This is a genomic window from Streptomyces sp. NPDC043870 (genome assembly GCF_056435785.1).
The window spans coordinates 78,582-135,104 of record NZ_JBWKDT010000023.1 but is presented as its reverse complement, the minus strand read 5'-3'; the positions used below and the strand labels follow the sequence as shown (position 1 = coordinate 135,104).

General features: G+C 71.2%; 50 protein-coding genes, 2 tRNA genes and 3 pseudogenes (1 of these 55 cut by a window edge). 40 read left to right on the top strand and 15 right to left on the bottom strand.

Annotated elements, in window-relative coordinates; genetic code table 11:
• From AC0699_RS25705 to AC0699_RS25665, 9 genes are all read left to right on the top strand, one after another.
• Positions 1–190, top strand: partial view of an FtsK/SpoIIIE domain-containing protein gene (locus AC0699_RS25705; RefSeq protein WP_478664444.1) — the 3' end only. Its footprint begins 1,121 nt before the window's first position; 190 of the gene's 1,311 nt are visible here — the last part of the coding sequence; the start codon falls outside the window, past its left edge; it ends in the stop codon at positions 188–190.
• 88 nt (positions 191–278) lie between these two features.
• Positions 279–458: a hypothetical protein gene (locus AC0699_RS25700; RefSeq protein WP_478664407.1), complete on the top strand. Its 180-nt coding sequence runs from the start codon at positions 279–281 to the stop codon at positions 456–458.
• Positions 459–541: 83 nt separating this feature from the next.
• Positions 542–1,213 (top strand): DUF2637 domain-containing protein, encoded by a 672-nt coding sequence (locus AC0699_RS25695; RefSeq protein ID WP_478664404.1) that lies wholly within the window; start codon positions 542–544, stop codon positions 1,211–1,213.
• A gap of 20 nt (positions 1,214–1,233) precedes the next feature.
• Positions 1,234–1,389 (top strand): hypothetical protein, encoded by a 156-nt coding sequence (locus AC0699_RS25690; protein WP_478664403.1) that lies wholly within the window; start codon positions 1,234–1,236, stop codon positions 1,387–1,389.
• 24 nt (positions 1,390–1,413) lie between these two features.
• The gene (locus AC0699_RS25685; RefSeq protein ID WP_478664400.1) at positions 1,414–1,752 is read left to right on the top strand and encodes a SpdD-like protein; all 339 of its coding nucleotides are present in this window, start codon (positions 1,414–1,416) and stop codon (positions 1,750–1,752) included.
• A gap of 94 nt (positions 1,753–1,846) precedes the next feature.
• Positions 1,847–2,053, top strand: a complete 207-nt coding sequence (locus AC0699_RS25680; protein WP_478664397.1) for a hypothetical protein — start codon at positions 1,847–1,849, stop codon at positions 2,051–2,053.
• A gap of 141 nt (positions 2,054–2,194) precedes the next feature.
• The gene (locus AC0699_RS25675) at positions 2,195–3,496 is read left to right on the top strand and encodes a replication initiator (protein WP_478664441.1); all 1,302 of its coding nucleotides are present in this window, start codon (positions 2,195–2,197) and stop codon (positions 3,494–3,496) included.
• On the top strand, positions 3,493–3,705 hold the full coding sequence (locus AC0699_RS25670) for an excisionase family DNA-binding protein (protein WP_478664393.1): 213 nt from the start codon (positions 3,493–3,495) through the stop codon (positions 3,703–3,705). Before AC0699_RS25675 ends, AC0699_RS25670 begins: the two co-directional genes overlap by 4 nt.
• On the top strand, positions 3,705–4,832 hold the full coding sequence (locus AC0699_RS25665) for a tyrosine-type recombinase/integrase (RefSeq protein WP_478664390.1): 1,128 nt from the start codon (positions 3,705–3,707) through the stop codon (positions 4,830–4,832). Before AC0699_RS25670 ends, AC0699_RS25665 begins: the two co-directional genes overlap by 1 nt.
• A gap of 81 nt (positions 4,833–4,913) precedes the next feature.
• Here the strand turns inward: AC0699_RS25665 and AC0699_RS25660 are convergent.
• Positions 4,914–4,986 (bottom strand) — tRNA-Arg (locus AC0699_RS25660).
• Between the two features lie 177 nt (positions 4,987–5,163).
• On the opposite strand from AC0699_RS25660, the gene fxsA reads away from it, so the two are divergent.
• From fxsA to AC0699_RS25630, 6 genes are all read left to right on the top strand, one after another.
• Positions 5,164–5,346, top strand: coding sequence for an FxSxx-COOH cyclophane-containing RiPP peptide (gene fxsA, locus AC0699_RS25655; RefSeq protein ID WP_478664386.1), 183 nt, complete (start codon positions 5,164–5,166; stop codon positions 5,344–5,346).
• An 8-nt stretch (positions 5,347–5,354) separates the two neighbouring features.
• A complete protein-coding gene (locus AC0699_RS25650) occupies positions 5,355–6,635 on the top strand; it encodes a radical SAM protein (protein WP_478664383.1) in 1,281 nt (426 codons plus the stop codon).
• The gene (locus tag AC0699_RS25645) at positions 6,632–7,639 is read left to right on the top strand and encodes an aKG-HExxH-type peptide beta-hydroxylase (protein ID WP_478664380.1); all 1,008 of its coding nucleotides are present in this window, start codon (positions 6,632–6,634) and stop codon (positions 7,637–7,639) included. Before AC0699_RS25650 ends, AC0699_RS25645 begins: the two co-directional genes overlap by 4 nt.
• A gap of 146 nt (positions 7,640–7,785) precedes the next feature.
• Positions 7,786–9,237 carry a TIR-like protein FxsC gene (locus AC0699_RS25640; protein WP_478664378.1) on the top strand — a complete coding sequence of 484 codons (1,452 nt, stop codon included), beginning with the start codon at positions 7,786–7,788 and terminating at the stop codon, positions 9,235–9,237.
• Positions 9,234–13,277 carry an FxSxx-COOH system tetratricopeptide repeat protein gene (gene fxsT, locus AC0699_RS25635; RefSeq protein WP_478664376.1) on the top strand — a complete coding sequence of 1,348 codons (4,044 nt, stop codon included), beginning with the start codon at positions 9,234–9,236 and terminating at the stop codon, positions 13,275–13,277. The genes AC0699_RS25640 and fxsT overlap by 4 nt, the downstream gene beginning before the upstream one ends.
• Before the next feature lie 137 nt (positions 13,278–13,414).
• Positions 13,415–15,094 (top strand): class I adenylate-forming enzyme family protein, encoded by a 1,680-nt coding sequence (locus AC0699_RS25630; RefSeq protein ID WP_478664372.1) that lies wholly within the window; start codon positions 13,415–13,417, stop codon positions 15,092–15,094.
• A 105-nt stretch (positions 15,095–15,199) separates the two neighbouring features.
• On the opposite strand, the gene AC0699_RS25625 is transcribed toward AC0699_RS25630, so the two are convergent.
• Positions 15,200–16,468, bottom strand: a complete 1,269-nt coding sequence (locus tag AC0699_RS25625) for a M6 family metalloprotease domain-containing protein (protein ID WP_478664370.1) — start codon at positions 16,466–16,468, stop codon at positions 15,200–15,202.
• Positions 16,469–16,754: 286 nt separating this feature from the next.
• On the opposite strand from AC0699_RS25625, the gene AC0699_RS25620 reads away from it, so the two are divergent.
• Together AC0699_RS25620 and AC0699_RS25615 are read left to right on the top strand one after the other, a co-directional pair.
• Entirely contained in the window at positions 16,755–17,405 is a 651-nt protein-coding gene (locus AC0699_RS25620; RefSeq protein WP_478664366.1) for a TetR/AcrR family transcriptional regulator, read from the top strand.
• Positions 17,406–17,617: 212 nt separating this feature from the next.
• A complete protein-coding gene (locus AC0699_RS25615; protein ID WP_478664363.1) occupies positions 17,618–19,156 on the top strand; it encodes an MFS transporter in 1,539 nt (512 codons plus the stop codon).
• Positions 19,157–19,495: 339 nt separating this feature from the next.
• Here the strand turns inward: AC0699_RS25615 and AC0699_RS25610 are convergent, their stop codons facing one another.
• A complete protein-coding gene (locus tag AC0699_RS25610; protein ID WP_478664359.1) occupies positions 19,496–20,002 on the bottom strand; it encodes a MarR family winged helix-turn-helix transcriptional regulator in 507 nt (168 codons plus the stop codon).
• A 149-nt stretch (positions 20,003–20,151) separates the two neighbouring features.
• Here AC0699_RS25610 and AC0699_RS25605 point away from each other — a divergent pair, with 149 nt between their 5' ends.
• Entirely contained in the window at positions 20,152–20,910 is a 759-nt protein-coding gene (locus tag AC0699_RS25605; protein ID WP_478664439.1) for a dioxygenase family protein, read from the top strand.
• Between the two features lie 409 nt (positions 20,911–21,319).
• Entirely contained in the window at positions 21,320–22,801 is a 1,482-nt protein-coding gene (locus AC0699_RS25600) for a hypothetical protein (RefSeq protein ID WP_478664437.1), read from the top strand.
• 21 nt (positions 22,802–22,822) lie between these two features.
• Here AC0699_RS25600 and AC0699_RS25595 read toward each other — a convergent pair whose 3' ends face one another.
• Entirely contained in the window at positions 22,823–23,347 is a 525-nt protein-coding gene (locus AC0699_RS25595; protein WP_478664354.1) for an N-acetyltransferase family protein, read from the bottom strand.
• Positions 23,348–23,496: 149 nt separating this feature from the next.
• On the opposite strand from AC0699_RS25595, the gene AC0699_RS25590 reads away from it, so the two are divergent.
• Complete coding sequence (locus AC0699_RS25590; protein ID WP_478664351.1) at positions 23,497–24,516, top strand: sigma-70 family RNA polymerase sigma factor; 1,020 nt, start codon at positions 23,497–23,499, stop codon at positions 24,514–24,516.
• Positions 24,517–24,592: 76 nt separating this feature from the next.
• On the opposite strand, the gene AC0699_RS25585 is transcribed toward AC0699_RS25590, so the two are convergent.
• Positions 24,593–25,603 carry a helix-turn-helix transcriptional regulator gene (locus tag AC0699_RS25585; protein WP_478664349.1) on the bottom strand — a complete coding sequence of 337 codons (1,011 nt, stop codon included), beginning with the start codon at positions 25,601–25,603 and terminating at the stop codon, positions 24,593–24,595.
• 63 nt (positions 25,604–25,666) lie between these two features.
• Between AC0699_RS25585 and AC0699_RS25580 the strand changes: the two genes are divergently transcribed.
• From AC0699_RS25580 to AC0699_RS25565, 4 genes are all read left to right on the top strand, one after another.
• Positions 25,667–27,235, top strand: a complete 1,569-nt coding sequence (locus AC0699_RS25580; RefSeq protein WP_478664347.1) for an MFS transporter — start codon at positions 25,667–25,669, stop codon at positions 27,233–27,235.
• A gap of 267 nt (positions 27,236–27,502) precedes the next feature.
• Positions 27,503–28,264: a DeoR/GlpR family DNA-binding transcription regulator gene (locus tag AC0699_RS25575; RefSeq protein ID WP_478664344.1), complete on the top strand. Its 762-nt coding sequence runs from the start codon at positions 27,503–27,505 to the stop codon at positions 28,262–28,264.
• A complete protein-coding gene (pfkB, locus tag AC0699_RS25570; protein WP_478664341.1) occupies positions 28,261–29,214 on the top strand; it encodes a 1-phosphofructokinase in 954 nt (317 codons plus the stop codon). Before AC0699_RS25575 ends, pfkB begins: the two co-directional genes overlap by 4 nt.
• Complete coding sequence (locus tag AC0699_RS25565; RefSeq protein ID WP_478664339.1) at positions 29,211–31,340, top strand: PTS fructose transporter subunit IIABC; 2,130 nt, start codon at positions 29,211–29,213, stop codon at positions 31,338–31,340. The genes pfkB and AC0699_RS25565 overlap by 4 nt, the downstream gene beginning before the upstream one ends.
• Positions 31,341–31,392: 52 nt before the next feature.
• On the opposite strand, the gene AC0699_RS25560 is transcribed toward AC0699_RS25565, so the two are convergent.
• The 3 genes from AC0699_RS25560 to AC0699_RS25550 form a co-directional block, all read right to left on the bottom strand.
• Positions 31,393–32,148 carry a DUF6227 family protein gene (locus tag AC0699_RS25560; protein ID WP_478664338.1) on the bottom strand — a complete coding sequence of 252 codons (756 nt, stop codon included), beginning with the start codon at positions 32,146–32,148 and terminating at the stop codon, positions 31,393–31,395.
• Positions 32,149–32,310: 162 nt separating this feature from the next.
• Positions 32,311–33,420, bottom strand: coding sequence for a P1 family peptidase (locus AC0699_RS25555; RefSeq protein ID WP_478664336.1), 1,110 nt, complete (start codon positions 33,418–33,420; stop codon positions 32,311–32,313).
• 67 nt (positions 33,421–33,487) lie between these two features.
• Positions 33,488–34,717, bottom strand: a complete 1,230-nt coding sequence (locus tag AC0699_RS25550; RefSeq protein ID WP_478664334.1) for a low temperature requirement protein A — start codon at positions 34,715–34,717, stop codon at positions 33,488–33,490.
• 240 nt (positions 34,718–34,957) lie between these two features.
• On the opposite strand from AC0699_RS25550, the pseudogene AC0699_RS25545 reads away from it, so the two are divergent.
• The 5 genes and pseudogenes from AC0699_RS25545 to AC0699_RS25525 form a co-directional block, all read left to right on the top strand.
• A pseudogene (locus tag AC0699_RS25545) lies at positions 34,958–35,635 on the top strand (MFS transporter); the annotation flags it as partial.
• Between the two features lie 2 nt (positions 35,636–35,637).
• Positions 35,638–36,101 (top strand): annotated as a pseudogene (locus tag AC0699_RS25540) (nitrite reductase); the annotation flags it as partial.
• A pseudogene (locus tag AC0699_RS25535) lies at positions 36,100–36,279 on the top strand ((2Fe-2S)-binding protein); the annotation flags it as partial. The pseudogenes AC0699_RS25540 and AC0699_RS25535, both read left to right, overlap by 2 nt.
• Positions 36,276–36,665 (top strand): hypothetical protein, encoded by a 390-nt coding sequence (locus AC0699_RS25530; RefSeq protein ID WP_478664434.1) that lies wholly within the window; start codon positions 36,276–36,278, stop codon positions 36,663–36,665. The pseudogene AC0699_RS25535 and the gene AC0699_RS25530, both read left to right, overlap by 4 nt.
• A 30-nt stretch (positions 36,666–36,695) precedes the next feature.
• Complete coding sequence (locus AC0699_RS25525; protein WP_478664331.1) at positions 36,696–36,905, top strand: hypothetical protein; 210 nt, start codon at positions 36,696–36,698, stop codon at positions 36,903–36,905.
• Positions 36,906–36,978: 73 nt separating this feature from the next.
• Here the strand turns inward: AC0699_RS25525 and AC0699_RS25520 are convergent, their stop codons facing one another.
• The 5 genes from AC0699_RS25520 to AC0699_RS25500 all read right to left on the bottom strand — a co-directional run bounded on the left by AC0699_RS25520 (position 36,979) and on the right by AC0699_RS25500 (position 42,798).
• Complete coding sequence (locus AC0699_RS25520) at positions 36,979–37,671, bottom strand: hypothetical protein (RefSeq protein ID WP_478664326.1); 693 nt, start codon at positions 37,669–37,671, stop codon at positions 36,979–36,981.
• Positions 37,672–38,066: 395 nt separating this feature from the next.
• Positions 38,067–38,918 carry an S-methyl-5'-thioadenosine phosphorylase gene (locus AC0699_RS25515; protein WP_478664324.1) on the bottom strand — a complete coding sequence of 284 codons (852 nt, stop codon included), beginning with the start codon at positions 38,916–38,918 and terminating at the stop codon, positions 38,067–38,069.
• Positions 38,919–39,008: 90 nt separating this feature from the next.
• A complete protein-coding gene (locus AC0699_RS25510; RefSeq protein WP_478664322.1) occupies positions 39,009–39,359 on the bottom strand; it encodes an FmdB family zinc ribbon protein in 351 nt (116 codons plus the stop codon).
• Positions 39,360–39,427: 68 nt separating this feature from the next.
• Positions 39,428–40,654 carry an MFS transporter gene (locus tag AC0699_RS25505; RefSeq protein ID WP_478664431.1) on the bottom strand — a complete coding sequence of 409 codons (1,227 nt, stop codon included), beginning with the start codon at positions 40,652–40,654 and terminating at the stop codon, positions 39,428–39,430.
• Between the two features lie 557 nt (positions 40,655–41,211).
• Complete coding sequence (locus AC0699_RS25500) at positions 41,212–42,798, bottom strand: potassium/proton antiporter (protein WP_478664320.1); 1,587 nt, start codon at positions 42,796–42,798, stop codon at positions 41,212–41,214.
• 183 nt (positions 42,799–42,981) lie between these two features.
• Between AC0699_RS25500 and AC0699_RS25495 the strand changes: the two genes are divergently transcribed.
• Entirely contained in the window at positions 42,982–45,762 is a 2,781-nt protein-coding gene (locus AC0699_RS25495; RefSeq protein WP_478664317.1) for a penicillin acylase family protein, read from the top strand.
• Positions 45,763–45,877: 115 nt separating this feature from the next.
• Here the strand turns inward: AC0699_RS25495 and AC0699_RS25490 are convergent, their stop codons facing one another.
• Entirely contained in the window at positions 45,878–46,459 is a 582-nt protein-coding gene (locus tag AC0699_RS25490) for a 5-formyltetrahydrofolate cyclo-ligase (protein ID WP_469767184.1), read from the bottom strand.
• 107 nt (positions 46,460–46,566) lie between these two features.
• On the opposite strand from AC0699_RS25490, the gene galU reads away from it, so the two are divergent.
• The 10 genes from galU (at position 46,567) to AC0699_RS25440 (ending at position 53,983) form a co-directional block, all read left to right on the top strand.
• Positions 46,567–47,469, top strand: coding sequence for a UTP--glucose-1-phosphate uridylyltransferase GalU (gene galU, locus AC0699_RS25485; protein ID WP_469767185.1), 903 nt, complete (start codon positions 46,567–46,569; stop codon positions 47,467–47,469).
• Positions 47,470–47,891: 422 nt separating this feature from the next.
• Positions 47,892–49,184 (top strand): molybdotransferase-like divisome protein Glp, encoded by a 1,293-nt coding sequence (glp, locus tag AC0699_RS25480; RefSeq protein ID WP_478664429.1) that lies wholly within the window; start codon positions 47,892–47,894, stop codon positions 49,182–49,184.
• Positions 49,185–49,239: 55 nt separating this feature from the next.
• Positions 49,240–49,731, top strand: coding sequence for a cyclic pyranopterin monophosphate synthase MoaC (gene moaC, locus AC0699_RS25475; protein WP_469767186.1), 492 nt, complete (start codon positions 49,240–49,242; stop codon positions 49,729–49,731).
• Positions 49,728–50,324, top strand: coding sequence for a MogA/MoaB family molybdenum cofactor biosynthesis protein (locus AC0699_RS25470; RefSeq protein ID WP_478664313.1), 597 nt, complete (start codon positions 49,728–49,730; stop codon positions 50,322–50,324). The genes moaC and AC0699_RS25470 overlap by 4 nt, the downstream gene beginning before the upstream one ends.
• 17 nt (positions 50,325–50,341) lie before the next feature.
• Positions 50,342–50,947: a GNAT family N-acetyltransferase gene (locus tag AC0699_RS25465; RefSeq protein WP_478664310.1), complete on the top strand. Its 606-nt coding sequence runs from the start codon at positions 50,342–50,344 to the stop codon at positions 50,945–50,947.
• 142 nt (positions 50,948–51,089) lie between these two features.
• The gene (gene sepX / locus AC0699_RS25460) at positions 51,090–52,172 is read left to right on the top strand and encodes a divisome protein SepX/GlpR (protein ID WP_478664307.1); all 1,083 of its coding nucleotides are present in this window, start codon (positions 51,090–51,092) and stop codon (positions 52,170–52,172) included.
• 109 nt (positions 52,173–52,281) lie between these two features.
• Positions 52,282–52,355: transfer RNA gene (locus AC0699_RS25455), tRNA-Ala, on the top strand.
• A gap of 553 nt (positions 52,356–52,908) precedes the next feature.
• A complete protein-coding gene (locus AC0699_RS25450; RefSeq protein WP_478664304.1) occupies positions 52,909–53,115 on the top strand; it encodes a hypothetical protein in 207 nt (68 codons plus the stop codon).
• Positions 53,116–53,212: 97 nt separating this feature from the next.
• Complete coding sequence (locus AC0699_RS25445) at positions 53,213–53,716, top strand: nucleoside deaminase (RefSeq protein ID WP_478664302.1); 504 nt, start codon at positions 53,213–53,215, stop codon at positions 53,714–53,716.
• Positions 53,717–53,728: 12 nt separating this feature from the next.
• Positions 53,729–53,983: a hypothetical protein gene (locus AC0699_RS25440; RefSeq protein ID WP_478664300.1), complete on the top strand. Its 255-nt coding sequence runs from the start codon at positions 53,729–53,731 to the stop codon at positions 53,981–53,983.
• Between the two features lie 106 nt (positions 53,984–54,089).
• Here AC0699_RS25440 and AC0699_RS25435 read toward each other — a convergent pair whose 3' ends face one another.
• Positions 54,090–56,147, bottom strand: a complete 2,058-nt coding sequence (locus AC0699_RS25435) for a phosphocholine-specific phospholipase C (RefSeq protein WP_478664298.1) — start codon at positions 56,145–56,147, stop codon at positions 54,090–54,092.
• Positions 56,148–56,523 lie beyond the last annotated feature (376 nt).

Here is a 56,523-nt window from a genome sequence, read left to right as displayed (position 1 = left end):
CGGGGACTCCTCCGGCGGTTGGTCCCGCATCCGCACCCCCAGGACGAGCCTGGGTGAAGCCGCCGCCGTCTGCCGCGAGTTCGCCCACCTGACCCCGCACCTGCCGACGCTCGCCGCCTGGCGCCCCCAACCCGCGGAGCCCATCGAGGTCCTGGCCCCGGAGCCTGCTGCGGCTCCCAGCACCTCGTAACACCCCTGCCTCACCCCGGTCGGCGCGACCGCATCGCGCCAGGTCCCTACCCGAGCCATGCCCAAAACCCCGACAGGAGGCGCCTGCCATGGCTGCCAGGAAGACCACCGCCCGTGCGACCAGGGCGAAGAAGTGCCCGGACTGCAAGGGCACCGGCGAGACCACCGAAACGGTCCGCGTCGGCTCCGTCCGCAAGTCCCGCGAGACCACCGACCGGCAAGCCGCGCTGTGCCTGACCTGCTTCGGCACCGGCCACGCCACCAACTGACTGATCCCCGCCGGGGCTGGGCGGCAGGAGAACCCCCTTCCCCGCCCGGCCCTGGCCCCCACACCCCGAAGGAGGTGAAGACCATGACCCGATCGATCCGACCGGACGCAGTCCTGGTGCAGGCCGTGATCGCCGGAGCGCTGTCCTTCGCCCACCTGCATGACATCGCCGAAGCAGCCGGACAGCACGGCTGGAAAGCCTGGGCCTACCCCGTCTCCGTCGACCTGCTCCTCGTCGCCGCCTGGCGACGGCTGCGCACCCTGCGCACGACCGGTGCCCGTACCCGTGCGGCATGGACCTGGTTCGCTGTCGCGCTGGCCGCATCACTCGGTGCCAACGTCGCCACCGCGGGACTCCTCGACCTGAACGACGTGCCCGACTGGCTGCGCATCCTCGTCGCCGGATGGCCCGCCCTGGCCTTCCTCGGCGGCACCCTCCTGGTCCACACACCCACGACCGCCGAGCCCGACCCGGTGACAGTGCCGGCCGAATCGGCCCCCGCCCCCGCGCCCGTCGAGCCGGTGACGGATGCGGTCGAGACCGCCGAACCGGTCCCGGCTCTAACCGCACCCGTCATTGAGTCGGAACGGGAGTTGGAGCCGGTGAACGTGCCGCCCGCCCTGGTCGATCACGCCCGCAAGGTCGCCGATGCCCACCGCGCGCAGACCGGCTCCCCGATCGACTCGGACACCCTGCGCGACCGCCTCGGCCTGCCCGCACCGATGGCCTCCCAGCTCGCCGCCCAACTCGCCTGAACCGAAAGGAGACCCGCCCCATGGACGTCCCGCTGTGGTTCGCCCTGATCGTCGTCGGCTGGCTCGGCGTGAAGCTCACCCGCCCCCCGGCCTGGCTCGTCCTCGTGCTGCTCCTCGGCGGCTACCTCATCGCCGACAGCGTCCTCGCCCCCGCCATCGACACCGCCCTCAAGTAACCCCGCCCAGAAGGGAGAACACCCATGATCCGTCCCCGTATCCCGGTCAACCCGCTGCCCACCGGCATCGTCATGCCACTCGCTCAGCCCACGGCCATCGAGCAGCAGCACCACGCGGCCTGCGCGTGCCAGCACATCGCCACGGCCCCGGCTCCGGTGCCCGCTCCTGTGGCTGGTCCGTCGCTGCGGCTGACTCCGACCGGGCTTCTGGCCGTGGTCGGCGGCGGGGCTGCCGTGGTCCTGGTCGTCGGCGCGGTCCTGGTCTCGCTGCTCCTGGCCGTCGCCGTCACCGGCGTCTCGGTCGCGATCTGCGCCGTGGTCCTGCGCTCGCTCCTGAACGACTCCCGGCGCCCGATGTGCTGACCGGCCCTCCGGGCGGCCCTGAAACCGCCAAGTCTCCGCCGCCCGGACGGCCCAGCCCCTACCCGAACTCAACGATCCGGAAGGACTTCCCATCATGCCCCAGCACCGCCCTGCCCAGACCCGCGTGTGCCCGGCCTGCGACGGCTTCGCCTCCGTCGCCATCACCCTCGGCGGCCGCAACCGCGCCGGACACCTGAACACCATCACCGCCCACTGCAAGCCCTGCGACGGCACCGGCACCATCCCGGCCGCCCGCGCCCTGCTCCACACCGCGGCCACTGCCGCCTTCAACCGCCGCTGACATCCCTGGCCGGGGCCCTGCCCGCCACTGCGGCGGCCGGTGCCCCGGCCCTTCCCTTTCGGAGAGGAGGAACCCTCGTTGACCACGGCCACGACTGCACCGCCGGTGGGAGATCTCGCCTTCCTCGCCCGGCTGGGCACGATGCCCGCTCTCGTCCGCCAGCTGCGCGGCCTGGGCGGCTGCACCACCCCGATCCGGCTCGACGGCCACCGCACCGAGCATGCGCTGAACACCGCCACGGGCGAGATCGGCGCGGTACTGCATCACCTGGACGCGGCCGACATGCCCGCTGGGAACCTGCTGGTGCGCTGCAACAACCGCCGCGCCACGCGCTGTGCCTCGTGCGCGGAAACCTACCGTCGCGACACCTACCAGCTGATCACCGCCGGGCTCCGCGGCGGTAAAGGCACCCCGGAGGCGGTCGCCACCCACCCTCGCGTGTTCGCCACCTTCACCGCGCCTGGCTTCGGCCCCGTCCACAACCGCCCCACCAAGGGCCGCTGTCGCTGCGGTGCCCGGCACGCCGACGACGCACCTGAGTTAGGAATCCCGCTCGATCCTGAGTCGTACGACTACGAAGGCGCGGTGTTGTGGAACGCGCACGCCTCCAAGATCTGGGCCCGCTTCTCCATCTACCTGCGCCGCGAGGTCGCCAAGCGTGCCGGACTCAGTCAGCGGGAGTTCGCGGGGCATGCCCGGGTCTCGTTCGCCAAGGTCGCCGAGTACCAGCGGCGCGGCGCCATCCACTTCCACGCCGTGATCCGGCTCGACGGCCCCGCCGGTGGCGACACCCCGCCCCCGGCCTGGGGCACTGCCGAACTCCTCGCCGACGCGATCCGTGCCGCCGCTACCGCTGCCGAGGTGCCCGGCCCTGTCCTCGACGGCGGCGCCCACACGTTCGCCTTCGGCCGCCAGCTCGACATCCGCACCATCCGCACCGCCGACTTCGACGGATCGAACCAACTCACCGACAAGGCGGTCGCCGCCTACATCGCCAAGTACGCGACCAAGGGCGCCGAGACCGCGACTGGCACCCTTGATCGGCCGCTTCGGTTCCTCGCCGAGCTCGCCCGGATGAACCTCCCCGGGCACGCTGAGCGGCTGATCCGCACCGCTTGGGCACTCGGCGCCCGCAAGGACCTTGAAGAGCTCCGCCTGCGGGCTTGGGCTCACATGCTCGGCTTCCGCGGCCACTTCTCCACCAAGACCCGCCGCTACTCCACCACCCTCGGCGCCCTGCGCGCCGCCCGCGCCGAATGGCGACGCCTGCAAGCCGCCATCGCGCTCGGTGACCAAACGCCCGTGCCGGCCGATCCGGACAGTGACGACACCACCCTCGTCCTCGCCCACTGGACCTACGCCGGAACCGGCCTCACCCGCGGCGAGGAATGGCTCGCCGCCGCATTCACACCCGACGCCTCGGAAGGAGACACCGCCGCATGACCGACCGACTGCTCACCGTGGACCAGGTGGCCCAACTCCTGGGCACCACCGTCCGGTTCCCCCGGCGACTTATTGAGGAGCGTCGGATCACCTACGTGAAGGTCGGCCGACATGTCCGCATCCCCGAGAGCGCCGTTGCCGACTTCGTCACGGCACACACTGTCGAGCCGGTGACGGCCCGGCGCGCCACCCTTCGGAGGGCTGCCTGATGGCCAACAAGAAGGGCAACCGTCGACGCTTCGGCGCGGTGCGCCAGCTGAAGTCGGGCCGATGGCAGGCGCGCTACCGCGACCCGGCCACGGGACAGCTCCGCAGCGCAGAAAAGACCTACACGACCAAGACCGACGCTGAGGTGGCGCTGACGCACATCGAGGCCGACATCTCCCGTGGGCAGTGGGACGACCCAGGCAAGGGGGCCGTTCTCTTCGCTGAGTACGCGGACGCATGGCTGCGGGACCGAAAGCTGGCCGACCGCAGCAGGGAGCGCAATGAGGCGGTGATCCGGCTCCACATCAAGCCGACATTCGGCGCTGGGACTCTGGCAGACGTCACCACATCACGCGTCCGGGCCTGGCGCGGGAACCTACTCGCTGAGGGCGTGGGGGAGCCGACCGTCGTCAAGGCATATCAGATCTTGCGCGCCATGATGACTACGGCCGTGGACGATGAGCTGATCCGCCGCAACCCCTGCCGGGTCAGGGGAGCCGACCGGTACGACGTGCCCGAACGGCCGGTGTTGACTGTGGCTGAGGTGTACGCCGTGGCCGATGCCATCGTCCCGCGCTACCGCCTGCTCGTGCTGCTGGCAGCCTTCACGACCCTGCGGTTCGGTGAGCTGGCGTCGCTTCGCCGCCGTGACATCGACGTCTCCGGGCGCGTCGTCCTGGTCCAGCGGGCGCAAGCGGAGATGCAGAATGGCAAGCTCTTCGACAAGGCTCCCAAGTCGGCGGCTGGCGTCCGGCCCGTCGCTTTCCCTGACGAGATCCTGGCCGATGTGACCCAGCATCTGGAGCGCTTTGCGGGTGCTGGCAAGGATGGCCATGTCTTCCTCGGGCCGCAGGGCGGCCGCCTCCGTCGCAGCAACTTCCGGGACGACTGGATCAAGGCGCGCACGAAGGCGGGCATCTCTGCTGGCGTCCACTTCCACGATCTGCGGCACACCGGAAACACCTTGGTCGCTGCTGGGGCCAGCACGCGCGAGCTGATGACCCGCATGGGCCACAGCACTGCACGGGCCGCGTTGATCTATCAGCACATGACCGCCGACCGTGACCGTGCCATCGCTGATCGCCTCGGCGCGATGATCCGCCAGCGACAGGGCGACGCGGAGTCCTAGTGGCACGTGCGTGGCACGCCCACGATCATGCGAAAGGGCCAGTTCCAGAGGATCAAGCCTCTGAACTGGCCCTTACTGCTGTGCCCCCGGCAGGATTCGAACCTGCGACACCCGCTTTAGGAGAGCGGTGCTCTATCCCCTGAGCTACGGAGGCGTGGCCGGCCGGTGTGGCGGGCAGCCGTGGACAGGGTAGCGGATGGGGGCAGCGCGGTGCTGGCGGTGGGTGGGTGAGCGGAGCGGCGCGGCTGGGTGAGGGAAGGGCCGGATGCGCAAACGATCAATGACTCTGTGTTATATAGTCCGCCGCAACGTGTAGGTAAGGGGATCGTGGATGACCAATTCCGCCCCACTGGTCTCCGTCCTGGCGGATGTCAGTGAGCTGAGCGACGCAGAGCTGGCCGAGCTGCCGGACACCGTGTTCGGCGCCATCATGTCGCGGCTCAGGGACGACGTGCTGCATCCCTCCGGCGAGCCCGTGTCCGCCTTCACGTCGGCGCTCAATCAGCTTCCCTGAGACCTGTTGTGACGTTCCGCCAGTATCTGCTGAAGCTGCATGGGCGGTGCAATCTCTCGTGCACGTACTGCTACGTGTACGAGGCCGCCGACCGGAGCTGGCGTGCGAAGCCCCGTCGAATGGAACTGGCGACCGTACGACAGGTGGCCGGGCGGATCGCCGAGTACCGGCGGAGCGCGGAGACGGCCGGGAGCGCGTCCGGGATCGCCGTCACGTTGCACGGTGGGGAGCCCCTGCTCGTCGGGGCGGGGCATCTCGACGAGACCCTGACCCTGTTGCGGGGCGCCCTGGACCGGACCGCGGGGGGCGTCGCGTACGGGGTGCAGACCAACGGGGTGCTGTTACGGGACGACCCGGAGCTGCTCCGGGTGCTGCACCGGCACGGTGTGCGGGTCGGGGTCAGTGTGGACGGGACCGCTGCCGATCATGACCGCTACCGGCGGTTCGCCGACGGGCGGGGGAGTCACGCGGCGGTCGCGCAGGCGCTGCGGATCCTCGGGGCCGAGGAGAACCGGGTCCTGTTCAGCGGGGTGCTGTGCACGGTCGATCCGACGACCGACCCGGTGGCGACCTACGAGGCGCTGCTGGAGTTCGCGCCGCCCCGGATGGACCTGCTGCTGCCGCACGGGACCTGGGGCAACCCGCCGCCCGGACTGCGGGGCCGGGTGCCCCCGGCCTCCCCGCCCGTACCGAATCCCGTATCCCGTTCCGCACCGCAGCCCCTGCCGGATCCCGCCCCGACTCCTGTGCCGGAACCTGGACCGGAAGGGACGGGGACTCCGTACGCCGACTGGCTCTGTGCCGTGTTCGACCGCTGGTACGGGGCCCCGCGCCGGGAGACCGGGATCCGGCTGTTCGAGGAGCTGATCGTGCTTCTGCTCGGCGGCCGGGCGAGCAGCGAGATGGTGGGAACGGGACCCGCGGACCTCGTGGTCGTGGAGACGGACGGGTCGCTGGAGCTGGCCGACAGTCTGAAGGCGGCGTACGACGGGGCGGCGTTCACGGGGCTCGGCGTGTTCAGGGACTCCTTCGCCGAGGCCGCCCGGCATCCGGCCTTCCGGACGCCGCGTGCCGCGCCCGTCTGTGCGCGCTGCCCGTTCTCGGGGGTCTGCGGCGGCGGGCTGTACGCGCACCGCCACCGGCCGGGAGCGGAAGATCCCTTCGGGCATCCCACCGTGTACTGCCACGACATGGCCGTCCTCATCGACCACATCCGGCGGCGCCTGGAAGCCGACGTCGCCGCGTTCCGAGCCGAACGGCGTACGACCCGGAAAGCGATGGCCCGGTGACCGTGACCTCCCCGCACCTCATCCCGCGCCGGACCTTCCTCGCCCTCGCCCGCGGGCGCGGCGGCCCGGACGCCGTCGCCGTACTGCGGGCCGGGCAGCTGAGCAAGCGGCGGCTGCTGCTGAGCGCGGTGCGCAGGGTCGCCGAGGAGCGGCGGCCCAAGGCGGCCCGTGAGGCGCGGCTCGCCGAGACGTACGAGGAGTTCCGGCGGATCGGGCAGCGGTCCCGCGAGCGCTGGGAGGCGGTGCTGCTCCAGCCGTATCTCGACCTGTGGGCCGCTGGCTGTCTGCGCAGGCTGTACGGCGAGGAGGACGGCGAGCCGCAGCTGCGGGAGCTCGCGGAGTTCCTGCGGGCGCCGGGGTCCGTCGTACGGCTGGAGGCCGCAGGACACCGGCTCACCCTGCGGATCGACGACCGGGGGCCGTACCGGCAGGCGCACGGGGAGCCCGTGCCCGGGCCGCTCGACCCGGACGAGCTGCGCGTGTGGGAGGGGCTGCTCGCCGAGGCGTGGCGGCTGCTCGCCCACCGGCACCCCTGGTACGCGGAGGCGGTGGGCGCGGGCCTGTCCACCCTGGTGCCGCTGCTGCCGGGGCCCGACGGGACCGCCGTGTCCTCGGCCGTACGGCGCGGCTACGGCGCGGTCGGGGTGTCGCTGCCGTCCGACCCGCAGCGGCTCGCCCTCGCCCTGGTCCACGAGTTCCTGCACATCCAGCTCGGGGCGCTGCTCGATCTCGTACCGCTGCACTCGCCGGACTCGGGGGCCCGGTACGACGCGCCGTGGCGGCCCGATCCCCGGCCGGCCGGGGCGCTGCTCCAGGGGACGTACGCGCATCTGGGGGTTTCGGACTTCTGGCGTGCCGAGCCCGGCGCGGGCGCCGCGGAGCAGTACGCGCACTGGCGCGGCCGTACCCTCGAAGCCGCCGACACCCTGCTGGGCAGCGGTGAACTCACCGACGACGGGCGGGAGTTCGTGGGAGAGCTGCGCCGGACGCTCATCGAGTGGTAGCCGGAACCGCACCGACCGGTAGGCGAGTTCTGGCCAGAACGTGACGGGCGGCTTAGCGGATCCGCGCAGAGGGCAATAACCAGCAAACCCAAAGGGTATTGAGCCCCTGCCGGGGCGCTGTGAGTCTGCGTTGAGCAGCCGGAGTCATGGGGGAGCCGGTGGGGCCGTACTTCTTCCTGAGTTACGCCAGGGACGACGACAAAGACGCGTACGTGCACCAGTTCTACGACGACCTCTGCGCGCAGATCATCGAGCTCTCCAACAGCGCGGCCCAGGTCCCCATCGGATTCCGCGACAACAGCTCGATCCGGATCGGTGAGCACTGGAGCGAGCAGCTCGAGATCGCCCTGGGCAGCTGCCACTCCATGGTGGCGCTCTACTCCCCGGCCTACTTCCGCAGCATGTGGTGCTCGCGCGAGGCGGGCGTGATGATGCGCCGCGCCGGCCAGTACTTCGCGCGCACCCAGCGGGGCTCCTCGGCGCTGATCCCCGTGCTGTGGCAGCCCGTCGAGGTACCGCAGGAGGTGTCCCACATCCAGTACCTGACCGACGGCTTCGGCTCCTGGTACGCGGACGCCGGGCTGCAGCGCCTCCTCCAGCGGGCGCCCACGGGAGAGGACTACAAGGGCGCGGTCCGGCTGATCGCCCAGCGTGTGCTGGACGTCGCCCAGAACGAGGAGCTGCCCGTGCCCGAGCAGCCGGTCCGGCTGGCACAGGAGCCGTTGTCGTTCCAGCCGCGGACCGAGCCGACCAGGCCGGGCAGCACCGTGCAGTTCTTCGTCGCCGCGAGCACTGCCGACTCGGCCCCCGGGCACCGCCGCGGCGCGCCCTACTACGGCCCTGCCGGGCTGGACTGGAATCCGTACCACCCGCAGCAGGAGTACCCGCTCTACCAGCAGGCCCAGCGTCTGGTGACGGCGCAGGGGTACGGGACGGCCTACCGCGAGGTGGGATCCGGCCTCACCCGGCAGCTCAACCAGGCCTGGCGCGACGACCAGGTGACGATCCTGCTCGTGGACGCGTGGAGCGCGCCCGGCGCGCCCTACCGTCAGCCGCTGGAGCAGTTCGACCGCACCGAGCATCCCGCGACGGGCGTCCTGGTGCCGTGCCATCCCCGGGAGGAGCGGGACCGGGACGAGCTGTGGATCAAGGTCTCCGAGGTCTTCGAGCGCAAGTCGTCCCGGGGCATGCACGACCGGCAGTTCCAGCTCCGCGTCTGCTTCGACGACTTCAAGAAGGCGCTGGGCCAGATGGTGTCCGCCGCGCAGAACAATCTGATCCGCAAGCGGCACGCCGCCCCGCCGCCCGGTGACGACGGGGACGGCGGCGCGACCGCCGTCCGGCCGATCCTGCGCGGCCCCAGCAGCGGCCCGAAGGGCGGGGCCCGGGCGGGCGGCGGCACTCCGTCCGGCGGAAGCGGCACGCCCGGGAGCGGCACTTCCGGGAGCGGTACGCCCGCGGCCCGCCCGCCCCGCTGGTCCGGTGGCCGCGCGCACATTCCGTACGACCCGTATGCCTACGACCCGTACCCGTACCCGTATCCGCACAGCTCGCATGATCCGCTCGGCCGTCGCCGTGAGGGAGGACCAGGACGATGAAGAGCGCAGGCACACGCGAGCCCGGCACCGCGGGCACGGACGCGCCCGCCACCGCGGCCGGGGACGAGCCCGGCACGGTCGTCACGTTCTACTCGTTCAAGGGCGGAGTGGGCCGGACGATGGCGCTCGTCAACACCGCCTGGATCCTCGCCGGGAACGGGCTGCGGGTGCTGATGGTCGACTGGGACCTGGAGGCGCCCGGACTGCACCGCTACTTCCACCCCCTGCTCACCGACCCCGAACTCAGCTCCACCGACGGTGTCATCGACCTCATCCGCGACTACGCGATGCGCGCGGACGAGCCGGGTCCGGGACCGGGTCCGGGTCCGGGCGGGACCGGGGACAGGACGGCCGAGCAGGACCGGGCCCGGTGGTTCCGTGAGCGCTGCGACGTGGACCGGTGCATCGTCGGCGTCCGGGAGGACTTCCCCGACGGTGGGCGGCTGGACTTCCTGCCCGCGGGCCTCCAGGACGACGGCTACTCGGCGGCCGTGTCCACCTTCGACTGGGACCACTTCTACACCCGGCTGCGCGGCGCCGCCTTCCTCACCGCGCTCCGCGACGAGCTGCGCGGCCGCTACGACTACGTCCTGATCGACAGCCGCACGGGCCTGTCCGACACGGCCGGCATCTGCACGGTCCTGCTGCCCGACGTGGTCACCGTCTGCTTCACCCTCAGCGCCCAGTCCATCCAGGGCGCGGCGGCCGTCGCCGAGTCCGTCCGCGCCCAGGTCACCAACCGGCCGGTCCGGATCCTGCCCGCGCCGATGCGCGTCGAGTACGCGGAGCAGAAGAAGCTGGAGGCGGGCCGCGATCTCGCGCGCAGCCGCTTCCTGTCGTTCCTCGACGGCATGAGCAGGGACGAACGCGACCGCTACTGGGGCGATGTGGAGATCCCGTACCGGCCGTTCTTCGCGTACGAGGAGATCCCCGCGCCGGTCGGCGACCGGCCGCACCAGGGCACCAGCCTGCTCGCCGCGTCGGAGCGGCTCACCGGGCGGCTCACCGGCGGCCGGGTGACCCGTCAGCGGCCGATGCCGGAGACCCGGCGGCGCGCGCTGCTGTCCCTGTACGAGCGGACCAAACCGCCCGTGCCCTCCGACCTGTTCCTCAGCTACGCGCCGGCCGACCGGATGTGGGCGGAGTGGATCGCCGCCCGGCTCCGCGCACTCGGCTACCAGACGGTGATGAGCGGCGCCGCCGAGCACGCGGGCTCCGACGCGCAGACCGAGGTGCGCCGCGCGCTGGAGGGCTCGGGGCGGATCGTCGTGCTGCTCTCTCCCGACTACGTCCGGCTGCCGCACGCGCACGAGGTGTGGAAGTCCGTCTCGGCCCGTGACCCGGAGGCGTCGCAGCGGATGCTGATCCCCGTCCGCATCCATCCGGCCCCGCTGCCCGTGCCGTTCGGCGATCTGGTCGCCGTCGATCTCGTCGAGCGCGACGACCAGGGCGAGGCGGAGGCCGCGCTGCTGGCGGCGGTGGGGCGGCCCGACCCGCTGGCCGGTGAGCCCGTACGGCCCGCGGGCGCGGACGACGACCAAGGGCCGCGCTACCCCGGCACGCCGCCGCCGGTGTGGCATGTGCCCACCCGCAACGCGGCGTTCACCGGGCGCGGGCGGACGCTGGAGGAGATGCGCGACGGGTTCGCGGCGGGCGGTCCCCTGGGCGGGCCGCCGCAGGCCGTGTTCGGCATGGGAGGGGTGGGCAAGACCCAGGTCGCCATCGAGTACGCGCACCGCTTCGCCGCCGACTACGACGTGGTCTGGTGGATCAACGCCGGCCAGTCGAGTCTCGTACGGCAGGAACTGGCCGCGCTCGCCGCCCGGTTGGGGCTGCCGTCGGGGGACGACGTGGAGACCACGTCCAACCGGGTGCTGGACGCGCTGCGGCAGGGCCGTCCGTACCGGCGCTGGCTGCTGGTCTTCGACAACGCGGAGCATCCGGAGGAGCTCGCCCCGCTGATCCCGGCCGGAACCGGGCATGTACTGGTGACCTCGCGCAACCGGGCCTGGGCGGACCGGGCCTCGCAGGTCGAGGTGGAGGTGTTCGCCCGCGAGGAGTCCGTACGGCTGCTGCAGCGGCAGAACCCGGATCTGCCGGAGACGGACGCGGCGCAGGTCGCGGAGGCGCTCGGCGATCTGCCGCTCGCCATCGCCCAGGCCGCGGCCTGGCTGGAGCAGTCCGCGATGCCGGTGGAGACCTATCTGGAGCTGCTGAGCACCCAGCTCGCGACGATGCTGGAGCAGGAGCCGGCCACCACCTACCCGCGGTCCGCGGCGGCGACCTGGCTGCTGGCGCTCGCCAAGGTCCGCGAATCGATGCCGGCGGCCGCCCAACTGCTGGAGATCTGCGCGTTCTTCGGCCCGGACCCCATCCCGATGTGGACGCTGTACGGGCAGAAGACGGCGGAGCTGCTGGCGCGGCACGACCGGCGCCTGGTCCACTCGGTCCGGATGGGCGCCCTGTTCGCCGAGATCAACCGGTACGGACTCGCCCGCACCAACCAGAGCGACAAGACCATCAGTGTGCACCGGCTGGTGCAGGAGGTGCTGCGCGCCCAGCTCCCGCGCGAGCGGTGGCCCGTCATGCGCGCCCATGTCCACGCGATCCTCGCCGAGGCCAACCCGAGGAACATGGAGGACCCGGCCTCCTGGGACCGGCACGCCTCGCTGCTGCCGCACATGAAGCCGTCGCGCGCCTTCGCCAGCGAGGACGACGCGGTGCGTCGCTGGATCGCCGACTCCGTGCGCTATCTGTGGCGGCGCTCCAACCACAGCGCCGCGGTGGAGACGGCGGAGCGCGCCCTGGCCGTCTGGGAGCCGGTCTTCGGCGAGGACGACGCGCTCGTGATCTATCTGCGCACGCAGTACGCCAACGCGCTGCGCTCCAGCGGCCGGCTGGAGGAGGCGTACGCGATGGACGAGCAGGCGCTGCGCCGCGCCCGCGAGGTGCTCGGCCCCGACGACTACTACACGCTGGTCGCCGCCGCGAACCTCGGCGCGGATCTGCGCGGCAAGGGCGCCTACAGCCAGGCGCGGGACATCGACCGTGAGACGTACGCGGTGAGCCGGCGGGTCTACGACGCCGGTGAGGAGCGCCTGCTGATGGCCGCCAACAATCTCGCCGTCTCGCTGTTCCTGGTCGGTGACCGGTGGGGGGCCCGCGACCTCGACCGGGAGGTGTGGGAGACCCGCAAGGAGGTCCTCGGCAAGGATCATCCGTACACGCTCACCTCGGCCAGCAACTACGCACGCGGGCTGCGCGAGACCGGATCGGTGAACGAGGCGCTGCGGCTGCTGCAGGAGACGGTCAAGGCGTTCCGCGAGAAGACCGGCGACCGGCATCCCGAGACCCTGCAGGCCGCCCGCAACCTCTCCGCGGTGCTGCGCCGCACCGGCCGGTACGAGGAGGCCAGGGCGCTCAGCACCGAGAACTACGACATCTCGATGTCCGTGCTCGGCCCCGACCACCCGGACACCCTCTCGGCGGCCACGAACCTGGCCTGCGCCCTGGTCGCCACGGGGGATGCGCAGGGGGCGCGGGATCTCGCCAGGGAGGCGCTGAACCGGCACCGGACCCAGCTCGGCGAGCGGCATCCGTTCGCCCTGGCGTGTGCGAACAACCTGGCCGTCTATCTGCGGCTGACGGGCGAGCGGGAGGCGGCCCTCGCGCTGTCGCGCAGGACGCTGCAGCAGTACCGGGAGGTGCTCGGACGCGACAATCCGTACACCCTGACGAGCATGATGAACCACGCCACCGACCTGGTCGCGGACGGCGATCTCGAAGGCGCGGTCCGGCTGGGGCGTGAGGCCTACGACGACTTCGTCCGGATACTCAGCGCGGACCACTACGACGCGATCGGCTGCGCGTCGAACCTCGCGATCGATCTGCGGGACTCCGGGGCGGCGGAGGAGGCGCGGGCGCTGCACGAGGACGCGCTGGCGCGGGCGCGGGTGACCATGGGGCCGGAGCATCCGACGACGCGGGCGGTGAAGGACTGGATGCGGCTCGACTCCGACATCGAGCCGCCGGCCACGTAGCGACTGCCCGGTGGATCAGGCAGCCCTGCGAGATCCGCCGGAGGGACCCTGCGGGACCATGGACCAGCCTTGACGGGGTGCGGGGCGGAACATAGCGTCGGCCCCTGCTGAGCAAGCGCTTAGGGAGGGAACCGAACGTGCCGCACCCCCAGGACTCCGCAGGTCTCGTCCAGGACTACGCGGGTCTCCTCACCGCGCCCGGGGCGCCCTTCGCCGCCGTGGACGGGGTGTACGTGTCCGGACCGCGCACGCTGCGCGAGTTCGTCGAGGCCACCTGGGCGTTCGGGGACCGGCCGTTCCTGGTGGCGGAGAGCGGGACGTACACGTACGGGGAGTTCTTCGCGGCCGCTTCGTCGCTGGCAGGACGGCTCGTCGAGGTGTACGGGCTGCGGCCCGGCGACCGGGCCGTCGTGGCGATGCGCAACCACCCCGAATGGCAGATCGCCTTCTGGGCGGCGCAGCTGGCCGGTCTGGTGGCCGTGCCGCTGAACGCCTGGTGGACCGAGGAGGAGTTCGCGTACGCCCTCGACGACTGCACGCCCGGCGTGCTGCTCGTCGACGGGGAGCGGCTGCCGAGGGTGGAGAAGTGGGCGCGCGGGCGGGTGCCCGTCGTCGTCTTCCACCACGACGGGCCGGCCGGTGAGGGCGTGGAGCGCTACGAGGACCTCCCTGCCCCCGACCCTGCCGCCGCGCCGCCGGACGTGGAGGTGCGCGCCGAGGACGACGCCACGATCATCTACACCTCCGGGACCACCGGCCGGCCCAAGGGCGCCGTCGCCACCCAGCTCGCCCAGGCCGGGGCCGCGATGAACCCCCGCTACACCGCGGCGGCCTCCGCGCTCGCGCGGGGCGTCCTCCCCGGGCAGGGGCCCGCGCCGGTGAGCCTCATGACCTTCCCCTTCTTCCATGTGGCGGCCTTCACCACGCTGTACTCGGTGATGGCCGTCGGCGGGACGCTCGTCCTCATGCGCAAGTGGGACGCCGGCCGGGCGCTCGCGCTGATCGGGAAGCACGGCGTCACGCACTACTCCGGTGTGCCCACGACCGCGCTCCAGCTGCTGGACGCCGCGGAACGCGAAGATGCCGCGCTGGAGACCCTCACGCACCTCAACACGGGCGGGGCCGCCGCGCCGCCCGGTCTCGTCGCGCGGCTCACCGCCCGCTACGGGCAGCGGATCGAGCCCCGCAACGGCTACGGGCTGACCGAGACCAGCGGGGGAGTGACGGCCAACTTCGGTGCCGAGTACCGGCAGTTCCCGGACAGTGCCGGGCGGCCCACCCCGGCCACCGAGGTGCGGATCGCCGGGCCGGACGGCGAGGCACTGCCGGAGGGCGAGGCCGGTGAGCTGTGGCTGCGCGGGCAGTCCCTGGTGCGCGGGTACTGGGGCGACGAGGACGCGACGCGTAAGGCGTTCACGCCGGACGGCTGGTTCAGGACCGGCGACGTCGCGACCGTGCGGGACGGCCGGGTCTCGATCGTCGACCGGCTCAAGGACATGGTCGTCCGCGGCGGCGAGAACGTGTACTGCGTCGAGGTCGAGGCCGCCCTGCACGACCATCCGGACGTGGCCGACGCCGCCGTCCTGGGCGTTCCGCACCCCGTCCTCGGGGAGGAGGTCGCCGCAGTGGTCCAGCGCCGGCCGGGCGCCACGGTCACCGCCGGTGAACTGCGGGCGCACGTCGGCAGGACCCTGGCCGCGTTCAAGGTGCCGGCGCATGTCGTCGTGGGGGACGAGTCCCTGCCCCGCAATCCCACCGGGAAGATCCTCAAGCGGGAGCTGCGCGGGCCGCTCGCGGAGCGGCTCGGCAAGGGCTGACCCGGCAACCCGGGAACGGCTGACCGAGCAACCGCCCGGAACGGCTGATCGAGCAGCAGCCCGGAACGGCTGACCCGGCAGCCCGGGAGCAGCTGGCCGGGCAGGTCAGGAACGGGTGACGCGCACCCGGTAGGTGCCCTTCGCGCTCTCCGACAGCACCGTGATCCGGATCTTGTTGCTGCGGTCGGTGAACGACTCGCCCGGCCGGTACGGGGCGTCCGACAGTTCGGCGTGCACATTGGGCCGCCGGGTGCAGCCGCCGCTGTCCTTGTCGCTGTCGACGACCGACACCGGCCCCTGACCGGTGTCGATGTCCGTCTCGACGCGGTAGACGAGGACCCCCGGCTCGCAGACGGCCTCGTCGTTGCCCGCCCGGGTGCGGACCTCCACGGCGTAGCCGGAGTCGGCGGCGAACGGGACGAAGACCAGTTTGCGGCCGCCCCTGGTGGCCAGCGGGGTCAGCTCGTACTCGCTGCTGCCGGGCTCGGAGGCGCAGCCGACCTGGTTGTTGTCGAGCCAGCCCAGCTTCCATTTGTGCCAGCCGAGCAGATCGTTGTTGGCGCCCCAGTCCTCGGACATGATGTCCCAGTGGCCGACCGCGCCGCCGCCCTCCGAGGTGTAGAGATCGGGCAGGCCGAAGACATGGCCGTTCTCATGGGGCAGCACCCGGTAGCCCGTCTCGGAGTAGGTACCCGAGCCGTCGTCCTGACGGCTGTAGATGAACGAGGTGTTCCCCAGCGCCACCCCGTCCGCGTAGGGTGCGTCCGGGTTGCCGGAGAAGGTCACGGACAGCACGGTGTCCAGCGCCGAAGGACCCGCGTTCGGCGTGACCAGGATGTTGACCAGGTCGTACGCGCTGAAGTCCACCTGGTGGTCGGTGGCGGCCACGATGTCCTGCACGAGCTGGCGGTAGCCAGGCTCGTACGGTGCTCCGCGCTCTATCCCGTACGCGGCGAACGGCATGGGCATCCGCAGCCAGTGCGGGAGCGGGACCTCGGGACGGTAGACGAGACGCCCGTACGAACTGGTGGCGTACCACTGCTCGGTCTGCGGGAAGAACTCCCCGAAGCGGTCCAGGGCGGTGCCCGCCCCCTCCGCGTCCGGGAAGTCGATCATCAGGTTGAGCGCGCGGACCTCGCCTTTGGAGCGTGCGTAGCCGGGCGGCGTCGGTACGCCCTCCGACATCTGGACGCCCATGGTGGAGGCGATACGGCACGGGCCGAGCGCCGACTCGTCGGCCGTGGCCACCGGTCCGGCCTGGGCGCGCGAAGGACCTGGGAGGGTCGAGCTCGCCGAGGTCAGCGCGGCGAGGGAGAGCACCGCTGCAGCGCCGAGCACGCCCGGTCTGCGTATCCGGCGGCGGGTGTGCTGCATGCGTCGTCCGCCTTCGGGTCCGCGGCAGCCGGCCGGTCCCGCGCTGCGCTCCGTTCGATCAGCCTGATTCGGGCGGTGGGAGGGCGCGCGCCGGGTGAGCCGATCGTGCGACACGGCGGACAGGCGAGTATGACCCAGGTCACATGGATTCTTTTCCGGACCGGGAAATATCCGGGGAGTGACTCCCCGTTTGCATGGGTGTCCCCACGAACCGGGGACGAGGTCCCCGGTTATGCGGGGGTGTTGTGACTCGACATGACCAGAGAGCCAGAGAGGGAGTGGAGCCGTGAACTCCGCCACCGACACCGCGGTGCGCCGCGCATCCCGGCCGCGGGCCGACGCGCTGCGCAACCGGGAGCGGATCGTGACGGCGGCCCGCGAGATGTTCGTCGAGTTCGGCCCCGAAGTGCCGCTCGACGAGGTCGCCCGCCGCGCCGGCGTCGGCAACGCGACCCTCTACCGGAACTTCGCGGACCGGGCCGCCCTCGTCCACGAGGTCGTCCTCTCCGTCATGCGCCGCACCACGGACCGGGCGGAGGAGGCGGTCGCCGAGGAGGCGGACCCCTTCGCCGCGCTGAGCCGCTTCACCCACGCCGCCGCCGACGAGCGGATCGGCGCCCTGTGCCCGATGCTGTCCGGCGGCTTCGACCGGGACCACCCCGAACTGCTCGCCGAGCGCGACCGGCTCGAAGGGGCCGTCCAGGGTCTCGTCCGGCGCGCACAGGCCGCGGGCCGGCTCCGTACGGACATCGCCGTCGGAGACCTGATGGTGGCGCTCTCCCAGCTCACCCGGCCGCTGCCGGGCACCGGTTGCCCGGAGTTCGACCAGTTCACCCACCGCCATCTGCAGTTGTTCCTCGACGGACTCGAAGCGCCCGCGCGCTCCGAACTCCCGGGCGCGGCCGTGACCTTGGAGGACCTGCGAAGCAAGCCCTGACCCGGGCGCCGGCCCGGCGCGCGCCGTGACCCGTCGTACGCGACCTCCTCGGCCCGCCCCGCACTGACGACATCCCACCCCCGGCTGACGACAGCCGACCCCGTACTCAGACAGTTCACCGCCGGCTGGCGACAGCCGGCGCCGTACTGGCGACAGTTCGCCCCCTCTGACGACCTTTTTTAACCACTTCGCACCCTTAGGTGGCTTCCCCCATGTCAAAAACGGCCGAGACTCACCTCCCGGACGCCGTCCGCCCCGATCCGAGTCGCTGGAAAGCGCTCGTCTTCATAGCCCTGGCCCAGCTCATGGTCGTGCTCGACGCGACGATCGTGAACATCGCGCTGCCCTCCGCCCAACAGGACCTGGGGATCTCGGACGGCAACCGCCAGTGGGTCATCACCGCCTACGCCCTCGCCTTCGGCGGACTGCTGCTGTTCGGCGGACGCATCGCCGACCTGTGGGGCCGCAAGCGCACCTTCGTCGTCGGTCTGCTCGGCTTCGCCGCCGCGTCCGCGCTCGGCGGCGCCGCGACCGGCGAGGCCATGCTGCTCGGGTCGCGCGCCCTGCAGGGTGCCTTCGGCGCGCTGCTCGCCCCGGCCGCCCTGTCGCTGCTCGCGGTGATGTTCACCGACGCCAAGGAGCGGGCCAAGGCCTTCGGCATCTACGGTGCGATCGCCGGCGGTGGCGGCGCGGTCGGTCTGATCCTCGGTGGCTTCCTGACCGAATACCTGGACTGGCGCTGGACGTTCTACGTCAACATCCCCTTCGCGATCGTCGCCGCGGCGGGCGCGTACTTCGTCATCCGCGAGCCGGCCGGCGGCCGTAACCGCTCGCCGCTCGACATCCCCGGCGTCATCCTGTCCACCCTCGGTCTGGTGGCGCTGGTCTACGGCTTCACGCGCGCCGAGTCCGACGGCTGGTCGGACGTGACGACGATCGGCCTGTTCGTCGCCTCCGCCGTGCTGCTCGCCGCCTTCGTCGCGGTCGAGGCCCGGGTGAAGTCGCCGCTGCTGCCGCTGCGCGTCCTGACCGAGCGCAACCGCGGCGGTGTCTACCTCTCGCTCGGTCTCGCCATCATCGCGATGTTCGGCCTCTTCCTCTTCCTCACCTACTACCTGCAGGTCGTGAAGGGCTTCTCGCCGGTCAAGACGGGCTTCGCCTTCCTGCCGATGATCGCGGGCATGATCACGGGCTCCACGCAGATCGGCGCCCGGCTGATGACCCGTGTCCCGCCGCGGCTGCTCATGGGCCCGGGCTTCCTGGTCGCCGCGGTCGGCATGCTGCTTCTGACGCAGCTGGAGGTCGGATCCTCGTACGCCGGCCTGATCCTGCCGGCGCAACTGCTGCTCGGCCTCGGCATGGGTACGGCCTTCATGCCGGCCATGTCGCTCTCCACGTACGGGGTCGAGGCCCGGGACGCGGGTGTCGCCTCCGCGATGGTGAACACCTCGCAGCAGGTCGGCGGCGCAATCGGCACGGCCCTGCTGAACACCATCGCGGCGTCCGCGACCACGTCGTACATCACCTCGCACGCGGCGGCCGCGACGAGCCCCGAGGCCCAGGAGCTGCTCCAGCTGCAGGGCATGGTGCACGGCTACTCCAGCGCCATCTGGTGGGCCGTCGGCATCCTGGCGGTGTCCGCCGCGATCGCGTTCACCTTCATCAACTCCGGACGGCCCGGCTCCACGGCCGTGGCGTCCTCCGGGGAGGGTGTCGAGGACGAGGTGAAGATCCCGGTCGTCGCGCACTGAGACAGTCGCGCACCGAGACAGGGGTCCGGGGCGTCGCCCTCGGACCCCTGTCCGGTCATGCGGGGGGCGGGGCGAAGCCCCCGATTCTCCCAGGGACTGTCCTAGGCCGTGTTTGAGAACTAGCGCCGTCCGCCCGCAGGGCGGGGCTCGCGGCGTCTGGTGCGTGCAATCGCAAGGCGGTGGGGGCACCTCCCAGCGGTAGCTGGGGGAGATCATCCTCGTACTGGACGTACTTGGATGACTCCGACAACTCAGCGTGGGGGCACCTCCCGTGCCCGAAGGGCTACGGGGGAGTGCGTGCCAGGCGTCGCGTGCCAGGCGGGAGTTCTCGAACACGGCCTAGCGCAGCCAGGGGAGGTCCGCGCCGGTGCCCTGCGGCTGGAGCCCCTCGGTCATGATGCGGGTGATCTCGCCCAGCTGGCGCACCTGTTCCGGAGTGAGCCGGTCGAAGATCGCCTGCCGTACGGCCGCGACATGGCCGGGCGCGGCCTTCCGCAGGACGTCGAGTCCCTCGTCCGTCAGGTACGCGTTCTGCCCCCGCTTGTCGGAGGGGCAGTCCTCACGGCGTACCCAGCCGTTCTTCTCCAGGCGGGCGATCGCGTGCGAGAGCCGGGACCGGGTGATCTTGGCGTCCTTGGCGAGCTCGGTCATGCGCAGCCGGCGACGCGGTGCCTCGGCGAGCTGGACGAGCAGGCCGTAGTAGATGTGCGACATACCTGCGTCCCGCTGGAGCTGGCGGTCGAGGCTGTCCTCGAGGAGCGTGGTGGCGTGGAGGTAGGAGCGCCACACGTGCTGTTCCTCGACGGTGAGCCAGCGGGGTTCGCCCGCGTTCGGTGCCGTGTTCATGCATCCACTGTACGACCCATTCTTGAAAGTTTAACTAGATCTGCATAGGCTGATGCGGACAGGAACTTGAAGGTTCAAGCTTGATGGCCCGGGAGGCTCCCGTGAACACTCCGGACGCGACCGGCACCGCCGGCGCCACCGCGGAGCGGATGCCCGCCCTCTATCTCTCGCACGGCGCCCCGCCGCTCGCCGACGACCCGGTCTGGCCCGGCCAGCTCGCCGCCTGGTCGGCGTCGCTGCCCAGGCCCAGGGCGATCCTGATGATCTCCGCCCACTGGGAGGAGGCCCCGCTCGCCCTCGGCGCCACCGGGACGGTCCCGCTCGTGTACGACTTCTGGGGCTTTCCCGAGCACTACTACCAGGTGCGGTACGAGGCCCCCGGCGCCCCCGCACTGGCCGACTCGGTACGGAAGCTGCTGCGCGGCGCCGGTACGCCCGTGCAGGACATCCCGGACCGCGGCCTCGACCACGGCGCGTACGTCCCGCTCGTCGAGATGTTCCCCGGCGCCGACATTCCCGTACTCCAGGTCTCCATGCCGACGCTCGACCCGCAGCGGCTGATGGAGATCGGGCGCAAGCTGGCTCCGCTGCGCGACGAGGGGGTGCTGATCGTGGGCAGCGGGTTCTTCACGCACAATCTGGCGGCTCTGCGGCACGCGGGCGGTGTGCCCGGCTGGTCGGCCGAGTTCGACGACTGGGGGCAGCGGGCGCTCGCCGCCGCCGACGTGGACGCGCTGCTGGACTTCGAGCGCAAGGCGCCGGCGGGGAAGCTGGCGCACCCCCGAACCGAGCACTTCGCGCCGCTCTTCGTGACGCTCGGGGCTTCCGAGGGGGACCTGTCGAGCGGCCGCAGTGTCATCGACGGTTTCTGGATGGGGCTGGCGAAGCGGTCGGTTCAGTTCGGCTAGGGACTGCTTTCCGGATCAGGCCCGGTGTTCCGGATCAGGCCCGGTGTTCTGGATCATGCCCGGCCTTCTGGATCGGGCCGGATCTTCTGGATCAGGCCGGAGCCCGGCAAGATCGCGCGACGAGATCGCCCGGACAGGACCTGGACCCGAACAGGGTCACGCGGACGGTGGTGGCCTGCCGCGACACGTCTCCCGCAGGGCCGGGAGAGGGCCGAATGCCTGATAAAACCCGGATCAAGCTGACGAAACATCTGAATCCGGTGAAGGGCAGACACGCGTGAACCCCACTCCCAAAGCCGATGCCGCGTCCGCGTCACGGGCGGTGCCGTCCGCCGTGGGGTGGCGAGAGCGCTCCTACGACCTCCCCAATCCCCGCCAGGCTCCCGTCCGCCCCCCGGAAGCCGAACCCATCCGCTGGAACGCCGATGCCGCAGTGCGAGCTGCCGTGTGGTCCGCGGTGCTGCTGCTGACCGTCCTCCTTCTGCTGCTGATCCAGCGACTGCCGTGGAACGGTGACCTCGGCCTCCACGCCGCGACGATCGACCGGCTGCGCAGCGATCTGTTCCATCCGGGCAGCCCGCAGGTCGACGCCGACACCGACAGCCCGTACTACTCGCCCTGGACCGTGCTGCTCGCCCTGGTGGCCAAGGCGACCGGAGCCGACACCTTCGCGATGCTGCGGTTCGCAGCCCTGATCACGCTCCCTCTGCTGCTCACCGGCATCGCGCACTTCACCAGGACGCTCAGCGCCCGCCGGGCCGCGCCTCCCCTGGCCGTGCTCTGCCTGCTGCTGCTCTGGGGCCCGCCGCTGCTGGCCTGGAGCGGTTTCCTGGAGCTCGGCTCGCTGGCGCTGGTCATCTCGTACCCGAGCACCTTCGTTGTCGCGCTCTCCTTCCACTTCTGGGCGCTGCTCACCAAGGCGCTGCGCACGGAGGCGTCCTGGCCGGCCTTCCTGGGGCTCGGTCTGATGTGGGCAGTGATCATGCTCAGCCACCAGTTCTCGGGAGTCGTCGCGACCTTCGGGGCGCTGGCAGTGCTGCTCGCCCGGCGGCCGTGGCCCGCCAAGGCGACCTGCCTGCGACTGGGGGCGGGCCTCGTGCTCGGCGTCGTGGTGCTCGCCGTGTGGCCGTACTACTCGTACTTCTCGCTGTTCGGCTTCGAGGGGCTGGAGGACATCCACCAGCCGCTGTACGAGGACATGTTCGCGCGCTTCGGCCTCGCCCTGATCGGGGTCGTAGCCCTGTTGTTCCGGTGGCGCCGGGACAAGCGCGACCCGCTGGTGATCCTCTTCGCCCTGGGTGCGCTGATGGTCGCGGCCGGAGGTCTCACCGGCCACTGGTCGTGGGGCAGGGCGCTGCCCGCGGCGATCATCCCCGCGCAGCTGGCCATCGCCCTCGCGATCGCGGACGCCGGGAGCAAGGCCGTCCGCAACGCTCTCGCGGCGGTCACGGGCGTCGCGCTGCTGTTCGGGGCATGGACCCAGTCCACCGCCCTCGGCTACGTCTTCGTCGGCGAGGCGCTGCCCGAGACCGTACGGGCCAAGGCCTGGCCGTCCTGGGAGGGCCGCGAGTGGGTGACCCACCATGTGAAGCGCGGCGACACCGTCATGACGGAGCACCGCACCAGTCTGATGCTTCCGGCGTACGGCATCTACACCGTCGCCCCCGGCTTCGACGACATCTTCCTGCCGGACCAGGAGGAACGGCATGCCGCCGTTGAGCGCTACTTCGCCCACGACACATCACGCGAGGACCGGCTCGGCATCCTGCACCGCTACCACGCCGAGTGGGTGCTGCGGTCGAGCAACGAGGGCGGTCTGCCCGCGGACGACCCGGCGCTGCGTCTGGTGGGGTGGGGAAACGGCCAGATGCTGTACAAGGTGGTGGACTGACCGGGCGGCCGACCGGTCCGGCTACGCGTTCAGTTCCTTCTCGTACCAGGCCACGTCCCAGTACTCGCCGAACTTCCGCCCGACCTCTTCGTAGGTGCCGATGTGGCGGAAGCCGAAGCGCTCGTGCAGCCTCACCGAGGCCTCGTTCGGCAGGGCGATCCCCGCGTAGGCGCGATGCAGGTCCTCGTCCGCGAGGGCCTCGAACAGCGCCTCGTAGAGGAGCGTACCGGTCCCGCGGCGCCCGGCGTCGGGCGCGCAGTAGACGCTGACCTCCACGGACGTCGAGTACGCGGCCTTCGGGCGGAAGGCGCTGCTGGTTGCGTAACCGAGGATTCGGCCGGAACGGACATCCTGAGCAACCAGAAGGCGGTGCGGGCCGTCTTCAGGGTGGGAGCGCAGCCAGGGGAGGCGTTGCTCGGGGGTGAACACGGCGGTGTCGAAGGTGACGGCCGTGTGCCGCACGTAGTGGTTGTAGAGCTCCGTCAGGGCCGGGAGATCGACCTCCGAGCCCGCCCTGACCTGCACCTCCGTGTGCTCCGGCAGCATCCGTCCTCCTGTCGCGGCGGCACAGGGTACTGCAAGATCACAAAAATCCATGCACCGCGTGGGAATTCTGTCCGGTTTCCAGTCGTTGTTTCCGTCGGATGCAGGGCACCCGGTAAGGGTGTCGCGACCTACTCAGCAAGGGAGCACGCATGGCAACCCGTGCCGTCGCCCGTCGTCAGTCCGCCTCCGCTGGGGCCGATGGGGCGAGCAGTGTTCGCGCCGTGGGCGGGGAGATCGCCGACCGCGACCTGGTCGGCATGTATCTGGACGAGATAGCGCGCACACCGCTGCTCGACGCCGCCAAGGAGGTCGAGCTCTCCCAGACCATCGAAGTCGGGGTGTATGCCCGGCAGATTCTCGACGGCGCCGTGACATCAGCCGCCGCCGAGGCGGGCGAGGGCGGCGCCGGTGCCACGCGCGAGGAGCTCGAGGCCCTGGTCGCCGAGGGCGAGCGCGCCAAGGACATCTTCATCAAGTCGAACCTGCGCCTGGTGGTGGCTGTCGCGCGGCGCTATCCGCGCAGCGGTCTGCCGCTGCTGGACCTGATCCAGGAGGGCAACGCCGGCCTGGTGCGGGCGGTGGAGAAGTTCGACTACGCGAAGGGCTTCAAGTTCTCGACGTATGCGACGTGGTGGATCCGCCAGGCCATCACGCGCTCCATAGCCGACCAGTCCCGGACGATCCGGCTGCCCGTCCACCTGGTGGAGGAGCTGGGCCGGATCCGCCGTGTCCAGCGGGAGTTCAACCGTGAGCACGGGCGCGAGCCCGAGCCCGCCGAGGTCGCCGAGGAGCTGGGTTCCACCCCGGAGCGGGTCATCGACGTGCTGGACTGGGCCCGCGACCCGGTCTCGCTCAACATGTCGGTGGACGACGAGGGCGAGACGCAGTTCGGCGATCTGCTGGAGGACACCTCCGCGGTGTCGCCCGAGCAGTCGGTGATGACACTGCTGCGCAGCGAGGAGCTCGACGACCTGATCGACAAGCTCGATCACCGTACGGCGTCGATCATCCGCATGCGGTACGGCATCGAGGACGGCCGTGAGCGCACGCTGACGGAGGTCGGCAAGGAGCACGGCCTGACGCGCGAGCGCATACGCCAGATCGAGAAGCACGCGCTGCTGGAGCTGAAGCGGATGGCCCGGGACACGGGCTTCGACGCGGCGGCGTAGCGAGGTGGGGGGCTTCGCCTCCCACATCCCGAGCGGACCCCGGCACCCTTCCCCCCCGGTGTCGGGGTCCTTGTCGTCACGTCGTTACGTCGTCACGGTCGTCACGGTCCTCACGCCCTCGGGGTGAGCTCGCCGCCCGGGTGAGCCGGGCACCGAGCTCCGTGAGGTAGTCGGACAGTGGCGGCGGGCCGTGGACCGTGAACTCGCAGTCGACCAGCGCCAGTCGCAGGGCCAGCCACTCCAGCGAGTCCTGTGACCGGGTGCGCAGCCGGCAGGTGCCGGGGCCGGTCTGCTCGGGGGTGCCGAGGTAGTCCGGCAGGCGGGCGGCGACGAACTCCGCGGGCGCCTCGAAGGTCACGTCCAGCGCGTGCTCCGGCTGTTTCCGGGACATGGAGTGGGAGAGCAGTTTCGAGGCGTCCCAGCCGGCCGGCACCTCGCGCGGCGTGTAGCGGGCCCCCGTCGCAAAGGGATCGCTGACCCGGTCCACCCGGAACGTACGCCAGTCGTCCCGCCCGTTGTCGTACGCGACCAGGTACCAGCGCCGCCCCGTCGAGACCAGCCGGTACGGCTCGACCAGCCGCTTCGTCTCCGTACCGTCGCCCGAGCGGTAGCCGAAGCGCAGCTGCTCCCGGCCGGTGACCGTCGCCGCGATGGCGGTGAGCGTGTGCGGGTCGACGGTCGCTCCGTCGCCGCGGGTGAAGGGGATCATCGCGTTCTGGAGCGTCGATACCCGGTGGCGCAGCCGCGACGGCAGCACCTGCTCCAGCTTCGCCAGGGCGCGTACGGATGCCTCGTCGACGCCCTCGATCGCATGGCCGGCGCCCGCCCGCAGCCCCACCGCGATCGCGACGGCCTCCTCGTCGTCGAGGAGCAGCGGCGGCATGGCCGCGCCCGCGACCAGCCGGTACCCGCCGACCGCACCTCTCGTCGCCTCGACCGGATAGCCGAGATCGCGCAGCCGGTCGATGTCCCGGCGGATCGTCCGCGGGCTGACCTGGAGCCGCTCGGCAAGCTCGCTGCCCGGCCACTCGCGCGGGGTCTGGAGGAGGGACAGCAGATTCAGCAGTCGTGCCGGGGTGTCTGTCATACGTCCCAGACTGTCAATCTTCTAGGACATCAGCTGACCTATATCCCGATTAGCTTCCTCGTCATGAGCTCCCACGACGCCGTACGGGATACGGCCCCCGTCTCCGCCCCCGACTCCGCTGCCGCTGCCGACCGGCGCCGCTGGATAGCCCTGGCCATCGTGATGACGGCCGCCTTCATGGACCTGGTCGACGTCACCATCGTCAACATCGCGATCCCGTCGATCGAGCGCGATCTCGGCGCTTCGTTCGGCGCGATCCAGTGGATCACCGCCGGCTACGCGCTGGCGTTCGCCGCCGGCCTGATCACGGGCGGCCGGCTCGGCGACATCTTCGGCCGCAAGCGGCTGTTCCTGATCGGTATCACGGGCTTTACGTTCGCCTCCGCGCTGTGCGGTTTCGCCTCCGGCGTCGAGATGCTGGTCACCGCGCGACTGCTGCAGGGCGCGATGGCCGCGATGATGGTGCCGCAGGTGCTCGCGATCATCCATGTGACCTTCCCTCCGCACGAGCGCGGCAAGGTCTTCGGCATGTTCGGCGCGATCGTCGGGCTCGGGGCCGTTTCCGGTCCGCTGCTCGGCGCGCTGCTGACCCAGTGGAACCTGTTCGGTCTGGAGTGGCGGCCGATCTTCCTGATCAACCTGCCGGTCGGAATCGCCGGCGTCCTCCTCGGCCGTAAGTTCATCACCGAGTCGCGTGCCGAGAAGGCACTCCGCCTCGACCTGGTCGGCGTCGCGCTCGCCACGCTCGGCCTGCTGATGCTGATCTACCCGCTCACGCGCGGCCGTGAGCTGGACTGGCCTCTGTGGGGCCACCTGTGCATGGTGGGCAGCCCGTTCGTGTTCGCCGTGTTCGTGGCGTACGAGAAGCGGAAGACGCGCAAGGACGGCTCGCCGCTCGTCGAGCTGTCGCTGTTCAAGGTGAAGAGCTTCGCCGCAGGTATCGCGGTCCAGCTGACCTTCGGTGTCGTCATGGGCATCTTCTTCCTGGTCTGGACCCTGTACATGCAGGTCGGCCTGGGCTGGAGCCCGCTCAAGGCGGGTCTGACCGGTGTGCCGTTCTCCATCGCCGTGTCGCTCGCGGCCGGGATGTCCGTACAGAAGCTGGTGCCGCGTTTCGGGCGGAAGGTGCTGCAGGCGGGTGCGCTGACCATGGCGGCCGGGCTGCTGGTCTATATCTGGGAGGCCGGGCGGTACGGCACGGGGATCCACTCCTGGCAGATGATCGCGCCGCTCGTGATCATGGGTCTCGGCATGGGGCTCATCGTCGCTCCGCTGACGGACGCGGTGCTGTCCGATGTCCCGCGTGAGCACGCCGGTTCGGCGTCCGGGCTGATCAACACCACCACGCAGATGGGCAACGCGCTGGGGCTGGGCCTGGTCTCGGTGGTCTTCTTCGGGGTCATCGACGACAAGCGGCCGGCGTCGCCGGGCGAGGTCGGTGCGGCGTTCTCGGACGCGTTCCAGGGCTCGCTGTGGTGGGTCGTGGCGGTGCTTGCGGTGATCTTCGTGGTGATGTTCGCGCTGCCGGCGCGGCCGAAGCAGCACCTGGAGGGCGGAGCGGCCGTCGGCGAGGCCGGGGCGCCGGACAGTGAGCTGCCGGAGGGCGAGCGGGAGCCGGCGCTGACGCACTGAGCGTGCGCAGCGGCGAGGGCCCGGTGCCGGGGACGTTCCCCGGTGCCGGGCCGCCGTGTGTCCCGGGCCCTGGCGCGCGCCGGCGCGCGCCAGGTGCCGGGTGCCCGGTGCCGGGCGAGGTGGGCGCACTGTACCGGTGCGTGTGCCCTGCGTGGCGTCAGGCCCGAATGTGTCCGTCTGTTGCCCGAGTCTGTTTACTTTGCGCAAATCTGGGCGTAGCCTGGCGGTGAAGCCACAGGTTCGGGCATGGAATGGACGTAAACCCACATGTACGCTCCCGAGCGCCAGCAGCAGATCCTCCGGCTCGCCCGTGAGGGCGGGCGGGTCGAAGTGCTGTCTCTCGCCGACGAGTTCCAGGTGACCGCCGAGACCATCCGGCGCGATCTCAAGGCGCTCGACCGGGCCGGGCTCGTCCGACGCGTGCACGGTGGAGCCATCCCGGCCGGGCGGCTCGACTTCGAGCCGGACCTCTCCGAGCGGGAGGCCACCGCAGCCGATGAGAAGGACCGCATCGCGCGGGCCGCGCTCGCCGAGCTGCCCGAGGACGGCAGCGTCATCCTCGACGCCGGCTCCACGGTGGCGCGGCTGGCGGCGGCCTTCCCGCTGGAGTGCTCGCTCACGGTCGTCACCCACGCGCTGCCCGTCGCCGCCCGGCTCGCCGACCACCCCGGCATCGACCTGCATCTGGTCGGCGGCCGGGTCCGGCAGCGCACGCGCGCCGCCGTCGATGCCTGGGCGCTGCGGGCGTACGGGGAGATCCGCGCCGATGTCGTCTTCCTCGGGGCCAACGGCTTCTCGGTGGACGGCGGGCTGACCACGCCCGACCTCGCCGAGGCCGCCGTCAAGCGCGCCGTCGTCTCGGCGGCGCGGCGCGTGGTGCTCCTCGCCGACTCCGCCAAATACGGCGAGGAGCACTTCGCCCGCTTCGCAGGCCTGTCCGACGTCGATCTCCTCATCACCGACAGCGGGCTCAGCCCCGAGGACGCCGCGGCCATCGAGGCCGTGGGGACGGAAGTAGTACGCACATGATTCTCACGGTCACGCCGAACCCGTCGCTGGACCGGACCTACGAGGTCCCGGCCCTGGAGCGCGGCGAAGTGCTGCGGGCCGCCGGCGAACGCATGGACCCCGGCGGCAAGGGCGTCAACGTCTCGCGGGCGGTCGCGGCCGCCGGGCACCGTACCGTCGCCGTCCTGCCGCTCGGCGGAGCGCCCGGCGCGCTCGTCGCGGAGCTGCTCGCGGGCGAGGGGATCGAGGTCGCCCCGGTGGAGGTCGAGGGTGCGACGCGTTCCAACATCGCGCTGGCGGAGCCGGACGGCACTCTGACGAAGATCAACGCGCCGGGTCCGAGACTGACGCCCGCGGAATCACGGTCCCTGCTGGCGGCGGTCTCCGCACACTCTTCCTCCGCGGCCTGGATCGCCTGCTGCGGCAGCCTGCCGCGCGGCCTGGCCCCCTCCTGGTACGCCGAGCTGGTCGCCCTCGCCCATGAGTCGGGCGCGCGGATCGCCCTCGACACGTCCGGTCCGTCCCTGCTCGCCGCCCTCTCCGCCCGCCCCGATGTCGTCAAGCCGAACGCCGATGAGCTCGCCGAGGCGGTCGGCCGCCCGCTGGCCACGGTCGGCGACGCCGTGAAGGCCGCGGAGGAGCTCCGCTCGCTCGGTGCGGGAACGGTGCTGGCCAGCCTGGGCGCGGACGGGCAGCTGCTCGTCTCCGGCACGGGTGTCCTCTACGGCGCCGCATCCGTCGCCGCCGTACGGAGCAACGTCGGCGCCGGCGACGCGTCCCTGGCCGGCTTTCTGGCGGCGGGCGGCGAGGGCGTGCCCGCCCTGGTCGCCGCGGTCGCCCACGGCGCCGCCGCCGTGCAACTTCCGGGCAGCGTGATGCCCACGCCGTCCGACCTCGATCCCGCCGCGGTCCTGGTGACCGCGGACGTCCCCCTGGACCGCGTACTCACGGAGCATGGGAGCCCGCGATGAGCGACATGATCACCGCGGACCTGGTCGACCTCGACCTGGCCGCCGCGACGAAGGAAGAGGCGGCCCGTTCGCTCGCCGAGCGCATGGTCGCGCTCGGCCGCGTCACCGACCTCGACGGCTTTCTCGGCGACGTCGCCGCGCGCGAGGCCCAGATGCCGACGGGCCTGGACGGCGGCATCGGCATCCCCCACTGCCGCAGCGCGCATGTCTCCGAACCCACCCTGGCGTTCGGCCGCCCCTCCACCCCCGTCGACTTCGGTGCCCCTGACGGCCCCGCCGATCTCATCTTCCTGATAGCGGCGCCCGCCGGCGCCGACGACGCCCACCTCACGATCCTCTCCTCCCTCGCCCGTCGCCTGATGGACGCGGACTTCACCTCCGCTCTTCGCGCGACGGCCTCGACAACCACTGCCGCGGCGCTCGTCCGTGGCGACATCGAGCCGTCCGAGGCGGCGGCCACCGAGGCGGCGGAGGCGGCGGCGACCGAGGCGGCGGAGGCGGCGGCCACCGAGGTGGCGGACGCGGCGGCAACGGCGGCGGCCACCGCGGCCGTTGAGGGCGAGGGGCCGGCGGCGGAGGCTCAGGAGCGTCTCGTGGGTACTGGGGGTCCCGGGGGGCCGGCGGGAGCGGCCGGACGGTTCCGGATCGTCGCCGTCACCTCCTGCCCCACCGGTATCGCCCACACCTTCATGGCCGCGGAAGCTCTGGAACGGGCCGGCCAGGAAGCCGGTGTCGAGGTCGCCGTCGAGACCCAGGGGTCCGCCGGGTTCACCCGGCTCGATCCCGCCGTCATCGCGGGCGCGGACGGGGTGATCTTCGCGCACGACGTTCCCGTACGGGAGAGGGAACGGTTCGCCGGAAAGCCCGTCGTGGACGTCGGTGTGAAGGCCGGGATCAGCCGGGCCGGCGAGCTCATCGCCGAGGTACAGGACAAGGCCGCCCACCGGGACGAGGCCGCCCACGGCGAGGTGACCGACGCCGCGGAGCTCAGTCCCGTCGAGCGCGGCGGCGAGCCCGGCGAGGGCTATGGCACCAAGCTCCGCAAGTGGCTGATGTCCGGCGTCAGTTACATGATCCCGTTCGTCGCCGCAGGCGGCCTGCTCATCGCCCTCGGCTTCGCCATCGGCGGCTACGAGATCGCGAGTGCCAAGTCCGTGGCCGACGTCTTCGTCTGGGGCGACCACACCAGCTGGGCCGCGCTGCTCTTCCAGATCGGCGGGCTCGCGTTCAGCTTCCTGATCCCGGTCCTCGCCGGATACATCGCGTACGGAATGGCCGACCGTCCCGGCCTCGTCCCGGGCTTCGTCGGCGGCGCGATCGCCATCACCATCAAGGCGGGCTTCCTCGGCGGACTGGCCGCCGGACTGCTCGCGGGCGCCGTCGTCCTCGCGATCCAGAAGGTCAAGGTGCCCGACGTCCTGCGCGGCATCATGCCGGTCGTCGTGATCCCGCTGGTCTCCTCGGTGGTCGTCGGCTTCCTGATGTTCCTGGTGATCGGCAAGCCGCTCGCCACGCTCCAACAGGCCCTCACCAACTGGCTGAACGGCCTCACCGGAGCCAACGCGATCATCCTCGGCGTGATCCTCGGCCTGATGATGTGCTTCGACCTGGGCGGCCCGCTCAACAAGGTCGCCTACACCTTCGCCGTCGGCGGCCTCGCCAACGCCACCGACGGCTCCCTCAAGGTCATGGCGGCCGTGATGGCCGCGGGCATGGTGCCGCCGCTGGCGATGGCGCTGGCGACGACCGTGCGCGGCAAGCTGTTCACCAAGGCCGAGCGGGAGAACGGCAAGGCGGCCTGGGTGCTGGGCGCTTCGTTCATCACGGAGGGCGCGATCCCGTTCGCCGCGGCCGATCCGCTGCGGGTCATCCCGTCGGTGATGGTGGGCGGCGCGGTCACCGGCGCCTTGTCGATGGCTTTCGACTGCACCCTGCGCGCCCCGCACGGCGGCATCTTCGTGGTCCCGCTGATCGGCAACCCGTTCCTCTACCTGCTCGCCATCCTCGCCGGCACCACGGTCAGCGCGGGTCTCGTCATCCTGCTGAAGGGCATGCGCAAGTCGTCAGAGGCCGCTCGGTCCGCCCCTGCCGCGGCCGAGAAGCCCACGGTGGTCGCGGCGGTCTGAGGCGTGCCGCGGGCCTGCGGCGGTCCGAGTCCGCGCCCCGGGCGCCCGTCCGTCAGCGCACCCGCGCGCGAAGCTCCATCGCTTCGCGCGCGGTGCGTTCGTCGGCGTACACCTCGCACATATGGCGGCCGTCGGGTGTGGCCGTGTGCTCCACCTCCCACAGGCTCAGCTCCGTGCCGTCGAGCAGCAGGAACGCGTGCTCGTAGAGCGTGAACCCCGCGTCCCGCCCGTCGACCAGGCACTGCCGGCCGAACGCCTGGCTGATGTGGTGCGCGAACGCCGCCCGCAGCAGCCGGGCTGTCACATCGCCCGGCCGGTCCGGGTTCTCGGCGCGGCGCAGCAGCCGGCGGGCGTGGTCCGGGGAGTCGTCGGGGACGTACCTGTGCGCGGGGGCGGCCGGAGGAGGGGCCAGCAGCCTGCCGAGCAGCTCCAGATCGGCGTCGAGACCGTCGTCGAAGCCGCTGCCGTCCGCCCCGCCCGGCCGCTCCTGACACGCGGTGCGCAGCCGCGACGCGGCGAGCCGCGCCTCCGCCTCCTCCGTGTACAGCTCGTGCTGCCGGACACCGTCCCGTCCGGTGTTGTGTACCAGCTCCCAGAGGGTGAGGGTGGAGCCGTCCGCCAGCAGATACGTGTGCCGGTAGGTCGTGCGGTGCAGGGCAGCGCTGTGGTGCGAGGAGTGCAGTGAACTGGCATGCGTCAGCGCGGATTCGAGCCGGTCGACCATGGTGTCGGGAAGATCGAAGGAGTTCAGTGCCCGACCCAGGAGGCGCTCGAGGTGCGTCTCGGTTGTCTCGCACGGATCGTTCAAGATGGTTCTCCAGGCCGTTGCCATACGTCACTTGGTGACTGCTTAACGTAGTCCCTGGTTCGGACATCGCGTCCGGGGTTCGGGAAAACGAACGGCGCGGGCACAAAGTTTCCGCGTTTCCGCGCGCCCGTGCGCGCCCTCACAACTCCCTTGCGCTGTCGGTCAGTCCGCACTCCGGTTCGTGCCCTGGGCCTTGCCCTGCGCCTTGCTCTGCGCCTTGTCATGCGCTTTGTCCGTGCCGAGTCCGTACAGCTCGCCGTACGAGGGGAAGGCGCCGCCCGGGCCCGCCACGCTTCGTGCCGCGAGCACCGCGCGCACGATGGCCCGTGTCACGACGTCCGCGCCCGCCGCGAGGACTGCGTTGAGGGCGAGCGGATGGCTGTCGAGGGGGCGTGCGCAGGTGGCGAGGGCGAAGACGGTGTCGCCGTCATTGAGGAGATGGACCGGGCGCACGGCGCGCGCGATGCCGTCGTGCGCCGTCCCGGCGAGCTTCTGCGCCTGGGCGCGGGTCAGTTCGGCATCGGTGGCGACGACGGCGAGCGTGGTGTTCAGCGGCGGGCCGCCCAGCTCCGCGGTCTCGGCGAGTCGGTGCAGTGCCGCTGCGTGGACCTCGGGGGAGGGCGGGACCGGACGCTCGCCCGTGAAGTGCTGCCCGTACAGCACGCCGGTGGCCGGGTCGACCGCCGAGCCCGCCGCATTGGCGACGACCAGCGCGGCGATCGTGGCCCCATCGGGCAGTACGGTGCTCGCCGTGCCGATGCCGCCCTTGATGCGGCCCACCACCGCGCCCGTCCCGGCACCGACGCCGCCCTCCTCGACCGGCGCGCCCGGCTCCGTACGCGCCGCCGCTTCCACGGCCGCGCGTCCGGTCGCCGCGTCCGGCCGGGCCCGCCAGTCGCCGCCGCGGCCCAGATCGAAGACACAGGCGGCCGGGACGACCGGCACGACGTGGCCGGGCTCGCGGCCCACCCGGACACCGCGGCCCTGCTCCTCCAGCCACGCCATCACGCCGGACGCGGAGTCCAGGCCGAATGCGCTGCCGCCGGTCAGGACGACCGCCTCGACGCGCTGCACCAGATTGCGGGGGTCGAGCGCGTCGGTCTCCCGGGTGCCGGGGCCGCCTCCCCGTACGTCCACCGCGGCGATCGCCCCGCCCTCGGGTGCGAGGACGACGGTGGTGCCGCTGAGGGAGCCCTCCCCGGACAGGCGGGCATGACCGACCCGGAGGCCGGCTACGTCGGTCAGTGCGTCGTTCGGTGCCTTGTCTGCCATGGACCCTGGGTATCACGCGTGCCGGGACGGCGAACCCGACCCGGACGGGGCCGGCCCGTGGCATCGATCACCCTGCCGGGGGACCGGTGACGGCCGGTGGCCGGGGGCGGCTCGCGCGATGCGCCAGCGTTTCGCCGGCCGCGACGGTGGCCGCCGCGACCAGACCGGCCGCGAGCACCGCCCACTCACCCGCGAAGGTGCAGGCCAGGATCGCCAGTGCCGAGACGGGCAGGGTCAGTTGCTGCAGGATGCCGCGCTTGAAGTGACGTGCGTGCAGCAGCCAGACGGTGAGCAGGAACGCCGCCGTGGGCAGGGTGACCGCGGCCGCCGCGGCCGTCACCGAGATCTGGGACTTGTGGATCGCCGTCTCGATCGCGACCTCCAGGCCAGCGCCGATGGCTGCGGCGGACGCGAAGATCACGTAGTGGCCGTAACCCCACAGGAACGCCTCCCTGTTGGAGGACAGCCGGGCATGGGCGGGGACGGCGAAGTAGATCCACCAGGCCGCGAACACGATCAGCAGCCCGCCCACCGCGATCGGCGCGAGAGCCCCCAGCTCGTCGCTCTCGTCGAGCGCCGAACGCACGCCCATCGTGGCAGCGAGGATCGTCTCGCCGAGCACGATGATGGTGAACAGGCCGTAGCGCTCGGCGATGTGGTGGGCGTGCCAACTGGTGGCCAGCGAGCGCTCGGCGATCGGCGGTACGGCCATCTCGGCGATCGCCATCACCAGGAACACCCACACCCGTACGTTCTCGGGGAATACGACCAGCCCCAGCCAGCCGATCTGGCAGAGGGTGATCCCCACGGCGTACCGCAGCGCCGTCGCCCGCTCCGCGCCCCGCGTCGAGGCCGCGGCCCTCAGCCACTGTGTGACCAGCGCGAGCCGCATGACCACGTAGCCGAGGAAGACGACCAGGAAGTCCTGGTCGAGGAAGGCGCGGGAGATCCCGGCCGCGAGGATCAGCACGCCGGCGATCTGGACGAGCGTCACCACCCGGTACGGGACGTCGTCCGTGTCGTACGCGGAGGCGAACCAGGTGAAGTTCATCCAGGCCCACCAGATCGCGAAGAACACCATCACGTAGCTGATCACGCCGTCCGCGGCGTGGTTCCCGGCCACGGCGTGAACCAGTTGCATCCCTGCCTGCGACACGGCGACGACGAAGCAGAGGTCGAAGAAGAGTTCCAGCGGGGTCGCGGCGCGGTGCGCCTCGTCGCGGCGGCGTGCACGCATGGGGCGCACCGCCCCCGAGCCGCCGCCCGCGGCCGATGCGGATGCGGAAGTGGAGGTCATGCGTCCAGCACACCAGAGCGAGCGGAGCGGCGTGGCGAGACGCGCACTCTCGTCTGTCTTCATGGGCGTGTCCTGACGGGCGTGTCCTCATGGGCCTGTCTTCACGCGCCTGTCTTTCACGAGCCCTGTCTTGATGAGCCTGTCTTCATGCGCCGCGCGCTGAACGCCATCTGAGCGATGTCCTCACCCCCCTGAGCACCAAAACAGGTCCAACACCCATAAACCACCTAGCGTGGCGACGTGACCGAGCCACGACAGAGTCCGGAAGGACCGCCCACCGCACCGGGCGCACCCCCGGGGGCCCTCGGCCCGCGGGAGACCTCCGGCCGCCAGGAGACCCCTGGCGTCGTGCGCCGCCGCGCTTCGCTCGCCGGCGCCGTCGTCTCGGTAGTGCTGATCATCGCGATCGTCTTCGGCAGCCGGCTCCTCACGGACTTCGACTCCGCCCTCCTCCCGTACGCCGTGGCCACGGTCTTCCTCGCCTTCGGCATCACCTACCGCTACACGGTCTGGATCTCCTCTCCCGGTGCCCGCCGGCTCTTCCGCCAGGGATGGCGCAGCTTCTTCTCGGCCGGCAACTTCCGCAGGGCCCCCACCGCGGTGCCGAGGATGATCGCCACCTGTCTCGGCTTCCAGAAGTTCCTCGGCGCCCGCTCCCACGCCCGCTGGGCCGCCCACCAGCTGATCTTCTGGGGCTGTGTCCTCGCCGCGCTGATCACCTTCCCGCTCTCCTGGGGCTGGTTCACCTTCACCTCGTCCACCGGCTCGGGCTCCGGCTACGAGATGCGGATCTGGGGGCTCAAGGTCCTCGGGTTCGACTCGCTCAGCTTCTTCGGCTGGGCCATGTTCCACGGCCTCGACCTCGCCGCCGTGCTCGTCATCGCCGGCGCCACGTACTTCCTGTGGCGGCGGATGAAGGCCACGTCGTGATCCGTGAGGAACTCGACGACGAAAGCTTCATCACCGCGCATGCCACCGGCTGGGAAGCGGTCCGCGAGAAAGCCGCCGAGTATCCCCCCGAGCGGGCCGCGGAGATCTGCGGCATCCCGGAGCGGCAGATCGTCCAGGTCGCCCGGGTGTTCGCCCGCGCCCCCAGGGCCATGGCCTGGCACGCCCGGGGCATCGAGCACCACTCGCAGGGCGTCGAGAACTGTCTCTCCGTCATCAATCTCTGCGTCGCCACCGGCAACATCGGCAAGCCCGGTGCCGGATACGCACCATCACCGGCCAGGGCAACGGCCAAGGCGGCCGCGAACACGGCCAGAAGTCCGACCTCCTCCCAGGTGGCCGCTCGATCACGAACGACGAGCACCGGCGGCAGATCTGCGAGATCTGGGGGATCGACGAGTCCGAACTCCCGCCCGCCGGCACTTCGATGATGGAAAGTGATCGTCATCGAGGAGGTGGACGGCAGCGTCTGGGCGGTCGGCACCACCCGCTCCGGCGAGACCCTCCAGGAAGGCCTGTGCCGGCAACTCCTCAAGGACCGCCCGGACATGGCGGCCAGGCTCGGCTGTCCGGGCGCAGTTCCCGGCGCCGCGGAGAGGGCAACCCACACATGACCCCTCCTGAGCAGCCCCCCGGCAGCCCCGCGCCGCCGCCGCGGCCCCCTTACCGTCCCGGCAGTGCCCAGCCCCGGCTGAACCGGCCCGTCCGCGAGCGCTATCCGCAGGTCCGCCCCACCAGTGGCTACGGCGACCCGCGGGTCCGGCACACCGGACCGGGCCCGGGGGCCGGATCCGAGCAGGAACCCGAACGCTCCTCGAAGCTCACCGCACGCCTGGCCCTGGTCCTCTCCGTCGTCGTCGGCCAGCTCTGGGGGCTGACCGTCATCGTCGACGAGTGGATGAAGGGGGACACCGGTACCGCCTGGTGGGGTGCTGGGTTCCTCGTGCTGTCGTTCCTGGTGGTCCTCGGCCTCTGGCTGGTCGATCCGCAGGACCGGTGACCCCTGCTGCCCCCGGCGTAGTCTTGACGCATGAGCACCGCCCCCACCCCCGGACCGCGCGATGCGGAGGAGCCCCGGCAGCAGCCGTTTCCTACGCCGGCGCTGATCTTCGACGATCCGCTGGACCAGCAGTCCTCGGACGATACGGACCGCGGGTGGGGCGAGCGGCCTCCGAGCAGCGGCGACAGCGCCGCGGATCTCGCGCGCTTCCTCGACGAGAAGCCGCCGCACCACCTCTGACTCCGACCGCCCGCCCGTGAGGCAAGGACGTTCCGCAGCCCGGTTCCTGCGCGTTCCCGCGCTCGCGTGCGTGTCAGCACAGCGTCACCGCCAGACGGGACGTCGCTCCCGCGCCGGCCAGTGCCGCCGCGACGGGGCGGGGGACCGACAGCACAATCAACGCACCTCCGTCAGGGAAAGCCTCGCCGTCCACGAGAGCATCGCCGTCCGGGACAGCCTCGCTGCCGGGATCCGGGAAGGCCGGGCCGTCCGGGAAAGCCCCTCGGTCTCGGGAAGCCTCTCCGCCGCGGGAAGCCGTTCCTTCCGGGGGAGCCGTGTCGTCCGGCGTCTCGAGGTCCGGAGAACTCCTGCGAGCCCCGGGAACTTCTGCCACCCGGGCGCCCGTCGCGACGATGTGCGCCTCGGAGCCCGCGCCCATCGGGGAGTCGGCGGTCGCGATCACGTCCACACGGTCGCCCGGCTCCAGCAACCGGACCGTCTCCGCGTCCGCGATACGCACCGGCGCGGACACGATGTCCACCGGCCCCGAGGCGTGCCGGGGCAGCGCGCCCGGCTCATCCCGCGCCCCCGCGTCGACCGGGGCGCGCGGCCCCCATGCGGCCAGCGCCGCAGCCGACACGGCCAGCCCGGCCGCCAGTGCGCGCCGCCTGCGCCGCATCACGCGCCGCAGCCTCATCCGCTGCCAGTGGTGCCCGCCCCGCACCCTCAGCGGGGCGAACGCAGGCACCCCGCGCGGCTCCGGGGCGGGTGCCGCAGGAAGGGCCATCGGCCCGGAAAGTGCATGTCCGCAGGAAGAGAGCGTCGGCATCGTCGTGACCGCCTGTCGTGAGTCGTGGGAGTCGTAGAACACGTAGGTGGCGCAGGTGTCGTGCGAGCGGCGCGAGCCGCAATCGGCTCCCACCGAACGCCCACACGCACCGCACGCACCTCACGATCCCCGCTCACGCGCCGCCCCGCTCGGCCCTGTGGACAGTCCCCGGCTTGTGGACAACTGGCTCACCCCGACGGGTGGTCGGCACCGTCAGGCGGTGCCTCGTCCCCGCTGCGCAGCTCGGCGACGGCATCCCGCTGGGCATCCCTACGGCAACTCCGACAGGCCAGCCCGCTACGGCCTCCCCGCTACGTCATCCCCGACGTAGCGTCCCCGCTGCGGCAGCTCGGCTACGGCAGCGTTATTCCCGTCTCCAGCCCGTTCAGCGCGCTCCTGCACAGGCAGTCGCGCTCCCCGTTCGCCGGCAGCCCGGCCACCGTGTCGAAGAGCACGTCCCGCAGTCGGTCGACATTTGCGGCGAAGACCTTCAGGACCTCCTCGTGGGAGACGCCCTGACCCGTCTCGGCCCCCGCGTCGAGGTCCGTCACCAGCGTCATCGACGTGTAGCAGAGCTCCAGCTCACGGGCGAGCGCGGCCTCGGGGTGCCCGGTCATCCCGACCACGGACCAGCCCATCGCCGCGTGCCAGCGCGACTCGGCGCGGGTCCCGAAGCGCGGGCCCTCGACCACGACCAGCGTCCCGCCGTCGACCGGCTCCCAGTCCCGCCCGCGCGCCGCAGCCAGCGCCACCGAGCGCCCCGACGGGCAGTACGGGTCGGCCAGCGACACATGGACGACCTTCGGCACCTCCCCGTTCGCCAGCGGCTCACCGTCGTAGAACGTGTCGGCGCGGGCCTTCGTACGGTCGACCAGCTGGTCCGGGACGAGCAGGGTGCCCGGCCCGTACTCCACACGCAGCCCGCCCACCGCGCACGGCCCCAGCACCTGCTGCACACCGACGGACCGCAGGGCCCACAGATTGGCGCGGTAGTTGATGCGGCTCGGAGGGAGGCGGTGATCACGTCCGTGCCGGGGGAGGAACGCGACCCGGCGGCCGGCGATCTCGCCGAAGAACAGGGAATCGCTGGGGCTGCCGTACGGCGTAGGTACCTCGACTTCGGTCACGTTCTTCAGGAACGAGTAGAAACCCGAGCCACCGATCACACCGATTTCCGCGCGCTGCGCGCTCTCTGCGTTGGCCATGGCGATCACAGTAGCCGCGCCCGAACTGGCGCCGGAATACGCCCAGGGGCCCCACCGTCCGAAGACGGTGGGGCCCCTGGCAAGCGAGGATCAGGCAGCCGTCGTACCGCTGCTGGAGGAGCTCGAGGAGCTCGACGCCGCCGGCTTCGAGTCCGACGAAGACGACTTCGTGCTCGCGGACGACGCCGACGACGAGGACGAGGTCGCGGACGAGGTCGACGACCCGGCGGACGCGGACGACGACGGCGTGCTGCTCGACGACGCACCACGGCTGTCGTTCCGGTAGAAGCCGGAGCCCTTGAAGACAATGCCGACGGCCGAGAACACCTTCTTGAGGCGCCCTTGGCAGCTCGGGCATACGGTCAGGGCATCGTCGGTGAACTTCTGCACCGCCTCGAGGCCCTCGCCGCACTCGGTGCACTGGTACTGGTAGGTCGGCACTTGTCTTCCTCCTGGCACTCTCACTCGATGAGTGCTAACGACGGTCCATAGTGACGTATTCCGCCGGATCAGTCCACCGTCACGGGCACTCGGTGACCGATACCACGTGCGACCGTCCGGCTCTGCGCGCGCGGCGCGAGTCGCGACCGCAGGGCCAGCAGCGTGACCAGAGCCAGCGCGGTGCCCACCAGCGGCACCAGGAATCCGGCGCTCGCGCCATGTGCGTCGGCCAGCCGTCCGGCGACCGTCACCGCACCCGCCTGGCCCAGCGCCACGGCGCCGGTCAGCCAGGTGAAGGCCTCGGTACGGGCCGACGCCGGCACCAGCGGCTCGACCAGCGTGAAGCCGCTGATCAGCGCGGGCGCGATGCATACGCCCACGACCAGACCCAGTGCGCCGAGCAGCACCACGGAGTGCGCCGCCCACAGCAGGGACGCGGCGACCGTCAGGCCCGCGTAGCCGAGCACCAGACGACGGCGGGGACCGGACTTCCAGGCGATGGCGCCGACGGCGATGCCCGCCAGCATGTTGCCGGCCGCGAAGAGCCCGTACAGCAGTCCGTTCATGCCGGGCTGCCCGATCTCCTCGGTGAACGCGGTCAGCGAGACCTGCATGCCGCCGAAGACCGAGCCGATGCCCAGGAAGGCCACGGCCAGGACCCGTACACCGGGCACGGAGAGCGCGGAGGTGTGTTCCGTGCGCTCATGAGCAGCCGGACGTCCGTACGCGGGCTGCGTGCGGCGCTGGGCCGCGAACAGCAGACCGCCGGCCAGCGTGAGCCCCGCCTCGGCGATCAGACCGGCGGCCGGGTGGACGCCGGTGCACAGGGCGGTGGCCAGGACCGGCCCGACCACGAAGGTGAACTCGTCGGTCACCGACTCGAAGGCCGCGGCCGTCGGCATCAGCGGCGAGCCCCCGAGCCTTGCCGCCCAGCGGGCCCGCACCATGGGGCCGATCTGCGGGACGGAGGCGCCGGTCGGCACGGCCGCCGCGAAGAGCGCCCACAGGGGAGCGCCCGCGAGCGCCAGCGCGGTCAGCGCGCTCACGGAAGCGGCGTGCACGAGGACGCCGGGGATCAGGACGGCGCGCTGGCCGAAGCGGTCGGCGAGCTTTCCGCTCTGGGGGGCGAAGAGCGCCATGGAGACACCGGTGACGGCGGCGACGGCGCCGGCGCTCCCGTACGAACCGGTGGTGTGCTGCACGAGCAGGACGATGCCGATGGTGAGCATCGCGAACGGCTGCCGGGCAGCGAATCCGGGAAGCAGGAACGTCCAGGCTCCAGGGGTGCGGAGCAGCTGTCCGTAGCCAGGGCGCCGTCCGGACGTGCCGGAGCCGGATGCCCCGGAGCCGGATGCCCCAGTGCTGGAGGTGCCGGAGCTGGAGGTGCCGGAGCCGGACGTGTCAGAAGACGTGCCAGAAGCGACCGTGGACGCCACGGCCCTTGCCTTTCTGCCGCCTGGTAGCGCTCCCCTGGGTGTCGGGAGCCGCCGAGAGCTGTCCTCTTGCGCGGAACTGCGGTAGATACCGGGACCCACTGAGGGGGGACACTCGGCCGCCATACGGTCGCGCCAGCTCTGCGTCAGGCAGAGTTGGTCGATCAGTGTGCCTTCATGGTACAGGGGTGGAGCGTGCCCCACCTGTGAAATTGCCGACGCACCCAGATCTGTACCTGTGATTAACCGGCGGTTCGCTTCCCGTGTCTTCCGGAGCCCTGGATTCCCCGGGTCCCCCGGTCCCCCGGTCCCCGGGTCCCCCGGTCCCCCGGTCCCCGGGTCCCCCGGTCCCCCGGTCCCCGGGTCCCCCGGTCCCCCGGTCCCCGGGTCCCCGGGTCCCCGTGTCGGTCCGCGCAGTCTCAGGAGCCCCTGGTCCCTCCAGCGCCCCTGGAGCCCCCGGTCCTCCTTGTCCCCCCGGTCCCGAGCCACCCCGCAAGCTTTCCGCCCTGGCCCACCGCCCGCAGTCGCGCCTCGGCCGCGTCCCGTACCGGATCCGTCGCCACCACCAGCAGCTCGTCGCCGCGCCGCAGCACGGTCGAGGGCAGCGGCACGAAGCTCTTGCCCTCGCGTACGACGAGCGTGACCGCGGCCCCGGCGGGCAGCCGCAGCTCCGCGACCTCCACGCCGTGCATCCGGGACCCGTCCGGGATCGCGACCGACAGCAGGTGTCCGCGCAGCCGCTCCAACGGGGCCGACTCGATACCCAGGTCCGCCGCCTCGGGGCCCTCGCCGAGCCGTAGCGCCTTCGCCACCCAGGGCAGCGTCGGCCCCTGTACCAGTGTGTAGACGACGACCAGCACGAAGACGATGTTGAAGATCCGCTCGCTGCCCGGGATGTGCGGCACCAGGGGAATGGTCGCCAGAATGATGGGTACCGCGCCGCGCAACCCCGCCCACGACATCAGGGCCTGCTCCTGCCAGGGCATACGGAACGGCAGCAGGCTGACGACGACCGACAGTGGCCGCGCCACCATCGTCAGCACCAGCCCGATGATCACCGCCGGCCAGAAGTCGTGCACCAGCTCGCTCGGGGTCACCAGCAGGCCCAGCAGGACGAACATGCCGATCTGGGCGATCCAGCCGAGACCGTCCGCGAATCCGCGGGTGGCCGGCCAGTGCGGAAGCTTGGCGTTCCCGAGCACCATGGCGGCGAGGTAGACGGCGAGGAAGCCGCTGCCATGGGCGATGGCGCCGGCCGCGTACGCCGTCACGGCGATCGCCATGACCGCGATCGGGTACAGACCCGAAGCGGGCAGTGCCACATGGCGCAGCCCGAACGAGCCGAGCCAGCCGACCGCGAGTCCGATGGCCGCGCCGATCGCGAGCTCCAGGATGATTTTGCCGACAAGGACGTACCAATCGCCCACCGGGCCGGCTGTCGAGAACGCGACGACCAGGATGACGACGGGGGCGTCGTTGAAGCCCGACTCGGCCTCGAGCACGCCTGTGATGCGGGAGGGCAGCGGCACCTTCCGCAGGACGGAGAAGACTGCGGCGGCGTCCGTCGAGGAGACGACCGCGCCGATGATGAGCGCCGGCCGCCAGTCCAGTCCGACCAGATAGTGCGCTCCTGCCGCGGTGACGCCCACGCTCACGGCGATGCCGACGGTCGACAGTGCGACCGCCGCGGGCAGCGCCGGTTTGATCTCCTTCCACTTGGTGCCCAGGCCACCTTCGGCCAGGATCACCACAAGTGCGGCATAGCCGATCACCTGCGTCAGTGCGGCATTGTCGAACTTGACGTGGAAGATGCCGTCCTGCCCGATGGCGATCCCGATGCCCAGATAGAGCAGCAGGCTCGGGAGCCCGCTTCGCGAGGAGACGCGCACCGCCGCGACGGCGATGAGCAGGACGAGCGAGCAGATGAGCAGGAGTTCATTGAGCTGGTGGACAGTCAGCGGCCGATCCTTCCCCTCGCATTTGCTGCCGGACAGTTCCTCCGGCACGCGACACTTCGTTACCTTACCTAATCTTTAACGACTTCTTTACGTCGGCTCGATTTGGTCGATCTTCAGTTCGAGTGACGGTTATCGGTATCGCGTTACTGATACCGCGTCCGGACGCGTTTCGCGCTGCGCCTATGGTTGCTCCAGCACTCCCAGGACCACCCTGCCCCTCGAAGGACAGCGATGCCCGCCAACACAAGCGCCCCTTCCGCCGAGAAGCCCGGCAAGAAGAAGGGGAGACGCGCCCGTCTGATCGTGCTCGCCCTGGTGCTGGCGCTCGTCGCGGGTGTGGGCTGCGGCGCCTACTGGGGCGTCAGCACCGTTCGCGCCTCCTTCCCCCAGACCACCGGGACGATCACGCTCAAGGGGCTGTCGGGCCCCGTCGACGTCAGGCGTGACGGGAACGGCATCCCCCAGATCTACGCCAACAGCAACGAGGACCTGTTCCGCGCCCAGGGCTTCGTCCACGCGCAGGACCGCTTCTGGGAGATGGACGTACGGCGCCATGTGACCGCGGGGCGGCTGTCCGAGATGTTCGGCTCGGGGCAGGTCGAGACGGACGCGTTCCTGCGCACGCTCGGCTGGCGCCGTGTGGCGCAGCAGGAGTACGACGAGCAGCTTTCGGCCGAGACCAAGAAGAACCTCCAGGCGTACGCGGACGGCGTCAACGCCTATCTCTCGGGTCGCGACGGCAAGGACATCTCCGTCGAGTACGCCGCTCTCGGCTTCACCAACGACTACCGGCCCGAGAAGTGGACGCCGGTCGACTCGGTGGCCTGGCTCAAGGCGATGGCCTGGGACCTGCGCGGCAATATGCAGGACGAGATCGACCGTTCGCTGATGACCAGCAGGCTGAGCGAAAAGCAGATCAAGGAGCTGTACCCGGCCTACCCGTACGACCTGCACCAGCCGATCGTCCAGCGCGGCGGCGTGAACACCGACGCGAAGAAGTGGGACCCGGCCGCCGATTCGTCGTCGTCCTCCTCTTCCTCTTCCTCGTCGGCGGGCGGGTCCGCGGGCAATGGCTCGGGCGGTGGCTCGGGCGGTGGTGACCAGGGCTTCCAGACCCAGCTCGCGGGTCTCTCCGGTGCCCTCGACCAGATCCCGGCGCTGCTCGGCCCCAACGGCGACGGCATCGGCTCCAACTCCTGGGTCGTCTCCGGCCGCTACACGACGACCAGCAAGCCGCTGCTCGCCAACGACCCGCACCTCGCGCCGCAGCTGCCCTCCCTGTGGACCCAGATGGGCCTGCACTGCCGTGAAGTCTCCGCCAAGTGCGACTACGACGTCGCCGGCTACACGTTCTCCGGCATGCCCGGCGTGATCATCGGCCACAACCAGGACATCGCCTGGGGCTTCACCAACCTCGGCGCCGATGTCACCGACCTCTACCTGGAGAAGGTCTCCGACACCGGGTACCTGTCCGGCAGCAGGACCAAGCCGTTCAAGGTGCGCGACGAGACCATCAAGGTCGCGGGCGGTGCCAGCAAGACCATCACGGTCCGGGAGACCGACCACGGACCTCTGGTCTCCGACCGCAACAACGAGCTGGAGCGGGTCGGCGAGCGGGCGCCCGTCAGCAACTCGACCCCCTCCCCCGACCGCGGCCACGGCTACGGTGTGGCGCTGCGCTGGACCGCCCTGGACCCGGGCAAGTCCATGGACGCGGTGTTCGAACTCAACCGCGCGAAGGACTTCAAGGGCTTCCAGGCCGCCGCGAAGAACTTCGAGGTCCCTTCCCAGAACCTGATCTACGCCGACGTCAAGGGCAACATCGGCTACCAGGCGCCGGGGAAGATCCCGGTCCGCGCCAAGGGCTTCGACGGCTCGATGCCGGTCCCGGGCTGGAACCCGACGTCCGACTGGAAGGGGTTCATCCCCTTCGAGGAGCTGCCGTTCGAGTACAACCCGAAGCGCGGCTACATCGTCACCGCCAACCAGTCCGTCGTGGATGCCGGCAAGTACCCGTACCTGATCACCAAGGACTACGGCTACGGCTCTCGCAGCCAGCGCATAAACGACCTCATCGAGTCGAAGACCAAGGACGGCGGGAAGATCTCGACGGACGACATGCGCACCATGCAGATGGACAACAGCAGCGAGATCGCGAAGCTGCTCACGCCCTATCTGCTGAAGATCGACATCTCCGACCCGTACGTCCGCGAGGCGCAGAAGCTGCTGGAGGGCTGGGACTACACCCAGGAGCCGGACTCCGGGGCCGCGGCCTACTTCAACGCGGTCTGGCGCAACGTCCTCAAGCTCGCCTTCGGCAACAAGCTGCCCAAGGAGCTGCGCGTCGAGGGCGAGTGCCTCAACGTCCGTCCCGCCGACAGCACGGGCCCGGTCGACGATCTGGACCGGTTGGTGCGCGAGTGCGGCCAGCGGGACGCCGAGTCGGCCCAGCCCGACGGCGGCGACCGCTGGTACGAGGTGGTCCGAGGGTTGCTGAAGAACGAGACCAGCGAGTGGTGGCAGGCCCCGCCGAGCCGTAAGGCGCCCGGCAGCGCGACCCGTGACGACCTGCTCAAGCGGGCCATGGAGGACGCCCGCTGGGAGCTCACCGCCAAGCTCGGCAAGGACGTCTCCAGCTGGAGCTGGGGCCGGCTGCACCAGCTGACGCTGAAGAACCAGACGCTGGGCACCTCGGGGCCCGGCGCCCTCCAGTGGATGCTCAACCGCGGTCCGTGGAACCTGGGCGGCGGTGAGGCCGCGGTCAATGCGACCGGTTGGAACGCGGCGGGCGGCTACGACGTGATCTGGGTCCCGTCGATGCGGATGGTCGTCAATGTCGGCGACTGGGACAAGTCCCGCTGGATCAATCTGACCGGCGCTTCGGGGCACGCCTACAACGCGCACTACACCGACCAGACCGACATGTGGGCCAAGGGCGAACTGCTCGACTGGGCCTACGGCCGGCAGGCGGTGGCGGCCGCGACGAAGGACACCCTGGTGCTCAAGCCGTAATCCGCTGCTCCGGGCCGATGGTGCTCCGGGCCGATGCTGTTCCGGGCCGATGCTGCTCCAGGCTGACGCTGCTCCGGGCCGGTGTTGCTTCGGGCTGGTGTCGTGCAGCGCGCCGTCAGGCCGTGAAGCGACGGACGCCCTCCGGCGTCACCACCGCGTGTACGGGGTGGTCGTGCGGTTCCTCCGGGACCCGCGCGACCACCTCGTTCGCGTACAGGAGCACCACCAGGGCGGGGCTCGCGGAGGCCGCTTCGAGGCGGGCGAGGACCCGGTCGTACGAGCCGCCGCCGCGGCCGAGCCGCATACCGCGCTCGTCCACCGCGAGCCCGGGCAGCAGTACCGTGTCCGCCTCCAGTACCGCCCGGTGGCCGAGCCGCGGCCCGTCCGGCTCCCGCAGGCCGCGCCGCGCGGGCACCAGGTGCTCAGATCCCTCGTACACCGCCCAGTCGAGATCGTTGTCGTCCAGGAGCACCGGGAGGAGCACCCGTACCCCCCGGGCACGCAGCGCGTCGAGCAGCGCGCGGGTACCCGGCTCGCGCCCCACCGACACATAGGCGGCTACCGTACGGGCGGTGGCGAGTTCCGGAAGCTCGAGCGCGCGCCGTGCGAGAACCGTGGAGGCCTCCAGGACGTCTTCGGGTGACAGTAGGCGTCGTGCGTCGAGCAGTTCACGCCGTACCGCGTTCTTTCCGGACATGTCGGTACCCACAGCAACCTCACAAATCCCAGCCAATACGCCTTTATGAGAAGAAAGTTAACCGGAGGCTAATCTTCCGCCCATACGCAACGGATATGGTGCTCCGCATGACTGAGTCGCACCCCAGGATCAGCAAGGCTGTCATCCCCGCCGCAGGCCTCGGAACCCGGTTCCTGCCCGCAACGAAAGCCACTCCCAAAGAGATGCTGCCTGTCGTCGACAAGCCCGCCATCCAGTACGTCGTGGAAGAAGCGGTGGGCGCCGGTCTCTCCGACGTCCTCATGGTCACCGGACGCAACAAGCGCCCCCTCGAGGACCACTTCGACCGCAACTACGAGCTGGAGGAGGCGCTGACCCGCAAGGGGGACGCCCAGCGGCTCGCCAAGGTCCAGGAGTCCAGCGACCTCGCCACCATGCACTACGTGCGCCAGGGCGACCCGAGGGGCCTCGGCCACGCCGTCCTGTGCGCCGCCCCGCACGTCGGTGACCAGCCCTTCGCGGTGCTCCTCGGTGACGACCTGATCGATCCGCGCGATCCGCTGCTCTCGCGCATGGTCGAGATCCAGGAGCGCGAGGGCGGCAGCGTCATCGCCCTGATGGAGGTCGAGCCCTCCCAGATCCACCTCTACGGCTGCGCGGCCGTCGAGGCCACCGGCGAGGACGACGTGGTCAAGGTGACCGACCTGGTCGAGAAGCCCGACCCGGCCGAGGCGCCCAGCAACTACGCGATCATCGGCCGGTACGTCCTCGACCCGGCCGTCTTCGAGATACTCCGCAAGACCGAGCCGGGCCGCGGCGGCGAGATCCAGCTCACCGACGCCCTCCAGAAGCTCGCCGCCGACGAGAAGGTCGGCGGACCCGTGCACGGGGTCGTTTTCAAGGGCCGCCGCTATGACACCGGCGACCGCGGCGACTACCTGCGTGCCATTGTCAGACTCGCATGCGAACGTGAAGACCTGGGCCCGGACTTCCGAGCCTGGCTTCGCCGCTACGTCGCCGAGGAGATGTAGCACTTGAGCAGCACGGGAGAAGTGGCACATTGAGCAGCACGGCAACACCCGGCGCGGGCTCCGACGCGGGTCCGGGCCCGGACCTGTCCACCCGGTCGCCCGGCACGTCCGCCGGTGCCTCCTCCCCGGCCGACCTGGCCGGTGGCACGTCGGCCGCGGACGCCTCGGGCGGTGACACGTCGGCCGGTGGCGCCTCGCCCGCAGGCGACCCGGTCGCGGACGCCTCGGCCGCAGCCGACCCGGCCGGTGACACGTCGGCCGCCGCCGATGCCTCGCCCGGCGACGCCTCGGCCCGTGGCACCTCGTCCGGCGATGCCTCGCCCGGAGACACCTCGGCTGGTGACCCGGCGGCCGGTGACACGGCGGCCGGCGAAGCCCCGTCCGGTGACACGGCGCCCGGCGGCCGGCCGTCCCTCTGGTCGGTGGACGAGCACCTGGAAGACATCCTCGGCGCGATCCACCCGCTCGAACCGATCGACCTGCAGCTGCCCGACGCCCAGGGCTGCGTCCTCGTCGAGGACGTCACCGTCCAGGTCGCCCTGCCGCCGTTCGACAACAGCTCGATGGACGGGTACGCGGTCCGGGTCGCCGACGTCGCGAGCGCGAGCGAGGAGTTCCCCGCGGTCCTCACGGTCATCGGCGACGTCGCCGCCGGCAGCGGCGGGCTCACCGGTGGCGGAGAGGTCGGCCCCGGACAGGCGGCCCGGATCATGACCGGCGCGCCCCTCCCGCCCGGCGCCGAGGCGGTCGTCCCCGTCGAGTGGACCGACGGCGGCAGCGGCGCGGGAGCGGCCACGACCATGCGGCCCGCCGGTGCCGCCCCCGAGGGCGCGAGCGGCGAGATCCGGGTGTACCGGCCGGTCGAGCCCCGTGCGCACGTCCGCGCGCGCGGCAGCGACGTCCAGGCCGGCGATCTCGCCCTGGCGGCGGGCACCGTCCTCGGCCCGCCGCAGATCGGCCTGCTGGCCGCCATCGGCCGCGGCACCGTGCGCGTGCGCCCCCGTCCACGCGTCGTGGTCCTCTCCACCGGCAGCGAACTGGTCCAGCCCGGCGAGGAATTGAGCGAGGGCCAGATCTACGACTCGAACAGCTTCACGCTCACCGCGGCCGCCCGTGACGCCGGAGCCATCGCCTACCGGGTGGGCGCAGTCACCGACGACGCCGCCGAGCTGCGCGCCACCATCGAGGACCAGCTGATCCGTGCCGATCTGCTCGTCACCACGGGCGGCGTCAGCGTCGGCGCGTACGACGTCGTCAAGGAGGCCCTCTCCTCCGTGGGCGACGAGGACGAGCCCGGCAGCGGGATCGACTTCCGCAAGGTCGCCATGCAGCCGGGCAAGCCGCAGGGATTCGGCTCGATCGGCCCGGACCACACGCCGCTGCTCGCCCTGCCGGGCAACCCCGTCTCCTCGTACGTCTCGTTCGAGCTGTTCGTACGCCCCGCGATCCGTGCTCTGATGGGCCTGAAGGATGTCCACCGCCCGCGCGTGCGCGCCGGGCTGCGCACCACCGGCAAGGCAGTGTCGTCGCCCGCCGGGAAGCGCCAGTTCCTGCGTGGTGCCTACGATGCGGAAGAGGGCACCGTCACCCCTGTCGGCGGCAGCGGATCCCATCTGATCGCCGCCCTCGCACAGGCGAACGCGCTCATCGTGGTCCCCGAGGACGTCACCTCCGTGGAGTCGGGCACCGAGACGGAGGTGGTCCTGCTCGGGTGAGTGCTGTGCCGTGGCGGTACCGTGTCTGACCACACAGTGACCGGGAGCCACAGCAATGAGCGCGCAGCAAGGACTCACCCACATCGACGAGGCAGGCGCGGCCCGCATGGTCGACGTCTCCGGGAAGGACGTCACCGCGCGCACCGCCCGTGCGAGCGGCCGGGTCCTGGTCTCGCCGCGCGTCGTCGAGCTGCTGCGGGGCGAGGGGGTGCCCAAGGGAGACGCCCTCGCCACCGCCCGTATCGCGGGCATCATGGGCGCGAAGCGCACCCCCGACCTGATCCCGCTCTGCCACCCGCTCGCGGTCTCCGGGGTGAAGCTGGACCTGTCCGTGGCCGACGACGCCGTAGAGATCCTCGCGACGGTGAAGACCACGGACCGCACGGGCGTCGAGATGGAGGCCCTGACCGCGGTCTCCGTGGCCGCGCTCACCGTCGTCGACATGGTCAAGGCGGTCGACAAGGCAGCCGTCATCTCCGACATCCGGGTGGAGGAGAAGACCGGCGGCAAGTCCGGCGACTGGTCGCGCACGGAGGCCGGGCAGTGAGCCCGCGCGGTGGCGAGGTCCACAGCCACGCCCACGGAGCGCCGCCCCCGCCGGAGGAGCCCGTCCGCCCGGCGCGGCGCGCCCTGGTCGTGACCGCCTCCAACCGTGCCTCCGCCGGTGTGTACGAGGACAAGGGCGGACCGCTCCTCGCCGAGGGTCTCGCGGGCATGGGCTTCGCGGTCGACGGCCCCCGGGTGGTCCCGGACGGCGACCCGGTCGAGGCAGCCCTGAGGGACGGGGTGGCCGCGGCGTACGACGTCATCCTGACCACCGGCGGCACCGGCATCTCGCCCACGGACCGCACGCCCGACGTCACCCGCCGGGTCCTCGACTACGAGATCCCCGGCATCCCGGAGGCGATCCGCGCGTACGGACTGGCGAAGGTCCCCACGGCCGCGCTGTCCCGGGGCCTCGCGGGCGTCGCGGGCCGCACGCTGATCGTCAACCTTCCCGGGTCGTCGGGCGGGGTCCGTGACGGGCTCGCGGTCCTGGCCCGGCTGCTGCCCCACGCCGTCGACCAGATGCACGGCGGCGACCATCCCAGACCGGCGGACCCTGCTGCCCCTGCCGGCGCCACGGGGAGTTCCCACTGAACGCACCCTTCTGGCCCGTGGTCCTGACGGACGGTGACGTCACCCTCCGCCCGATAAGGCTGCGCGACCAACGAGCGTGGCGCGAGGTGAACCGGCGCAACCGGGAATGGCTTCGCCCCTGGGAGGCGACCATCCCGCCGCCCGCGCCCGGCGGCCCGATCGCCCAGCGCCCCACGTACCGCCAGATGGTCCGCCATCTGCGGGCCGAGGCCAACGCCGGGCGGATGCTTCCGTTCGTCGTCGAGTACCAGGGAGTGCTCGTCGGCCAGCTGACCGTCGCCGGGATCACCTGGGGCTCGATGTGCTCGGGCCATGTCGGCTACTGGGTCGACCGTGATGTCGCGGGCCGCGGGGTGATGCCGACGGCCGTCGCACTCGCCGTCGACCACTGCTTCAGGACCGTCGGGCTGCACCGCATCGAGGTCTGCATTCGCCCCGAGAACGCGCCGAGCCGCAGAGTCGTCGAGAAACTCGGATTCCGCGAAGAGGGACTGCGCCCCCGTTATCTCCACATCGACGGTGCCTGGCGGGACCATCTGGTGTTCGCGCTCACAGCCGAGGAGGTCCCGGAGGGCCTGCTGCGCCGCTGGCACCAGGCACGACCCGCACGGCATGAGAAATAAAATAATTGTTCGAATTCGATCGACGCTCGATCACGCAGTGATCTGAAGAATCACAAAAAAAGTCAGTGATATCAGCCAGATCGTGCGACACACCGGGCCAATTGGCCGATGCCCTCGTGCGAACCCCTCTACGGTGTGAAGCGTGAGCAGCAGCGGCCTCATCTACGCAGTCATCGTCGGGGCCTGGGCCGCCTACTTGGTGCCGATGTGGCTCCGCAGGCAGGACGAGCTCAACGAGGCCCGTCCGACGGAACGCTTCAGCACCGCCATCCGGCTGCTGTCCGGACGGGCGGGAATGGAGCGCCGGTACGCCAAGGAGCTGCGGGAGCGCACCGCGGAGGACGAGGCGCCCGCCGACGCCGACCCGGATGCCGAGACGGACCGATTCAGTTCCGTCGACGTCCGGGAGTTCGCCGCGCCTCCGGCGCGTACCGAGGCCCGGCTCGAGGTGCCGGCCGCGGTGCCGGCGCAGGTGCCGGCGCGCAAGGAGCGTGCCCCGCGGCCCGACGGCTCTGCGGCCGCCGCGCGTGCCCGGCGCTCGAAGGTCCTCGCCCGCCGTCGGCGCACCACCGTGATCCTCTTCCTCGCCTTCACCCTCGGCGCGATCGTCGCCGCGGTCGGCGGGCTCGGCTTCCTCTGGGCGCCCGGCGTCCCGGCGGTCCTGCTCAGCGCGTACATCGTGCATCTGCGCGCGAAGGAGCGGCGCCGCTTCATGTACGTCATGGACCGGCGTCGAGCGGAGGCGGCGGCGCAGCGTCTGCGCGAGAACCGCCCGCGCCGCCAGCCGGACGCCGCCGCGGAACCGGCCGGGGAGCCCCAGGACCGCCCCGAGCCGGAACCCTCCCCGAGACTTCGTCCGGGGGGACCCCCACCCGCGGTCTCCCCGCAGGAGGCCGGCCGCCGCGCCCTCGTCGAGCAGACCGACCACGCGGAGTGGGTCGACCAGCAGCGCGACCCCGGCCCCGCCCGCGGCGACAGCTGGGACCCGGTCCCGGTCCCACTCCCCACGTACGTCACCGCCCCGGTCGCCCCTCGCGCCACCAGCGGCATCGATGTCACGGACCCGGAGACCTGGAGCTCGGCCCGTTCCTCCACGGCCGAACCCACCCCGCCCGCCCCGCCGCGCCAGCGCACCACCCCACCCCGCCGCACTCGTGACCACGGCCGCACCCCGCTCTTCGACCAGTACGCGGACGAGGACCGGCCCCGCGCGGCCAACGAGTGAGGCCCTCGGCGCGAGCGGCGCCGGGCCTGCGGAACACCGGCGCGGCTGACCAGCGAGGAACGGATTTCCAAGCACCCCGATCGGGATGCTAAGGTTTCACTCGTTGCAAGGGCCTGTGGCGCAGACTGGTAGCGCACCTCGTTCGCATCGAGGGGGTCAGGGGTTCAAATCCCCTCAGGTCCACAACAGGTCAGAGCCCCTGTCGGAGAGATCCGGCAGGGGCTTTGTCGTGCCGTACAGCAGCGAAGTACAGACGGTGACCGTGATGGCGGCCGGCAGGTCTGGGCGGCCCGGGGCGGGGCGGGGCGGTGTTTCGGGTTCCCGATGCCGGTCTCTTCGCTCTTGAGGCGCCGTGGATCCCGGGCGAGACGGAGCGGGGCGAGTACCAGCGGGTGGGCCAGGTGCTGCAGCGGCTCGGCGATCGGTCGTCCGGAGTGGACGTCCGAGTCGCTTGTCTTCGCACCACACGATGACCACCGGTGGCCGCAGCCGTCCCTGCACCAACCCCCGCAGCCTGATCACGAACTACGGCCGGAGTGCGGGGGAGTTGACCAAAGCCGCAGGTCTGACCGGCTGTTGTAGAAGTCTACGAAGAGACTGCGGGCGCTTTCATGTCTTTTACTCCTGGCTGACTCCGGTCGGTTGGCTGTGTACTCCTCGGACAAGTTCCAAAGGAGCAAGGCAAGTTGCCGCCAAGCAAGGGATGAGGCGCCGTGGACTTCCTCCAACCTGCCGCATGGGGGAAGCGTCGGTCGCAAAGGCCCAGCAGCCGGACGTGTCGCCGATCGCGGGCGGTACCGGTGTGATGGTCGAGCCGATGCCGGCATCCCCTGTGGGCCGGATCCGGCCCGAGGACATGCCGGGTCTGCTCGAGGCCGGACAGGCGGTACGGGATGCGGTCTGTTCGACGAAGAAGCAAGTCCTGGTGGCAGCGCTGATCTGAAGGCGGCACCAGCGAGCCCCACGTGTTGTCCCGGGTGCGGTGTCCCGCACGGGCAGCGCATCCGGAAAGTCCCCACCCGTCTCCAAAAGGAGTGACCATGACCACGCACACCCAGGACACGAGCGTCCAGGAGTCCGAGCGCGCCTGGATGGAGCAGGCGATCAGGTTGGCCACCAACAGCGTGTCGAACGGCGGCGGTCCGTTCGGCGCACTGGTCGCCAAGGACGGCGAGGTCGTCGCGATCGGGAACAACCAGGTCACCTCGACCCTGGACCCGGTGGCGCACGCCGAGGTGAGCGCGATGCGTGCCGCCTGCAAGAAGCTGGACACCTTCTCGCTCGAGGGCTGCGTCCTGATCACCTCGTGTGAGCCGTGTCCGATGTGCCTTTCCGCCGCCCTGTGGGCGCGAGTCGACCGGCTCGTCTACTCCGCCGATCGGCACGATGCCGCGGTGGCCGGTTTCGACGACCGCAAGTTCTACGACCTGTTCGAGAAGAAGCCCGCGTCGATGTGGCCGATGGCGGTCGAGCATCTGGACCTGCCGAACCGTACGGCGCCGTTCGACGCGTGGCTGGCCAAATCCGACCGCGTCGACTACTGAGAAGGAGTTCTCGTGGAGGTCAAGCGGAAGCACAGGATGCACCACTCGACGATCCTCGACGCCGATCCGGACACCGTCCGGGCCGAGGTCCGCGACCCCATGAAGCTGGTGAAGATCGTGTCCGGGCCTGCGGTGAAGGATGTGAGCTGGGCCGAAGGCGGCGCGGTCGAACGGGTGCCGTCGCGGTACGACTTCACGCTGGTGTTCAACGAAAGCCTCGTCCAGCAGGAGGTCGCCGGACGCAACGAGGTGGCGGGGAGCTGTTGATCCGGCACGCGCGGACGCGCCGCCCCGAGCACCTCGCGGTGCTGGAGCGGCGCGTGCTGCGGGCGGCCGGGGACCGGCTCAGCCGGTGATGGCCGGCCGGTGAGGATCAGTTGGTGAGGATGCCCGGGTCGGACAGGCCCGGGGCGCCGGTCTCGACGTGGCCCGCGAAGCGGCGGAGGAAGTCGGCCGACGTGGTGGAGGTGACCGTCACGTCGTACCAGTTGCGGCAGGCGGCCAGGTCGACCGAGTGCGTGACGGTCGTGCCCTTGCGGACCGTGAAGGTCTGGGTGGAGCCGCAGTAGGCGTTGGTGACGGTGAGCCGGGCGTCGCCGGTGGCGGCGTTGCTGAAGGTCAGGTCGAGGTTGCCGGTGGTCGCGTTGTGGCGGGCGGTGACCTCGGGGCCTGCGGTCTTGCCGGGGTTGCGGAAGCGGCTCAGGAAGCCGTTCGGGCCGTGGACGGTCAGGTCCGTGACGCCCTTCGAGTACTTGGTGTTCCAGCTGTCCGCGATCGACTTGCCCGCCTCGGTCGTGTACGTCCAGGGCGCGTCGGAGCGGTTCGCCGAGGTGACGTAGAACTGGGCGCCTGCGGCCTGCCCGCCGCTGAAGGTGAGCCGGTACTTGCCGGTGGCGATGTCCGCGGAACCGTCCACGTACGGCGCGTACTTGAGCGGACGGGTCGGCTTGCTGCCCGGCTCCTGGCGGGGCATCGTGCCGACGGCCGGGGCGGGGGCCAGGAAGTCGGGGTGGCGCTCGCGGTCCGGCGGGTAGTACCCGGCGGTCGGCGGCAGTGCGGCCGGCGTCGTCTCCGTACGCGCGAAGTCGAAGGCGGAGGTCAGGTCGCCGCAGACGGCACGCCGCCAGGGCGATATCTGGGGCTCCTGCACGCCGAAGCGGCGCTCCATGAAGCGGACGATCGAGGTGTGGTCGAAGGTCTCGGAGCAGGTGTAGCCGCCGGTGCTCCAGGGGGAGACGACGAGCATGGGCACGCGGGGGCCGAGGCCGTACGGTCCGGCGACATAGCCCGCCTTGCCCGGGAAGTAGTCCAGCGTCGTCGGGGTCGTGGACAGACCCTGGGCCGCCCCGGACGGCGCGTACGGCGGCACGATGTGGTCGAAGAAGCCGTCGTTCTCGTCGTAGGTGATGAAGAGGGCGGTACGGGCCCACACGTCGGGGTTCGACGTCAGGGCGTCCAGCACCTGCGCGATGTACCAGGCGCCGTAGTTGGACGGCCAGTTGGAGTGCTCGGAGAAGGCCTCGGGGGCGGCGATCCAGGAGACCTTGGGCAGACGGCCCGCCTGGACGTCGGCGCGGAGTATGTCGAAGAAGCCGTCGCCGTTCTTGGCGTCGGTGCCGGTGCGGGCCTTGTCGTACAGCGGGTTGCCGGGCTGGGCGTTGCGGTACTTGTTGAAGTACAGCAGGGAGTTGTCGCCGTAGTTGCCGCGGTAGGCGTCGTTGATCCAGCCCCACGATCCGGCGGCGTCGAGGCCGTCGCCGATGTCCTGGTAGATCTTCCAGGAGACTCCGGCCGCTTCGAGGCGCTCGGGGTAGGTGGTCCAGTCGTACCCGGCCTCGGCGTTGTTGAGGACCGGGCCGCCGCCCGTGCCGTCGTTGCCGGTGTGGCCCGTCCACATGTAGTAGCGGTTCGGGTCGGTGGAGCCGATGAAGGAGCAGTGGTACGCGTCGCAGATGGTGAAGGAGTCGGCGAGCGCGTAGTGGAAGGGGATGTCGTCGCGGGTCAGGTACGCCATGGTGGTGGCGGTCTTCGCGGGCACCCACTGGTCGTACTTGCCCTGGTTGAAGGCCTTCTGGCCGCCTGCCCAGTCGTGGTTGAGGCCCTGGAGGAACTCCATGCCGAGGTCGTCGCCCGGGGGCCGGAACGGCAGGGTCACCTTCTTGCCGTCCGCCTGGTTCCAGACGGACTTGCCGCTGGGCAGGGTGACCGGGCGGGGGTCGCCGAAGCCGCGTACGCCCTTCATCGCACCGAAGTAGTGGTCGAAGGAGCGGTTCTCCTGCATCAGGACGACGATGTGCTCGACGTCCTGGATGGTGCCGGTGCTGCCCTGGGCGGGAATGGCGGCGGCCCGGGCGATGCTGTCGGACAGCATGGTGAGCGCGGTGGCGCCTCCGGCCAGTTGCAGGAAGCGGCGGCGGTTGAGTTCTGCCATGGCGAGTCGACCTCTGCGGGTGAGGGGGCTGGCGGGGGGCGTCCCAAGCGCAACGTGTATGGACAACTTTCCGGCGGACGGCTCATGACTACCCGCGGTACAACCGGCGAACGCATCGGGTCGGCCGCTTTCCGCCCACCGGTGTCGGCCGGCCGGGGACCTGGCCGAGTGTCACAACACCACCTCCTGGTCGGCGACTTGGCACCGATCGGACCGGTGCGAGGTCGTGCGAGGTGACATACGGAGGGGCCACCCGGCCGGGGAGGACGGTCCCGGGGGGGGGGGGGGGGGGGGGGGGGGGGGGGGGGGGGGGGGGGGGGGGGGGTGGGGGGAGGGGGGGGGGGGGGGGGAGGGGAGGGGGGGGGGTGTGGGGGGA

Excerpts from the sequence above, each read along its gene's own strand:
- AC0699_RS25700 (WP_478664407.1), top strand. The coding sequence starts at position 279 with ATGGCTGCCAGGAAGACCACCGCCCGTGCGACCAGGGCGAAGAAGTGC.
- AC0699_RS25695 (WP_478664404.1), top strand. The coding sequence starts at position 542 with ATGACCCGATCGATCCGACCGGACGCAGTCCTGGTGCAGGCCGTGATC.
- AC0699_RS25690 (WP_478664403.1), top strand. The coding sequence starts at position 1,234 with ATGGACGTCCCGCTGTGGTTCGCCCTGATCGTCGTCGGCTGGCTCGGC.
- AC0699_RS25685 (WP_478664400.1), top strand. The coding sequence starts at position 1,414 with ATGATCCGTCCCCGTATCCCGGTCAACCCGCTGCCCACCGGCATCGTC.
- AC0699_RS25680 (WP_478664397.1), top strand. The coding sequence starts at position 1,847 with ATGCCCCAGCACCGCCCTGCCCAGACCCGCGTGTGCCCGGCCTGCGAC.
- AC0699_RS25675 (WP_478664441.1), top strand. The coding sequence starts at position 2,195 with ATGCCCGCTCTCGTCCGCCAGCTGCGCGGCCTGGGCGGCTGCACCACC.
- AC0699_RS25670 (WP_478664393.1), top strand. The coding sequence starts at position 3,493 with ATGACCGACCGACTGCTCACCGTGGACCAGGTGGCCCAACTCCTGGGC.
- AC0699_RS25665 (WP_478664390.1), top strand. The coding sequence starts at position 3,705 with ATGGCCAACAAGAAGGGCAACCGTCGACGCTTCGGCGCGGTGCGCCAG.
- fxsA (WP_478664386.1), top strand. The coding sequence starts at position 5,164 with ATGACCAATTCCGCCCCACTGGTCTCCGTCCTGGCGGATGTCAGTGAG.
- AC0699_RS25640 (WP_478664378.1), top strand. The coding sequence starts at position 7,786 with ATGGGGGAGCCGGTGGGGCCGTACTTCTTCCTGAGTTACGCCAGGGAC.
- fxsT (WP_478664376.1), top strand. The coding sequence starts at position 9,234 with ATGAAGAGCGCAGGCACACGCGAGCCCGGCACCGCGGGCACGGACGCG.
- AC0699_RS25625 (WP_478664370.1), bottom strand. The coding sequence starts at position 16,468 with ATGCAGCACACCCGCCGCCGGATACGCAGACCGGGCGTGCTCGGCGCT.
- AC0699_RS25615 (WP_478664363.1), top strand. The coding sequence starts at position 17,618 with ATGTCAAAAACGGCCGAGACTCACCTCCCGGACGCCGTCCGCCCCGAT.
- AC0699_RS25610 (WP_478664359.1), bottom strand. The coding sequence starts at position 20,002 with ATGAACACGGCACCGAACGCGGGCGAACCCCGCTGGCTCACCGTCGAG.
- AC0699_RS25605 (WP_478664439.1), top strand. The coding sequence starts at position 20,152 with ATGCCCGCCCTCTATCTCTCGCACGGCGCCCCGCCGCTCGCCGACGAC.
- AC0699_RS25595 (WP_478664354.1), bottom strand. The coding sequence starts at position 23,347 with ATGCTGCCGGAGCACACGGAGGTGCAGGTCAGGGCGGGCTCGGAGGTC.
- AC0699_RS25590 (WP_478664351.1), top strand. The coding sequence starts at position 23,497 with ATGGCAACCCGTGCCGTCGCCCGTCGTCAGTCCGCCTCCGCTGGGGCC.
- AC0699_RS25585 (WP_478664349.1), bottom strand. The coding sequence starts at position 25,603 with ATGACAGACACCCCGGCACGACTGCTGAATCTGCTGTCCCTCCTCCAG.
- AC0699_RS25580 (WP_478664347.1), top strand. The coding sequence starts at position 25,667 with ATGAGCTCCCACGACGCCGTACGGGATACGGCCCCCGTCTCCGCCCCC.
- AC0699_RS25575 (WP_478664344.1), top strand. The coding sequence starts at position 27,503 with ATGTACGCTCCCGAGCGCCAGCAGCAGATCCTCCGGCTCGCCCGTGAG.
- pfkB (WP_478664341.1), top strand. The coding sequence starts at position 28,261 with ATGATTCTCACGGTCACGCCGAACCCGTCGCTGGACCGGACCTACGAG.
- AC0699_RS25565 (WP_478664339.1), top strand. The coding sequence starts at position 29,211 with ATGAGCGACATGATCACCGCGGACCTGGTCGACCTCGACCTGGCCGCC.
- AC0699_RS25555 (WP_478664336.1), bottom strand. The coding sequence starts at position 33,420 with ATGGCAGACAAGGCACCGAACGACGCACTGACCGACGTAGCCGGCCTC.
- AC0699_RS25550 (WP_478664334.1), bottom strand. The coding sequence starts at position 34,717 with ATGACCTCCACTTCCGCATCCGCATCGGCCGCGGGCGGCGGCTCGGGG.
- AC0699_RS25530 (WP_478664434.1), top strand. The coding sequence starts at position 36,276 with ATGACCCCTCCTGAGCAGCCCCCCGGCAGCCCCGCGCCGCCGCCGCGG.
- AC0699_RS25525 (WP_478664331.1), top strand. The coding sequence starts at position 36,696 with ATGAGCACCGCCCCCACCCCCGGACCGCGCGATGCGGAGGAGCCCCGG.
- AC0699_RS25520 (WP_478664326.1), bottom strand. The coding sequence starts at position 37,671 with ATGGCCCTTCCTGCGGCACCCGCCCCGGAGCCGCGCGGGGTGCCTGCG.
- AC0699_RS25515 (WP_478664324.1), bottom strand. The coding sequence starts at position 38,918 with ATGGCCAACGCAGAGAGCGCGCAGCGCGCGGAAATCGGTGTGATCGGT.
- AC0699_RS25495 (WP_478664317.1), top strand. The coding sequence starts at position 42,982 with ATGCCCGCCAACACAAGCGCCCCTTCCGCCGAGAAGCCCGGCAAGAAG.
- AC0699_RS25490 (WP_469767184.1), bottom strand. The coding sequence starts at position 46,459 with ATGTCCGGAAAGAACGCGGTACGGCGTGAACTGCTCGACGCACGACGC.
- galU (WP_469767185.1), top strand. The coding sequence starts at position 46,567 with ATGACTGAGTCGCACCCCAGGATCAGCAAGGCTGTCATCCCCGCCGCA.
- moaC (WP_469767186.1), top strand. The coding sequence starts at position 49,240 with ATGAGCGCGCAGCAAGGACTCACCCACATCGACGAGGCAGGCGCGGCC.
- AC0699_RS25450 (WP_478664304.1), top strand. The coding sequence starts at position 52,909 with ATGGGGGAAGCGTCGGTCGCAAAGGCCCAGCAGCCGGACGTGTCGCCG.
- AC0699_RS25445 (WP_478664302.1), top strand. The coding sequence starts at position 53,213 with ATGACCACGCACACCCAGGACACGAGCGTCCAGGAGTCCGAGCGCGCC.
- AC0699_RS25435 (WP_478664298.1), bottom strand. The coding sequence starts at position 56,147 with ATGGCAGAACTCAACCGCCGCCGCTTCCTGCAACTGGCCGGAGGCGCC.